The organism is Agrobacterium pusense (genome assembly GCF_900102105.1).
GTDB lineage: Bacteria > Pseudomonadota > Alphaproteobacteria > Rhizobiales > Rhizobiaceae > Agrobacterium > Agrobacterium pusense.
The window spans coordinates 230,687-288,357 of record NZ_FNBB01000004.1 but is presented as its reverse complement, the minus strand read 5'-3'; the positions used below and the strand labels follow the sequence as shown (position 1 = coordinate 288,357).

Here is a 57,671-nt window from a genome sequence, read left to right as displayed (position 1 = left end):
CTGGTTCTCCAGCGCGGAACTGGATATCGATCCCTATGTGGCGGGCCGCAACGGCGCGCCCGGCTACATCATGTCGGCGCTCGGCCTGAAGAATGTGATCGAGAGCGACGAAGAATGGCCAACGGTCGGTTGGGAAACCATCGCCAAGGCCAATCCCTCGGTGATTGTGGCCGGAAAGATGGACCGCCGCCGTTTCCCGGCTGACGACATCGCCGTCAAGCAGAAATTCCTCGCCACCGATCCCGTGGCCAGCATCATGCCAGCTGTCAAGGAAGGTCACGTCTTCGAGATGGATGCCCAGGCGATGAACCCGACCATCCGGACGATCGAAGGCATTGAAACGCTGGCTGAGGCAATTTCGGCTGCCGGTCTCGCCAAGTGAGCGGGTTTTCAATCCATCTCGGCAGAGGAGGGCTGGTTTTTGCCGCGCTCGCCCTGCTGCTCGGCGCGCTGATGGCCGGGGCGGCCATCGGCGAAACCGCCATTCCATTCGATGTGGTGGCGAAAACCATCGCCAACCGGGTGTTTGACGCCGGTTATCCGCTGGAGCCGCTGGATGAGGGAATTGTGTGGAGCTATCGTCTCAGCCGCGCCGTCGTGGCCGCCTGCTGCGGGGCTTCACTGGCGCTTGCCGGCGCGGTTCTGCAATCGCTGCTGCGCAACCCGCTTGCCGACCCCTATATCCTCGGTATTTCCGCGGGCGCCTCCACCGGAGCGGTGGGCGTGGCCCTTCTCGGCTTTGGGGCGGGCTTTCTGACAATGCCGGCGGGGGCACTGATCGGTGCCTTCGTCGCATTCTCGCTTGTCAGTCTTCTGGCGGTGCGTGCAGGGCACGGCAACAGTGCCATCATCCTGGCCGGGGTGGCCGGTTCGCAACTGTTCAATGCCATGACGTCCTTCATCGTCACCAAATCCGCCAATGCCGAACAGGCGCGCGGTATCATGTTCTGGCTGCTGGGGAACCTCTCGGGCGTGCGCTGGCCGGATGTGTGGCTGGCCCTGCCGGTCAGTGTTGCCGGTCTTGCGGTTTGCCTCTGGCACGCCCGGGCGCTTGATGCTTTCGCCTTCGGCGGGCAGGCGGCCGCCTCGCTCGGCATTCCGGTGCGGCGGACCTATGCAGTACTGATCTCGGTTTCGGCGATCATGACGGCGGTGATGGTCTCGCTGGTCGGGTCCATCGGCTTTGTCGGCCTCGTTATTCCCCATGCGGCACGCATCTTCGTCGGCGTCCGCCATGGACTGCTGCTGCCGGTGACAGCATTGACCGGTGCAGTATTCATGATCATCGCCGATATTTTCTCCCGCATTGTCATTCCCGGGCAGGTGCTGCCCATCGGCGTTATCACCGCGCTTGTCGGCGCGCCCGCCTTCGCCTTCATCCTCGGACAGAAGAGGGGACGTTCGTGAAGCTATCCGCTCATGACCTGAAATTTCGCGCAGGCAATATCGACATCGTACGCGGTGTCTCGCTCGATGTCGGCTCCGGAGAGTTTCTCGGCATAATCGGCCCGAATGGGTCCGGTAAAAGCACGCTGCTCTCCATGCTGGCCGGCATCCGCAAGCCGCGCTACGGTCACGTTATGCTCGGCGGCGATCCGCTCGCCTCCCTCGGACGGCGTGAACTCGCTCGCCGGCTGGCTTTTGTGGAGCAGCAGGCCGAAACCACCGAGCGCATCACGGCACGACAGGCGGTGGAATTGGGGCGCACGCCCTATCTCGGTCCACTTTCGGCGTGGTCTGTGCATGACGACACGATCGTCGAGGCCGCGCTCGATAATGTCGACATGGCCGACAAGGCGGAGCGCAGCTGGCACCACCTTTCCGGTGGTGAGCGCCAGCGACTGCATATCGCCCGCGCATTGGCGCAGGAGCCCGATATTCTGCTGCTGGACGAGCCTACCAATCACCTCGACATCGGCCACCAGATCGGCTTGCTCGATCTGGTGCGCCGGCAGGGATTGACCGTTGTGGCGGCCCTTCATGATCTCAATCACGCCGCCATGTTCTGCGACCGCGTCGCCATTATGCATCGCGGTGAGATCATCGCCATCGGCGCGCCGCGCGAAGTCCTGACGCCGGCAACGATAGCGTCCGTCTTCGGAGTGGAATGCGTTGTGATGGTTGATGGAAGCGGCTTTTCGCACATTCGTTTTCTGCCGGCCCACGGACGGGCCGATCATGCAAGAAAGGTCATGGCATGATGAAATTGCTGAGGCTTGCAAGAGTTGCCCTCCTCATGGGGTCGGGTTTATCCGCACATGCCTCGGCAGAAACCTTCGAGGTGAAAATGCTGAACAGGGGCGAGAAGGGCCCAATGGTGTTCGAGCCCGATTTTCTGGAGATCACCGCCGGTGATCGCGTGCGCTTCGTGCCGACCCACAAGAGTCACAATGCCGCGACCGTTGAGGGGATGGTTCCTGAAGGTGTGGAAGGTTTCAAAAGCCGGATCAATGATGAACTCGAGACCGGTTTCGACAAGCCGGGTTTCTACGGTATCAAATGTTCACCGCATTATGGCATGGGCATGGTCATGCTGATCAAGGTCGGCGATGCGACCCTGCCGCAGAGCTACCGGACGGTCGATATGCCGGCTCGGGCAAAACCGCGCTTCGAGGAACTTTTCGAGCGCGCGGAAAAATGAGGTGCCGGTCAGTCCGTGCAACAGGGCAGGGAATGATCCGCCCCCCAGTCACCGTTGCGCATTTGTCATCAGAAGACCGTCTTCTACGGTCAGGGACTTGACGTTCTAGATCTTTCGATCTGGCCTGAGGACACAGACGGAGCCTCAGGTTTTGCCTGTGATGTCCGGCTTCACCGCGCAGACTGCATAACGATGCTGCAGCCCCCGGAGTATACCTTTCAGCAGGCTGAAATTTTTCGCCTGGGCGCGGTGAATGGCCTGGAGTTCCTGATCGATTGCAACAGGTTGGAAACCCGTCTGTCGCAGAAGCGCTGCAACTTCGCCGGCTCTCGCACCGTTTGAAAAATAGACACGCGACAGGATGCTGGTGAAGGTGTTTTCCGGATCAGCTGGCTTGTGCGGCTGATCCTGTTTGACCAATCCCAAGCCTTCGAGACCTGCCGCAAGTTTCTTTACCAGTTTTTCGCGCCAGCTGGTATTCACGAAATCGCCATCCACGATCAGCAGGCGTCCACCCGGTTTCAGCACTCGGAACCACTCCGCGAAACTTGCCCGCGGATCGACCAGCGTCCAGACCAGATGGCGGGTGATGATGACATCGGCGCTCTCATCCGGCTCCATCGTGTTTTCGGCATCGCCGACGAAGAAACGGATGCTACGCCCACGGCTTTTTGCTTTTTCACGGGCAAGCGCCAGCATTGTTTCGGACCAGTCCATGCCGGTAACCTGAAATCCCAGATCGTCCATGAGATGAGAGATGACGCCGGTGCCGCTGGCAAGATCGAGCGCGCTGCGCCCCTCACCCGGACCAAGATGTTTCAAGATCAGCGCGTGCCACGCCTCTCGCTCCTCTTCGGAGAAAATTTCATGGCCGGGGGACAGGTCGAAAGTCGCGGCGCGGCCGGACCAGTAGGCTTTGATTTCGTCTCTCAGGCTGTCGTTTTTGCCATATTCTATGGTGTCGATCATTGGTCTTCAGCTCATGTACCGGTCAGTTAAGAATGGCTCTAAAACATAAATGTTGACTAGTACAGTCAGAAAATAATACAGCCGCGCCAGTCAACACTGGAGAGCAATATCCGATGCGCATCTCAGCCAAATCTGCGGCATTTGCCCTTGGCCTTCTCGTATCTGCGGCATGGCCGGCATTGGCCGAAAAGGTCACCGTCAAGGATGTGACCGGCCGGGATGTCGAAGTCAACGTTCCCGTTTCGCACGTCATTCTCGGCGAAGGCCGGCAAATTTACTTCCTGGCGGCGCTCGACAAGGAAAACCCTTTCCAGCACGTGGTCGGCTGGCGTGACGATCTGTCGAAGGCCGATCCGGAAACCTACGACGCCTATCTCGCCAAATACCCCGATATCGCCAAGCTGCCGACTTTCGGCGGCATGAAGGATGGCACCTTCGATGTCGAGCAGGCCGTTGCCCTGAAGCCCGACGTTATTCTGATGAACATCGACGCGAAGACGGCGACCGAAGAGGCAGGTTACATCGAAAAGCTCGCAAAGGTCGGCATTCCGCTGGTCTATGTCGACTTCCGCGAAAAGCCGATGGAAAACACCGAGCCGAGCATGCGTCTGATGGGCAAGCTGATCGGCAAGGAAAAAATCGCGGAAGACTTCATCACGTTCCGGGCGGAATCCATCGCGAAGGTAACGGACACGCTTGAAAAGGCAAATCCAAAGAAACCTGTAGTGTTCATGGAGCGTGCCGGCGGTTACTCCGACGATTGCTGCATGTCTTTCGGCAACGAGAATTTTGGCAAGATGGTGGAGCTGGCGGGCGGCATCAACTTGGCCAAGGATATTATTCCGGGCACCTTCGGCACCGTCAATCCTGAGCAGATCATCGCTTCCAACCCGGAGCAGATCATCATCACCGGCGGCAACTGGAACGGTTATGTTCCCGGCGGCAACTGGGTCGGCGTCGGTTACGGCGGGATGTGAAGGAGGCCCGTCGCAAGCTGGAAAACCTGACCAAACGCCCGGCTTTCACAGGCGTCCAGGCCGTGAAGGATGGCAATGTCCACGCCATCTGGCACCAGTTCTATAACAATCCCTATCAGTTCGTGGCCATTCAGGAAATCGCCAAGTGGCTGCACCCTGATCTCTTCAAGGATCTCGATCCCGAAGCCACGTTCAAGGAACTTCACGCCCGCTTCCTGCCGCTTGACTACAAGCCCGGCTACTTCGTTTCGCTCAAGGATGCGAAATAAGACAGGGACGGTGAAGGAGGAGCGCCGGTCCACTCGATGGATGAAGCCGCAGCCACGCGGCTTCATCGTTTTGTTTTGAACTTGATGAGGACCTTCTCATGCGGCTCAACGCCCTCAGGCATCTTGCGATGCTGGCCTTCTCCCTTCTCGCCGTCGCGGCTCATGCGGGGGAGATCATCGATGTCACCGGACGCAAGATCGAGCTGGACCTGCCGGCCAAGCGTGTCATCGTTGGCGAGGCGCGCCAGGTTCACGTCATCGCGGCGCTGAAGGGCGACCAGACTTTCGATACTATTGTTGGCTGGCGTGACGACCTGCTCAAGAAGGACCCGGACAGCTACGCCGCCTACGTCGAGCGTTTCCCCGAGATCGAGAAACTGCCGCGCTTCGGTTACGTGCCACAGGGGGATTTCAGCCTCGAGTCGGCCATCACGCTTTCGCCTGATGTCATCACACTCAATCTCGAAGCGGAGAAATCAGCCAAGGAAAGCGGTTTCGAAGAAAAAGCCGAAGCTGCCGGTATCAAGGTCGTCTATCTCGATTTTCGCATCGATCCCGAAAAGAACAGTGAGGCCTCAGTCGAAATCCTCGGCAAACTCTTCGGCGCCGAAGAGCGTGCGGAGGAGTTCATCGCCTATCGCCGTGCCGAAATCGCCCGTGTGACCGACCGGCTCGCCAGCGTCAAGGACTTGAAGCGCCCTAACGTCTTCATTGAGCGTTCGCCCGGCATTTCTGGTGAAAACAACTGCTGCCGCACTTTTGGCCCGGCCAATTTCGGTGCCATGGTCGATCTCGCCGGTGGTCGCAATATTGCGGATGGCATCATCAAGACGACCTTTGGCGACCTCAATCCCGAACAACTCGTCGTTGCCGATCCCGAGCACGTGATTGTCACAGGTTCGAACTGGGCGGCTGAATCCGACATCAATCAGTTCGTTCCCGTAGGACGCGGTGCGGATATGGCTCTTTCCCGTGAGCGGCTGGCCAACCTGATGAAGCGCACGCCGTTTCCGGAACTGACGGCCGTCAAGCAAGGCAACGTGCACGCCGTCTGGCACCAGTTCTATGGTGCGCCTTACGAGTTTTTCCCGATCCAGCAATTCGCCAAGTGGTTTCACCCGAACCTCTTCGCCGATCTCGATCCGGAAAAGAATTTCGAGGAGTTTCACCGGAAATTCCTTCCCGTCACCTACAAGCCCGGCTATTTCGCCTCGCTCGAAAAAGGTTTGAACCAATGAGTTCGCTGAATGAAAGCGCCGTTGGCGTCAGCGGGCGCGATCAATATCGCGCCCTTGCCGCGCGCAGGATCGTCATCCTCTTCGGGCTTTTCATCGCCCTGTGTTTCAGCATGGCCGCAGACATGGCGCTCGGTCCGGCTCGCTACACCTTCTCCGAAGTGCTTGCGACCATCGCCGATCCGGCTGCGGTGGGAAACCAGCTGCGTGTGGTCATCTGGGACATCCGCATGCCGATCGCGCTGATGGCGGTCACCGTGGGCGCGTCGCTTTCGGTGGCGGGCGCTCAGATGCAGACCATCCTGTCGAACCCGCTCGCCAGTCCGTTCACGCTCGGCATCTCGGCCGCCGCAAGCTTCGGTGCGGCGCTGGCGCTCGTCGGCGGGGTGGCGATCTTTCCGGGCGCCGTGCACTACATGGTGCCGATCAATGCCTTCATCATGGCAATGGTTGCGGCCCTTTTCATCCATTTCGCGTCGACCCTTCGCGGTGTGACGGTTGAAACGATCGTGCTGCTTGGCATCGCACTGGTCTTTACCTTCAATGCGGCGCTGTCGCTGCTTGAATACCTCGCTTCCGAACAGGCGCTTGCCGCCGTCGTCTTCTGGACCATGGGCAGCCTGACGAAGGCGACCTGGGACAAGGTCTATGTCACCGCCGCCATTCTTCTCGTTACCGTGCCGATGTTCATGCGCAATGCCTGGGCGCTGACGGCGCTCAGGCTTGGCGATGACAAGGCGGCCAGCATGGGCATCAATGTGCGCCGTCTGCGGCTGCAGACGATGCTGACGGTCAGCCTGCTGGCCGCCATTCCGGTTTCTTTCGTCGGCACAATCGGTTTTGTCGGGCTGGTGGGGCCGCACATCGCCCGCATGCTGGTGGGTGAAGATCAGCGCTTCTTCCTGCCGGGTTCGGTGATCTGCGGAGCATTGCTGTTGTCTGCAACCTCGGTCATCAGCAAGATACTCATCCCGGGCGCTGTTCTGCCGATCGGCGTCATCACGGCGCTGGTGGGCGTACCTTTCTTTTTCGCGCTTATTTTCGGTAACAGGAGACGCGCATGGTAGCCCTCGCATTGAAGGATGTTGGCGCCGCCTATGGGCGCACCACGGTTCTCTCCAAGGTGGGCATCGATACGCTCGAAAGCGGTAGCGTGACGGCGGTGATCGGCCCGAATGCCGCCGGCAAGTCGACGCTTTTCAAGCGCATCGCCAGCCTGATCTCCGGTCCCGGGCTGGTGGAACTTTCCGATACCGCCCGTGGAGACCGCGCCATCTGCTACATGCCGCAGGACACCGGCGCAAACGCGGTGCTGACGGTCTATGAATCTGTTCTGCTTTCCGCCAAGCAGGGCGGCGGCTGGCGCGTTCAGGATCATGAGCTGTTCGAGATCGACGCCATTCTAAAGGCGCTGAAAATCCATGACCTTGCCTTCCGCGGGCTTGGCGAATTGTCAGGCGGCCAGCGCCAGCTGGTCTCGCTGGCACAGGCGCTTGCCCGCAAGCCGGAGGTGCTGCTGATGGATGAGCCGACTTCCGCACTCGATCTCCACCGGCAGATCGAGGTTCTGGGCTTCGTCACCGAACTCGCGCAGAAGACAGGCATGATCGTGCTGATTGCGCTGCATGATCTCAACCACGCGCTGCGCTATTGCGAGAAGACGATGGTGATTGCACAGGGCGAAATGGTGGTGAGCGGCAGCACGGAAGCGGTGATAACATCCGACATGCTGCGCGAAATCTATCGCATCGATGCACGTATCGAACCCTGCTCGAAGGGCAGGCCGATGGTCATCGTCGACGGGGCAATCTGACGATGGAAGAACCCGGCTGCAAAAATTGCCGGGTTCCCTGGTAACTCGGGCCATGGGCCCGCGTCGGCGCACTAATTCTCGATGATGAGGATGGTACGGACAACCTCGATGTATCCGCCTGGGGCGCAACATCGGTGGACGATTTGTTGTGGTATGATGATAATGGAAATGCCGTTATCCTCTCGGCCAGACACGTCCGTCTCCGTCACGCTGAACGGGGTCGATGTCAATGTACTCGACGCATCGGACTTCATTTTCGCCAGCGCATCGGCGCTTGCCGCGTAAAGGAAAAACCGGCTGTGGGCTCTCAAAACCAGCAGCAGACACCGCCGCAGTCCCTCACTGCGGCGGTCGTTTCGCCCCTCAAGACTACGTTTTTCGGCCTCACGCTCGTCAGCGGTGTCGTCAACATATTGGCGCTGACGTCGCCGCTTTTCATGTTGCAGATCTATGACCGGGTACTGGCAAGCGGCAGTCTGCCGACCCTGGTCGGGCTCGCGCTTCTTGCTCTCGGGCTTTATGGTTTCCAGTGCCTGCTCGATATCATCCGTGCCCGTGTCCTGATCCGTATCGGCGAAGACTTCGACCTGCGCTACTGCCGCAGAGTGCATGACGCCGTGGTGCGCCTGCCGCTCGTCAACCGCATGCCGGGTGACGGCCTTCAGCCGCTGCGTGATCTCGACAATGTACGCGGCTTTTTATCCGGCACGGGTCCGACTGCCTTTTTCGACCTGCCGTGGATGCCGCTTTATCTCGGCATATGTTTCCTGTTCCATTTCTGGATCGGTGTAACGGCGCTCGCGGGCGCTGTGCTGCTGGTCTCGCTCACAATTTTCACCAATATCTTTTCTCAAAAACCAATCCGCGACACCATGGTGGAAAACATGGTCCGCAACCGGCAGCTGGAGGCCTCCCGCCGCAACGCAGAGGTGGTGCAGGCCATGGGACTTGGTGGCCGGCTCGGTAAACGCTGGCAAAATTCCAACGAGGCCTATCTTGCCGCCAATCGCAAGGCGGGCGATGTGGCAGGCGGCCTCGGCAATATCGCAAAATCGCTTCGGGCCGTTCTACAATCGGCAATTCTTGCTGTCGGCGCTTGGCTCGTCATCGAGCAGGAAGCCTCCGGCGGCGTGATGATCGCCAGTTCTATCATGATGGGCCGGGCACTGGCGCCTGTCGATCTCGCCATTTCCAACTGGAGGTCCTTCGCGGCGGCCCGGCAGAGCTGGGCACGGCTGAGAGAGCTTTTTTCGCAAATGCCGGCCGATGCCGCTGCCATGGCCCTGCCGAAGCCAGAGAAGGAATTACGGGTCGAGAATGTCACCATCGTTCCGCCGGGCGGAAAAAAGCCCATCGTTGCTGGGCTCGGTTTCGTCGTGACAGCGGGAAACGCGCTCGGCATCATCGGTCCGTCAGGTTCGGGCAAATCGACGCTATCGCGCATTCTCACCGGCGCGTGGATGCCTGCCGCCGGCAAGGTGCGGCTCGATGGCGCAAGCTTCGATCAGTGGGACCGGGAAGCGCTTGGCCGCCACATCGGTTATCTGCCGCAGGGCGTGGAACTTTTTGAAGGCACCATCGGGGAGAATATCGCCCGTTTCGCGGACAACCCAGATCCCGAAGCCATCATCGCTGCAGCTAGGGCTGCCGGCGCGCACGAGCTGATCCTGCGTTTCGAAAAGGGGTATGACAGCGATATAGGCGAGGCGGGTTCAGCTCTCTCGGCCGGGCAGCGCCAGCGCATCGGTCTGGCCCGCGCTCTTTATGGCAATCCCTTTATCGTGGTGCTGGATGAACCCAACGCCAATCTTGACGCGGAAGGCGAGGCGGCAGTGGTCCGGTCGATTGCCTCCGTCAAGGCGCGCGGTGGTATTGCCGTTGTCGTCGCCCATCGGCCAAGTGCCATCGGTGCGGTGGATTTCATCCTGATGATGGAAGAGGGAAGGATGAAGGCCTTTGGCCCGCGCGACGAGGTGCTTTCCAAGGTGCTGCGTGTTCCGCAGGGGCAGGGCGGCAAAGGTTTCACCGTATCCGCGCAAACGGTCTCACCGCTGCGCGTCGTGGCCAATACCCAGGCCCGGCCCGCCGGGCTGGAAGACGGCCGTGAAGAGAACAGCCGGCAGGGAGAGACGGATGTCAAAGATTGATCAGCGCAGCAGCGTTTCCCGCTCCATCCGCAAGCATCTCTTTGCGGGACTCGCCGCAAGCATTGCGCTTCTGGCCGGTGTCGGGGGCTGGGCCGCGACGACCCGTCTTGCCGGTGCAGTTGTCGCCTCTGGTCATCTGGTGGTGGATTCGTACACGAAAAAGGTCCAGCATCCGAGCGGCGGTGTCGTCGGTGAAATTCTTGTGAATGAGGGCGAGAGGGTGAAGGCTGGCGATGTGGTCATGCGTCTCGATGCGACGCAGACCCGTGCCAATCTCGCCATCGTGACCAAGCGCCTGGACGAACTGACTGCACGCATGGCCCGACTGGAAGCCGAGCGGGACGATTTGCCTGAACTCGCCTTTCCGCGGACTCTGATCGCGCGCATGGATGACCCGAATGTCGCTTCTGCCATGCGCAGTGAAGCGAAGCTGTTCGAATTCCGCAAGTCCTATCGAGAGGGCAGGAAAGCGCAGCTGTCCGAGCGCATCACCCAGTTCGAACATGAGATCGAAGGTCTGAAGGCGCAGGAAGTGGCCTATGATAACGGGCTTGCGGTGTTGCAGGCTGAAATTGCCTCGCAGAAATCGCTGCGCGAACAGGGCGTCGTCTCCGTGCAGCGGCTGAACAGCCTGCAGACTCAGGCCGCGACATTCGGCGGGGAGCGCGGCGAAAAAATCGCCTATCAGGCACAGACTGCGGGGCGCATCACCGAAACCAAGCTGCAGATCCTTCAGATCGATCAGGAATTGCGGACCGAGGTCGGGAGGGAACTGCGCGAAATACAGGCCCAGATGGGCGAATTCGTCGAGCGCAAGGTTGCCGCCGAAGATCAATTGAAACGCATTGATATCGTCGCGCCGCAATCCGGGACGGTGCATGAAATGGCTGTGCATACGGTGGGGGGCGTCGTAACGCCGGCCGATCCGATCATGCTGATCGTACCTGACGGAGATGACCTTGCGCTCGAGGTGCAGATCCTGCCGAAAGATATCGACCAGCTTCAGGTGGGGCAAAAGGCCATGCTGCGCATGACCGCCTTCAATCAGCGTGTCACGCCGGAGCTGGAAGGCCATGTCAGCCGCATTGCGGCGGATATCACGACAGATCAGCGCACCGGGCTCTCCTATTATCTGGCACGGATTTCCGTCCCGGTTACCGAGCGGAAGAAGCTGAACAATGCGCCGCTGGTGCCGGGCATGCCCGCCGAGGCCTTTATCCAGACCAGCGAAAGAACGGCGCTGTCCTACATCGCCAAACCGCTGACGGACCAGATCAGCCGCGCTTTCCGGGAGGATTAGGAATTCGAACCCGACCTGAGGGCGTTATCCACCGTCGCCAAAACGGAAGCCGGCAAACCCTCTCGTTTGCGTCGGGATAGCCCAGACGCCGCCCGAAAATGGCGCTTTCTCAAGCCGGTCTTCGGACATGTTGTGGCGGTGTGATGTCAGGAAAAGGATGCTGAAATCAGGCCCTCCGAAGCAGGGCATCGTGGGGTGAGGGACAGGAGCCGCAATCGCGTTCGTCAGCTTGCCGTCGGGCGAGAAAATGTTCAACACGCCAGCGGAAACGCCCGCGCTGTAATAGTTGCCGTTGCTATCGAGACAGCCGCCATCGGGTCTTCCTGTTTCTTCGGTCATCCGGGCCACCTGTACGCCCTCATCGAAGGTGCCGTTCAGGCGGTCGAATTTTCGCCGGCGTATCCATTTCTGGACGGAATCGCTTTGCCACATGACTGATCCGTCGGCAGAAAAAGCGAGGCCGTTCGGGCATGTCAGCCCGGTCTGCATTCGCTCGGCGCTTTTTTCGGTGATCCGCCAAAGCTCGCCATGGGGCTCCATGTCCGAAAGCGGCACATTGTGCATTGTTCCCACCCAGAAAGCGCCGTCCGGGCCGATCCGTCCGTCATTCAGCCGGCAGGGGATGCCTTCGGGTGCCAGAATGGAATGGAGGAGACGCGTTTTGCCGCTGTCCGGATCGAGGATGACGATGTCCATGCCACAAGTGACGATGAGTTCGCCGTTCTGGCAAAGGCCGAGACTTGAAACCGTCCTGGGGAACGGCCATTCTTGATAGACGCCGGGCTCAAGACCTGCGCACCGCACGGTCTTTCCGAGAATATCGCACCAGAAAAGCACCTGTCGCCGCTCGTCCCAGACAGGGGATTCCGCCAGTGTACTCATCGTGTCGCACAGAAGTTTCGTTTGCGACATGGCAAGCGCTTGTCCGGGATTTGCCGTATTCATGATGTTCGAACCGTTGAAAAAGATGCCGCAGAATTACTCGAAATAGTCCTGGTGGTTCTCGAAGACTTGCGAAAGAATGCCGAGGACACGTCTCAGATGTTTGCGCAAATTATCAGTCGCGCGGGCTTCGTCTCCTGCCCTGATTGCGTCATATACCGCCTCATGTTCGGAAAGCAGGCGTGCCATATGCGCTTCGTCGGTTATGGCGAGTGCGCGCAGTCGATCCAGCCCCGCCTTCTCGCGGATCAGCAGGGATTCCAGTCTTTCAAGCCCCGTCGCGGCGGCAAGCGCGCCGTGGAATTGGTCGTCATGAACGCGGAAAGCCTTTCTGTCTCCATTGCGCATTGCTGCCCGCTGGCCGTTCAGGGCGTGTTCGATCTCCTGTTCCGCTTCCGCTGTCAGGCCGATCTGGCACAGCCTGCACACTGCCGCCACCTCAAGTGCCTCGCGGATGAATTGCGCGCTGCGGATGTTCTTTTCCGATAATCTCGAAACATAGGTGCCGCGGCTTGGCAGCGTCACGATCAAACCATCGTCGCGCAGACGGCTCAGCGCCTCCCGCACCGGGGTTCGGCTGGAATTGAACGACTGTCCGATTTCGTTTTCCGAGACTGCCTGACCGGGAAAAAGCTCCCGCGAAAGGATGGCGGATTTCAGCGCGGAATAAATCTGGTCCACGACCGGACGGTTGAGGTCCAGTCGCTCCATTGTCGGCACGGTGCCGCCTGTCACGGGAATTTTCGGCATATACCCTCCAGCGTTCTCATAACCGGTATACCGGAACACAAGTCTGTTGACAACCGGCATACCGGTATGCAAATGATTGCGCATTGGGAAGGAGGCTCCCGAAATGCAAAATATCAAGACCTGCGTCATCGTTGGTGCCGGAATGGTAGCGAAGACGCATGTGCTTGCCTGCGCGGCAAGCCCTGAAAAAATTCGCCTGAAAGGCATAGTCGATGGTGGCTCCGGCCGCGCCAAGGCGCTGGCCGCCGAAGCCTCCAGACACACCGGATATGAAGTTGTGGTTTATTCCTCAGTCGAGGAGGCGGCGCGCGATACGGATGTCGATTTCGCCATCATCGCAACACCGCCAAATGCCCGTATTGATATCGTCGGGAAACTGGCGAAGGCGGGCAAGCACATCCTGATGGAGAAGCCCGTCGCTCGCAATACGCAGGAAGCAGACGGTCTCGTCGCCCTGTGTCGTGACGCGGGTGTCACGCTTGGCATCATCTTCCAGCACCGCATGCGGGCTGCATCGCAAAAAGCCCGTGAGCTCGTTGATGGCGGCACGCTCGGCGCGCTGGGCCTCTGCGAAATCTCCGTGCCCTGGTGGCGCGCGCAATCCTATTACGACGAACCGGGTCGCGGCACGCTGGCGCGCGATGGCGGCGGTGTTCTGATCTCCCAGGCAATTCATACGATCGATCTGGCATTGAGCCTGACGGGGCCGGTGGCCCGTGTTCAGGCCATGGCTGCGACGACGCGGTTCCATCGCATGGAAACCGAAGATTATGTTTCTGCCGGGCTGCGCTTCAAGAATGGTGCCGTTGGCTCGCTGGTGGCAAGCACCGCAAGTTTCCCCGGCGCTGCGGAATCGATCCTGCTGCATTTCGACAATGCCAGCCTTCGGCTTGCTTCGGGTCTGTTGCATCTCGACTGGCGCGATGGCCGGCAGGAGACTTTTGGCGGCGCTGCCGCTGGCACGGGCGGCGGCGCCGACCCCATGGCTTTTACGCATGAATGGCATCAGGGCGTCTTCGATGATTTCGCAGACGCCATCTCTTCAGGACGCCCGCCGGTCGTCACCGGTGAAGCGGCTCTTTTGTCTCACAGATTGATCGACGCGATCATCAACTCGGCCGACACCGGCAAGGAAGTGGAACTGCAGGATGAGTAAAGCAATCAAGTTCGTCGCTCTCGGGATTGAGCACCGGCACATTTTCGGCATGGCCCAGAACCTGCTGGATGCCGGCGCCGAATTTGCCGGCTGGTGGACAGAAGGCGAGCCCGATGTCGTGGAAGGCTTCGTCAAGCGCTTCCCGGATGTGCCGCGCGCAGCATCGAAAGAGGCGCTGCTGGCTGACGGCACCGTCGATCTCGTCGTGATCGCCGATATTCCCTCCAAGCGCGCCGATCTCGCGATTGCCGCCATGGAAGCCGGCAAGGATGTCATGTCCGACAAGCCCGGCTGCACCACATTCGAACAGCTCGACCGCCTGCGCCAGACGGTGGCAAAGACCAAGCGCATCTGGACCGTGGATTTCTCCGAGCGCTTCGAAGTGCCGAGTGTGACAAAGGCAGCTGAACTCGTTGCCGGGGGCGCCATCGGCCGCGTCATCCAGACTGTCGGCCTTGGCCCGCACCGCCTGAACCGCCAGATTCGCCCGAAGTGGTTCTTCGAGCGCGAAGCCTACGGTGGTATCATCACCGATATTGCCAGCCACCAGATCGACCAGTTCATGTTCTTCACGGGTTCGACCGAGGTTGAGATCGTGTCCGCCACCGTTGCCAATTACGCCAACCCGCACGATCCGGGTCTTCAGGATTTCGGCGAAGTTGTGCTGCGCGGCGACAAGGGCCACGGCTATATCCGCGTCGACTGGTACACACCGGATGCGTTGCCGACCTGGGGTGACGGCCGCCTGACCATCCTTGGTACCGAAGGTTACATCGAGCTGCGTAAATATGTCGATGTCGGCAACACCGAAGGCACGGATCGCCTCGTTCTCGTGAATGGCGACCGTTGCGAATATATCGATGCCTCTGGCGCTGGTCTGCCCTATTTCGCTCGCATCTGCGACGATATCCGCAACCGCACGGAAACGGCGATGACGCAGGAACACGTCTTCAAGGTCTGCGACCTGTCGCTGCAGGCACAGGCCAAGGCTGAGGGAGCCTCGAAATGATTGGTGTTGCCATTATTGGCGCCGGCATCGGCGCCCAGCATCTGAGCGGCTATCGGGCGCTACCCAATCGCTTCGTCGTCAAGGCAATCTGCGATCTCGATCTGGAGCGCGCTCGCTCCGTCGCCGGCGATGATACCTCCATTCGTCTGACCACCGATCTCGATGAGGTTCTGGCCGATGAGAGCATCCAGCTGATCGACGTCTGCCTGCCGCCGCACCTGCATTTTCCGGTGACGCTGAAGGCGCATGCGGCGGGCAAGGACGTCGTCTGCGAAAAGCCGCTGGTCCGCTCTCTGGAAGAGGCCAATGCGCTGATCGATTCCGTCAAGAAGACCGGCCGCGGCGTGTTTCCCGTGTTCCAGTACCGCTTCGGACACGCCATGCGGCAGCTGCGCGCGCTCATCGATGCCGGTCTTGCCGGCAAGGCCTTCGTCGCGAGCTCGGAAGTTCACTGGAACCGTGGCGCTAGCTATTACGACATTCCCTGGCGCGGCACCTGGAAGGGTGAGTGCGGCGGTGCAATCCTCGGTCATGCCATTCATGCCCATGATCTTCTCTGCCACGTCCTCGGTCCGGTCGAGGAAGTTTTCGCCATGGCCGATACGCGGGTCAACACCATCGAAACCGAAGATTGCGCAGCACTCAGCTTCCGTATGAAAAGCGGTGCGCTCGCAACCAGCTCGGTCACGCTCGGCGCGGCCGAAGACACCTCGCGCCTTCGTTTCTGCTTCGAGGGCTTCACGGCGGAAAGCGGCACCTTGCCGTATCGTCCGGCGGAAGACATCTGGCGTTTCATCGCCCGCGCCCCGACGACACAGGATCAGATCGACGCCGTTCTGGCGACCGTAGCGGATGGCGAAAACGGCTTTGCCGGTTTTGTCGAAGCCATTGCCGACGCGATGGAAGGACGCGGCGGCAAGGAAGTGACGGTTCATGACGGCTTGCAGTCAATCGAACTCGTGACAGCCATCTACCGATCGGTCCGGGAAGGAAAGCCGGTTCGTCTGTCCGACGCCGCCGAAGGTGAGTGGATCAAGGGCTGGGCTCCGAGCGCATCCGCAAAAGCATAATCATCTAACGGGAGGAAACCAGATGACCAGAAAATACAGCATGGCACTGGCGCTCGCCATTGGCGCGGCGTCCTTTGCCAGTGCCGCGCAGGCGGCCCAGGAAGTGCGCTTCACCTGCGCTTATGACGGTAACGGCTGCGAAATCCTGAAGGATATTCTTGCACGTTACGAAAAGCAGCATCCTGATGTGAAGATCGTCACCGATGTCGTGCCCTACAAGGCGCTGCTGGAAGGTCTGCCCGTTCAGCTCGCCGGCGGCAGTGGTCCTGACTTCGCAACCGTGACCGATCTTGGCGGTCTCAACCGCTATTATCTCGATCTGACGCCCTATGTGGACGCGAAATATTGGGAAGACAATTTCTCCAACGTGCTGAAATGGTACCGCAGCGGCCCTGACGACAAGGGCATCTACGGCATGCACACGCAGCTCACCATCACCGGCGCCTTCATCAACCGCACCCTGTTCGATCAGGCAAACGTCGCCGTTCCCGGCAAGGATGCAACGCTGGACGACTGGGCGAAGGCCGCCAATGCCGTTGCGAAGGCAACCGGCACGCCTTACCCGATGGCGATCGACCGTTCCGGCCACCGCATCGCCGGCCCGGCCATCTCTTACGGCGCGAAGATTTTCGACGCTGACGGCAAGCCGATCCTCGTCGATGAAGGCTTCACCACGTTCGTGAAGAAGTTCGTGGAGTGGAACAAGGACGGCACCATGGCGCGTGACGTCTGGGCTGGTCAGGGCGGCAATACCTACCGCGACGCCGCGCAGGAATTCATCAACGGCCAGCTGGTCTATTATTATTCCGGCAGCTGGCAGACAGCGCGCTTCGACAGCCAGGTCGGCGATGCCTTTGACTGGGAAGTCGTGCCGCAGCCCTGCGGTGGCGCAGCCTGCACCGGCATGCCTGGCGGCACCGGCATCGTCGGTTTCAAGCAGACCAAAAACCCGAAGATCGTTGCCGACATCCTGAACTTCCTTGCTCAGGACGAGAACTATCTCGACTTTACGGTGCGCACCCGCAACGTTCCGGCGAACAAGTCGGTGGCTGACAAGGGCGTGACCTATACCGGTGCGACGCCTGCGACGCAGAAGGCCATGAATGCCTGGCTCGACCAGATCCCCGGTCTCAGCCCGATTGCCTACGCCTACCAGGGCTACAAGAACAACCGCGCCATGTTCAACATCTCAGTCCAGCGCATCACGCAGGCCATTGTCGGTGAAAGCACCGTTGATGAGGCCATGGCCCGTGCGAAGACGGACCTTGAGGAAGCGTTGAAACAGGCGAAGTGATCCATCGCCTTCCGGCGCGGCGCATGCCGCGCCGCGCCGGATCGAAGGAGGACCCTCATGTATAAATTTCTTGCGCCCGTCATGGGCATTGTCGAACTGCCTTTTTCCTTCCTGCAGAAGGTTCTTGGCCACCGGCGGATTGCGTGGGTGTTTCTGACACCCAACCTGATCCTGTTTGCGGTCTTCGCCTTCCTGCCGATCCTGCTGAACATGGCCTATTCCGTGACCGGCAGCGAACACATATTGCTTTCCGAGCGCCCTTCGGTGGGCGGCGAAAACTTTTCGGTCCTTCTCTCCTGTCAGAATTATCTCGATCCCAATTCCTGTGCGCGCGACCTGTTCTGGCGCTCCGTCTGGAACACGCTGTTCTTCGTCGTGCTGCAGGTGGGTTTCATGGTCGGCTTTTCGCTGATCACGGCCATCGTGCTGAACCGCGATATCAGGGCGCGCGGCTTTTTCCGTGCGGTGTTCTTCTTCCCTGTTTTGCTGTCGCCTGTCGTCGTGGCCTTGATCTGGAAGTGGATACTCCAGCGTTTCGGCGTTCTCAATGCGGCGATGGAAGGCCTGGGCCTCGGTTCGGTGGACTGGTTGCTCGAAGCCAATCTTGCCTTCGGCTGGTCGGTCTTCCTGTCGGTCTGGGCGCATATGGGTTTTTACACGCTCATTCTCCTCGCCGGCCTTCAGGCGATCCCGCGCGATGTCTACGAGGCGGCGCAGCTGGACAAGGCAAGCCCATGGCGCATCTTCCGGCGCATCACCCTGCCGCTGCTTGCGCCCACCATGCTCGTCGTTCTCGTCCTGTCGGTCATCAAGGGCGTGCAAACTTTCGATGAAGTCTTTGCCTTTACCGGCGGTGGCCCGGGTTCGGCGACGACCTTCATCATTCAATTCATCTATCAGACCGGCTTTGCCGGGACGCCCCGGAATTTCGGACTTGCGGCCGCCGCTTCGCTGCTGCTCGCCGTGGTGCTCGTGGTGCTGACCGCCCTGCAATTCCGGGCAAACAGGAGCAAGGTCGATGGCTAGGATTGGCGTATTTCTGACCCGTACCCGCGGCCGTAACGGCAAGCTGCATTGGACCGATTGGCTGTCCTACGCCTATCTCGGCGTGGCCGTGCTGATGATGTTCGGTCCTGTCGTCTGGCTAGTGCTCTCCTCGTTCAAGACGGAGGCCGATCTCCAGCGCTTTCCGCCACGGCTGCTGCCCTATAGCCAGGAAACCTTGGTGGTGGACGGGCAGCCAAATCCGCTGCCGGCCTATGTCGACAAGGATGGCCGCAAGCTCGGCATGATCAGGCGTATCGGCCTCGTGGCGCAGGTGGTTGATCCCGCCAAGCCGGCGGAAGTGCTGAAGATGCAGTTTAACGAGCTGAAGCCGGCTGAAAAGGTGGCGCTCGGGACGGAAAACTACACCGAGCTTTTCCAGCGCTTCAATTTCCCGCTCTATTTCTGGAACTCGACCTTCATCACGGTCACCTCGACCATCATCATGCTGATCGTCAATTCCATGGCGGCCTTCGCGCTCTCGAAATATCAGTTCAAGGGCAGGGGCGCCGTGCTGGCGCTGGTGGTCGGTACGCTTATGATCCCGCAGACAGTTGTGCTTGTGCCGTTGTTCCTCATCACCAGCCAGCTCGGTTTGATCAACAGTCTGTGGGGCGTCATCATTCCCGGTGCGGCAACACCGACAGGCGTCTTCCTGCTGCGGCAATACATGCTGACGATACCGGACGAGATCCTCGATGCGGCGCGCATGGACAAGGCCAGCGAGTGGAAAATCTACTGGCGCATCATCCTGCCGCTCTCGGCACCCGCGCTCGCGGTTCTCGCGATCCTTGCGATCATGTGGCGCTGGAACGACTTCCTCTGGCCGCTGATCGTGCTGACCCGCAACGACAACTTCACCCTGCAGCTGGCACTTAACTCCTTCCAGGGCGAGATGACGACGGAATGGAGCAATCTTCTGGCCATGACGGTGCTGACACTCGCCCCGATCGCGCTGGTCTTCATGTTCCTGCAAAAATATATCGCCACCGGCATTGCGTCCACGGGCGGCAAATAATCCTCAGGGAGGAAATACGACAATGGCAAGTATAGAGCTTCGTCAGGTCAAAAAAACATATGGCGCCCTCGATGTGATCAAAGGCGTTGATCTCGATATCAAGCACGGCGAATTCTGCGTATTCGTCGGCCCTTCCGGCTGTGGCAAGTCCACCCTGCTGCGCATGATCTCCGGCCTGGAAGAGTTGAGCGGCGGCGATATCGTCATCGGCGGCGATGTGGTCAATACGGTGCCGGCTGCGGATCGCGGCCTTGCAATGGTGTTCCAGTCCTACGCCCTCTACCCGCATATGACGGTCCGCGAAAACCTCTCTTTCGGTCTTGAGAACATCGGCACGCCGAAGAAGGAGATCGCCGAGAAGATCGCGCAGGTCGCCAAGATGCTGCAGATCGATCAGCTTCTCGAGCGTCGTCCCAAGGATTTGTCGGGTGGGCAGCGCCAGCGCGTCGCCATCGGCCGCGCCGTGGTGCGGGAACCTCGCGTGTTCCTCTTCGACGAACCGCTTTCCAACCTCGATGCGGAACTGCGCGTCGATATGCGTGGTGAGATTTCCAGTCTGCACCGGCGTCTCGGCAACACCATGATTTACGTCACGCATGATCAGGTGGAAGCCATGACCATGGCCGACAAGATCGCCGTTTTGCGGGCTGGTAAACTCGAACAATTTGGCGTGCCGCTCGACCTTTACAACCGCCCGGCCAATCTCTTCGTGGCAGGCTTTATCGGCTCCCCGAAAATGAACTTTTTCGCAGGCGAAGTGTCTTCAGACGCGACACCTGCGCTTAAAACCGCGACGGGCGAGACTATCCCGCTGCCACAGACCGGCTTTGCCTATAAGCCCGGCCAGAAGGTGACGCTCGGCATCCGCCCGAACCATGTGGAGCCGGGCGAGGGCGGCGCGTTGACCATGTCGGTGCGCACGGCGGAACAGCTGGGCGGCGAGTCCTATCTCTACGGTAATCTCGGTGACGGCACTCCTGTAACGCTGCATCTTTCCGGCCAGACCTCGACATCGGCGGGCGAAGTCATCCGCCTGTCGGCGCCACTTCAACACGTCCACCTTTTCGACACGACGAGCGGGCTGACGCTCCGGCAGGACTGACAGCCTTAGGCACCACCCGCAACGTAGGACCAATGACATGACCGATAAAAAACTCCGCTCCGACCGCTGGTTCGCTCCCGACGACCTGCGCAGCTTCGGCCACCGCTCGCGCATGATGCAGCTGGGGTATGCGGAGGAGGATTTTATCGGCAAACCCGTCATCGGCATCCTCAACACCTGGTCGGAGCTCAACACCTGTCATTCGCACTTTCCAGAGCGCGTGCAGGATGTGAAACGCGGCGTGTTGCAGGCTGGCGGCTTCCCCGTCGAAATGCCGTCGCTTTCCGTGGATGAGAGCTTCACCAAGCCGACATCCATGCTTTACCGCAACATGCTGGCGATGGAGACGGAAGAAATGATTCGCTCGCATCCGCTGGATGGTGTGGTGCTGATGGGCGGTTGCGACAAGACGACGCCGGGCCTCGTCATGGGTGCGATCTCGGCCGGTGTGCCGATGATCTATCTGCCCGCCGGCCCCATGCTGAGCGGAAATTATGCCGGCAAGGTGCTGGGCTCGGGTTCGGACGCCTGGAAATATTGGGATGAGCGCCGCGCAGGCAATGTTACGGACGAGGAATGGCGTGGCGTGCAGGGCGGCATTGCCCGTTCTGCCGGTGTGTGCATGACGATGGGCACGGCCTCGACCATGACGGCCATTGCCGACGCGCTCGGCATCACCCTGCCGGGTGCCTCCTCCATTCCGGCAGTCGATTCCGAACATCAGCGCATGTCCGCAGCCTGTGGCCGCCGCATTGTCGAGATGGTTTCGGAAGATCTGACACCGAACCGCATCCTTACGGCGGCAGCTTTCCGCAACGCTGCCATCGTCGCCATGGCGACAGGTTGTTCCACCAATGCCGTCGTCCACCTCATCGCCATGGCGCGCCGCGCCGGCGTGCCGATGACGCTGGACGAGCTGGACGAACTTGGCCGCGTTACACCGCTCATCGCCAATGTCCGCCCCTCCGGCAAGGACTATCTGATGCAGGACTTCTTTTACGCCGGTGGCCTGAGGGCGCTGATGAAGCAGCTGGAAAGTCGTCTCGACTGTTCCGTGCTGACCGTGACTGGCCGCAGCATGGGCGAAAACCTTGAGGGTGCAAAGGTCTACAACGACGACGTCATCCGCTCGCTGGACAATCCCGTCTATGCGGAAGGCTCTCTTGCCGTGCTGCGCGGCAATCTCTGCCCTGACGGTGCCGTCATAAAGCCCGCCGCCTGTGATCCCAAACTCCATATACATCAGGGGCCGGCGCTGGTGTTTGACAGCTACCCCGAAATGAAAGCCGCCATCGACGATGAGAATCTCGACGTGACGCCCGACCATGTGCTGGTGCTGCGCAATGCCGGTCCGCTCGGCGGACCCGGCTTCCCGGAATGGGGCATGCTGCCCATTCCAAAGGCGCTGATCAAAAAAGGCCACCGCGATATGCTGCGCATCTCAGACGCCCGCATGTCCGGCACGTCCTACGGTGCCTGCGTACTGCATGTCGCACCGGAAAGCTTCGTTGGCGGTCCCTTGGCGCTCCTGAAAACGGGCGATATCGTCCGCCTCGACCTGCCGCAGCGTCGTCTCGACATGCTGGTCAGCGAAGAGGAAATCGCTCAGCGCCGGGCGGCATGGCAAGCGCCTGCGCCGCGTTATGAACGTGGGTACGGCTATCTCTTCTCCAAGCACGTGACGCAGGCCGACCAGGGTTGCGACTTCGACTTCCTGCAGACAGATTTCGGCCGTTCCGCCGGCGAGCCCGATATTTTCTGAGAGGCCCATCATGTTGAAGCGATTGCTCATCACCGGTGCCGGCGGCAAGCTGGGCAGCATGTTGCGCGGGCGGCTTGGCCATGTTGCCGACACCATCCGTCTTTCTGATGTGGTTGATCTCGGTTCGCCAGCGCCTCATGAAGAGTTCGTCCGCTGCGCGCTGGAGGACGAGCAGGCAGTTTACGATCTGGTCAAGGATTGCGACGGCATCGTCCATCTCGGCGGAGTTTCCGTAGAAAGGGCGTTTGATCCCATCGAGGCTGCCAATCTGCGTGGTGTCTACAATCTCTACGAGGCGGCGAGGGCGCACGGCAAACCTCGCATCCTGTTCGCGTCCAGCAACCACACGATCGGTTATTACCCGCAGGGGCAGCAACTTAGCCCTGAGACGCCTTTTCTGCCTGATGGCCTCTATGGGGTTTCGAAGATTTTCGGCGAGGCCATGGCAAGCCTCTACCATTCCAAATTCGGACAGGAGACGGCTATCGTGCGTATCGGCTCCTGCGACGAGAAACCCACGAACTGGCGCATGTTGTCGACCTGGCTCAGCTACGGTGACTTCGTCTCTCTGATAGAGGCGACCTTCCGCGTGCCAAAACTCGGATGCCCGGTTATCTGGGGCGTTTCAGCCAATGACGACAGCTGGTGGGATAATTCCCATGTCGATTTTCTCGGCTGGCAGCCGCGCGACAATGCCGCGCGTTACCGGGCGGAAATCGAGCGCGATGTCCCGCGCCCCGGCCCCGAGGCAGCGATCGCAAAATATCAGGGCGGCATTTTTATCGATGAGCCCATTCACAGGACTTGAAACACATCCATCCGGCCATTGCGAGGAAACAGACATGAATAATGAAACGCGCGAAAAACTGATGACGATTTCTGTCGCCACGCTAGCGACAGCGCTTTACAAGCGCGGCCTGCGAAACCAGGTCATTCAGGGCGTTCGCCCGCTGGGCTACAAGGGCAAGAACATGGTGGGCCCGGCCTTTACCCTGCGCTACATGCCGGCCCGCGAGGATCGCAACCAGCTCGTAGAATTCCGCAATCCCGCCCATCCGCAGCGTGTTGCCATCGAAACCTGCCCGCCGGGCCACGTGCTTGTCATGGACAGCCGCAAGGACGCCTCTGCCGCCTCGGCCGGCGATATTCTGGTGACGCGTCTGATGGTTCGCGGTGGTGCGGGCATCGTTTCCGATGGCGGTTTCCGGGATGCGGCCACCATTGCCGAACTGGACATTCCGGCCTACCACACCCGCCCTTCGAGCCCCACCAATCTGACCAAACACGAGGCCATCGAGATCAACGGCCCCATCGGCTGCGGCGATGCACCGGTGTTTCCCGGCGACATCATCGTGGGTGACGCCGATTGCGTCATCGTCATCCCCGCCGGCATTGCCGATGAAGTGGCGACGGAAGCGGTTGAAATGACAGCCTATGAGGATTTCGTGGTAGAGCAGGTCAAGGCCGGCCAGACGATCATCGGCCTTTACCCCTGCACCAAGGAAGAGCACCAGACGGCCTTTGCCGAATGGCGCAAGAAGAATAACCGCTGAGCCTCATAACCAGCCCAGTGCTTTCGCCGCGCGGATCGCCTCCGCGCGGCGTTTGCAATCCAGCTTGCGGAACAGGTTGCCAAGGTGAAACTTCACCGTCACTTCCGAGATGTTGAGCGTCTGAGCAATCTTCTTGTTCGACATGCCGCTGGCCAATAGTTGCAGCATCTGTGCTTCCCGTTGAGAAAGGCCGCCATGCAGCGCCCGAGCCTGCGGTGAGTTCACCGAGGCGGCGAAAATAGACAGCGCGGTGCGGACATCGGATGAGGTTTCGATGAAACTGCGGATGCGGCGATTGTTGAGAAGCGGCGAAAGGAAGACGCGCTCTTCCGACAGCACACCGTTGCAGCCAAGGCGGGTCGCCGATTCAAGCGCGGTGAGTATATGCGCGCGGGCGGCGGCGTTGTCACGGCGCTGGTGCGCGGCATAGCTCTGCCAGATTCTCAATGCGACCTTCTCGCGATTGGTGACCTTTGGATTGGCGATCATCGCATCGATTTGCCGGGAGAGATAGGCGCGGGGTGTGAACAGATGCACCGCATCGCGCAGCCAGGCCATGACATAGGCGATTTCATCACGACGTGTCAGGCGGGAGAGGTCTTCGTGGGCGCTCTCCACCCAGTTACGGCCCATGGGCATGCGAACTGCTGAAAGCGTCGCTGCGGCATCTGCCCAACGGTTGGCGTTCTGATAGCCGATGGCCGTTCTGATCTCCATCATCGCATGAAACTGCAACCCCTCCGACAGATGAATCCAGAGTCCGTCCAGAAAACCCGGGCGAACGGTCATCGGAAAATGGTCGATCAGCACCTGCGAGGCGTAATGCAGTGCAAACTGCATCAGACTCGGCCAGATTTCGGCGGCGGCAAAATGATCGAAGTCATGTTCGACGAAATGCAGCAGGTCGCGCGGTTTTCCGGCCTCATAGGCAAGGCAGGCTTCCGCCAGTCGCAGCATCCGGAACTCCTGCACGGCATCATGCGGCACCTGTTCCAGCCGTGCGCGCGCTTCCTGCGCCGCCCGGCGCGCCAGAAGCACATCGCCGCTCATCAGCCGCAGCACGATCTGGTGCAGATGGATGAAGAATTCGAGCAGAGGCTGTCCGCCCATCTTGCGCAGATAGATAAGCGCGCGGGCGGCGGCCGCCTCTGCCTCGCGGAAATTGCGACGGCGGATTTCGAATTCAAGCAGCGCATTGTAATAGGCCGCCCATTTCCCGTGATCGTCCATGGGGTAATCCGCCATGAACTCGCCAAGCCGCGTTATCACCGCGTCATTGGGCGTCAGGTCCTCGGCGATCATCAGGTTCAGCCGGAAGGTACGGGCGGCGAAGGAAAACCGCGAGCCGCGGGCTAGCACCTTCAGCGGGTCAAGGTAATCCGAGCCGAGGCTTTTGCCGAGCAGATGGCGCACGCGCTGCAATTCGCCCTGTTTCAGCAAGGCGCGGGTAACCGCGAAAAGGACGGTTTCATTGGAGGTGATCATATCCTGCGAAAATCGCATGATGATCTCGCGAAACCTGTCGACGCTGCTTCGGTAGATGAGTTCCCGCCCATGGGCGCGTTCGAGGATTTGCGCGGCATGGGTCTCGTAACCGCGATCGAGCAGCATCGCCATGGCTGCGAGCGAATGCCCTGCCTTTTCGAAGGCCGAGGCGACCTCCACCACGGCGCTGCCGGCCTGCAAGGTGGCGAGGCGTTCTCTTGCCGCGGCCGTTAGGAGCCGTATCAGTGTGTGGTGATTGTCGGGTTTTCCCGTCAAAAAGGGCGGCAGAAGCATGGCCCAGTCAGCATCTGGGGCGGCGGAAGGGTTTTCGAGCCAAAAGGAAAGTTCGACGGTCTGGGCGGGCGTGAGATGGGGCAGATAGCTTTCGCGCAGATAGTCGGCGCATAACGTGTCATCCGGCAGGCGCGCCAGCGAAAGAAAGGCCGGCCATCCCGCGTAATCCTCGAGTGCCAGCCGTCGTTGCCCGGGTGGAAGGTCGTCCACCTCATCTGGCCGCAAGGCAAGTTCTTCCGGTCCTATGGTGAGCGAACCGTGATGCAGGATGTGACGCGCCATGCCGCTGATCCTCTGGTCTGGCCGGCAGGCGATGACGACGAAACGCACCGACTCCAGAATGGGGGCTGGCATGCGTACCGCCCTTGCAAAAACTGGAATGTCCCACAGCAGGTTGCCATTGACCGCGTCATCGCTTTGCGGCTGGTGCGTGCGGCATATCTGAGCTCCGAGCTCCTTTGCCAGCGTCTCCAGCAATACGCTTTTTCCCGCACCCGCCGGTGCGCGCAGAAACACCACGCCCGCGGTTTCGCTGGCAATGCGATTGCAGAGGTGGGTCCGGGGCAGAAGCGTCATGGTAAAGGGATAGGATATCAATCTCAAAAAACCTATACTCATTCTTTAAAAAACTATACCTTTCAGCGATTGTTCGAATGGCCATGTGGTGAAAACTTGTGCTCAGGCAACCGATGCACAAGGAACGTTCCACCGATGCAGCAACATCCGCTGGTCGCGATTTTGAACAGGCTCGGCACCTTCGTGCTGGTCATGATCGCCCTGTCCATCATGATTTTCGTGCTGGCCCGCGTGGTGCCGGGAGATCCCGCCCGCATGGCGCTGGGGCCGGCTGCAACGCAGGACCAGGTGGATGCGTTGCGCGGGCAGATGGGCCTCGACAAGCCGCTCGCCGTTCAATATCTCGATTATATCGGCAATGCATTGCATGGTGATCTGGGCTTCTCGCTGGTTTCGCAGCGCCCCGTTACAACCGATCTGGCGCAGACTGTTCCTGCGACCGTCGAGCTGGTGCTGGTCTCGGTCATCTTCATGTTCCTCGTCGCCATCCCGCTCGGCGTCATCACGGCGCATTATCGCGACCGGCCGCTGGATCATATCGGTCGCATCCTGTCGCTTACCGGGGTCACGATCCCAAGCTTTCTCTTCGCCATCACGCTGCAATTGCTGGCAGCACGCTTTTTCTCCGGCTGGCCGATCATCGGCAGGCTCGATCATTCGCTTGGCTGGCAGGGCGGCCCCACCGGTTTCATCCTTGTCGACGGCATGCTGGCCGGACGTTTCGACGTCGTGCTCGATGCGTTGAAGCATCTCGCGCTTCCGGCTTTTGCGCTTTCCATGGCCGGCATCGGCCAGATCACCCGCATCACGCGCTCCTCTATGATCGAGAACCAGCGCAAGGACCATGTGCTGACCCTGCAAAGCTTCGGCGTGCCGGAGCGGGTCATCATCTTCCGTTACCTGCTGAAGCTCTCTTCCATCGCGCCGCTGACGATCATGGGGCTCGAATTCGCGTCGCTGATCGGCAATGCCTTCGTGATCGAGATGGTCTTCGCCTGGGGTGGTTTTGCTTCCTACGGGCTCAACGCCATCCTGCAGAAAGACCTCAACGCCGTGACCGCCGTGGTGCTGGTGGCCGGTCTGTTCTTCATCGTTGCGAACCTGATCGTGGATGTTCTGATCTCGATCATCGACCCGCGCCTGCGCCGCAAGGAGGCTCGCTGATGGCCGATATGAAAATGCTCGAACCCACTGATCGGGGCTTAAGCGCCGGTTACATGATGTGGTATCGCTTCAGCCGCAATCCGGCGGCGGTCATCGGCTCGCTGATCCTTCTGTCGGTGCTTATACTGGCGGTCTTCGCACCATGGCTAACGCCCTATCCAAAACATATCGGCGCGGTTGTCGATTTCCGCGCCCGCCACATGCCGCCGGATCTCGAACACTGGTTCGGCACCGACAAGGCCGGACGCGATATCTTTTCCCGAACCATCTTCGGGCTGCGTGTCTCGCTGCTTCTCGTCATCGGCGTGCTCGGTATTTCGGTTCCGGTAGGCACGGTGCTTGGCCTGATCGCCGGTTATTTCGGCGGCTGGACCGAAAAACTCATCAGCGGCCTGACGAATGTGATGCTGGCCATGCCGCCGCTGGTCATGGCGCTCGCGGTCTCCAACCTGCTGGAACCGACGCTGACGAACGCCATGATCGCGATCACGCTGCTGTGGTGGACCTGGCACGCGCGGCTGATCTATTCGGTGTCGAAGTCTATCGCCTCGGAAGACTATATCGAGGCGGCACGTCTTGCCGGCGCAGGCCCGTTGCACATCCTCTTCCGCGAAATCCTGCCCAATTGCGTTTCGGTCATATCGGTCAAGACGACGCTCGATGCCGCCTTCGTCATCCTGTTTGGCGCGACGCTGAGCTTCCTGGGCTTCGGCGTCAAGCCGCCGACTCCTGACCTTGGATCGATGGTCGCCGACGGGCGCCAGTTCATGCCGGATTTCTGGTGGGAAGTGCTCTGCCCCGGCGCGGCCGTGCTTTACGTGACGCTGGGTTTCAATCTGCTGGGCGACGGCCTGCGCGACATGTTCGACGTGGAAAGCTAAGGCCATGACTGAACCGCTTCTCAAGGTCGAAAACCTCAACGTCACCTTCACCAATTACGGCCGCACCCGGCAGGTGCTGCGCGATGTCGCCTTCACGGTTGCCGCCGGCGAACGCGTGGCGTTGATCGGCGAAACCGGGTCGGGCAAATCCGTCACGGCGAAGGCAATCATCGGTACCCTGCCGAAAAACGCCGCGATCACATCAGGTGCCATCATCATCGATGGCCGGGATGTGCTGTCCATGCCACGCAGGGAGCGTGAGGCCCTGAAGGGGACCGCGTTTTCGCTGATCATGCAGGACCCGCTCTCCTCCTTCAACCCGGTCTTCAAGATCGGCACGCATCTCGATGATGTCATGCGTTTTGCCGATAAGCGCGATGGAATCAACTCGTCCAAGTCCGAGCGTCGCAACCGCATCGGAGCCGTTTTGCGCCGGGTGCAGCTTGCCGACACCGAGCGGGTGATGAACGCCTATCCGTCCGAACTTTCGGGCGGTATGCGCCAGCGCGTGTTGATCGGGCTTGCCCTGCTGCATCAGCCGAAGCTCCTGATCGCGGACGAGCCGGGCACGGCACTTGATGTGACGACGCAGGATGAAATCCTCAATCTCATCAACCAGCTGGTCGCCGAAGAAAACATGGCGCTCTTGATGATCACCCACAATCTCGGCGTCGTGCGCAAGGTGGCGGATCGGGTCGTGGTTATGCATCACGGCGATATCGTCGAGACCGGACCCTGCGCGCAAATCCTCCATAGCCCCGCCGAGGATTACACGCGCTCGCTTCTGGATGCCGTGCCTCCGCTTTATGGCCCGCGCGTGACCGATCTGGCGCAGAGCACGCGTTCGCCCATCGTCACCATCGAAGGGCTGAACAAGATTTATGGTCGGCGCAACGGTTATCACGCCGTGCGGGATGTGAATCTGACGCTCAAGGAAGGCGAGGTATTCGGCCTGGCGGGTGAATCCGGCTCCGGCAAAACTTCCGTCGCCCGTATGATCATGGGCCTTTCGCGCCCGACCTCCGGCAATCTTGTCATTGACGCTCCCGCGCCTGCGCGCGGCAAGCGATTGACGCAGATCGTCTATCAAAACCCGGGCACCTCGCTTAATCCGAAGCGCACGGTGAAACAGACGCTTGCCTTGCCGCTGAAATCCATCGGCATGGATGGGCAGGCGCGTGAGAACCGCATGCAGGAACTGATGGGGCTGGTGCGGCTGCCGCAATCCTATCTTGGCAAATATCCGCATGAGCTGTCCGGCGGCCAGAAGCAGCGTGTGGCGATTGCCCGGGCGTTGGCGGCTGAGCCGAAAATTCTCATCCTCGATGAGCCAACGGCCGCACTCGATGTGTCCGTGCAGAAGACGGTTATCGACCTTCTGCTGCAGCTGCGTGAGGAGCTTGGCCTGACCTATCTGATGATCTCGCACGACCTGTCGCTGATGCGGAATTTCTGTTCGCGCATCGCCATCATGCTGCGGGGCGAGATTGTCGAAGAGGGCGTGACGTCGGCGGTCTTCGCCGAACCGGCCCATCCCTACACCCGCGCCCTGATCGCGGCTATCCCCGTCGTCACCGACGAGGAAGAACGTCTCAAACCCACGGTGACCGAGGAGGAGCGCATGCGCTTCCTCGTTAAATCGACCGATTGATGAAAGAGGAGCCTGACGTGTATCGCGTTGGAATTGACGTCGGCGGCACGAATACCGATGCCGTTGTGTTGCAGGATAAGACCGTTCTGGCGGGGGTGAAGGCCTCCACGACAGAGGATGTGACGTCAGGCGTCATCGAAGCCCTGGAAAAGGTCATCGAGGCATCGGGCATAGACAGGGCGCGCATCGGTGCCGTGATGATCGGCACCACACATTTCACCAATGCGGTGATCGAGCGCCGGCATATGGACGAGATTGCAGCCATCCGGCTCGGCCTGCCTTCCGGCGCCGGCCTGCCGCCCATGGTCGACTGGCCGGATGATCTCAAGGAAATCGTTGGCAACCACGGTTATCAGGTGCGCGGCGGTTATGAATTCGACGGTCGCGAAATTTCGCCGCTCGATGAGGACGAGATCGTTCGCATCGCCGCCGATATTCGCGCCAAGGGCCTGAAGGCCGCTGCCGTCACCTGCGTTTTCAGCGGCATCAATGATGCTATGGAACTTCGGGCGAAAGAAATCCTGCAGGAACGCTGCCCCGGTCTGCCGGTGGTGATGTCCAAGGATATCGGCCGCCATGGCCTGCTTGCACGCGAAAGTGCGGCAATCATGAATGCCAGCCTGCTGTCGCTTGCCGACCGCACGGTTGCGGCTTTCGGCGACGCGCTGAAGGCTGCGGGCATCACCTGCCCGTTCTATATCACACAGAACGACGGTACGCTGATGGCGGCTGATGTAGTGCGCGGTTTCCCCGTGCTCACCTTCGCCTCCGGTCCGACGAACTCCATGCGTGGTGCGGCCTTCCTCACCGGTCTCAAGGATGCCGTGGTCGTGGATGTCGGCGGCACCACGTCGGACGTCGGCTCGCTTTCACACGGTTTCCCGCGTCAGGCCTCGACCACGGTGGATATTGGCGGCGTGCGCACCAATTTCCGCATGCCTGACGTTTTCTCCATCGGTCTCGGCGGCGGTTCGCTTGTGGTCAATGGCGACCATGGCCTGACTGTCGGGCCGAAATCCGTTGGTTACCGCGTCCGCCGCGAGGCGCTCTGCTTCGGTGGCTCGACCCTGACGGCGACCGATATCGCGGTTGCCTCCGGCAAGGCGGATGTTGGCGAGAGAAAGCTGGTTTCCAGCCTCGACAAAAAGCTCGTGGATGCGGCCGTCAACAAGATCAACGACATGCTTGAAGCCTGCGTGGAGCGCAGCCGCATTTCGTCGTCACCGGTGCCGGTTATCGCCGTTGGCGGCGGTTCCATCCTGATGCCGGATCGCATCGGTGATCTTGAGGTTATCCGGCCTGAGAATTTCGCGGTGGCCAATGCCGTTGGCGCGGCCATTGCGCAGATCAGCGGTGAGACCGACCGGGTCTTCTCACTCGTCGATGGACGCACGCGCGAGAGCGCACTGGCGGAGGCAGAAGCGGAGGCCCGCGAAAAGGCGGTTGCCGCCGGCGCGATTGCCGCGACGCTCGAAGTAATCGAGCGCGAGGATATGCCGCTGGCTTACCTGCCCGGCAACGCCACCCGCATTCATGTGAAAGTTGTTGGAGAAATGGGAGCCAATCATGGCTGAGACACGCAAGCTGAAATATGACGAGGCGGCATTGCGGACGCTGACGCGTGAAGATCTCGACGCACTGGAAATCGGCGCAGGCATTCTCGGCACGGGCGGCGGCGGCAATCCGTATCTCGGGAAGCTTCTGGCGCTGGAGGCCATGAAGGCCGGCTACGAGATGAAGATTCTCGCAACCGACGCCATCGAGCCGGACGCGCTCTGCATGTCCATCGGCGGTATCGGCGCGCCCGTCGTCGGCGTCGAGCGCATTCGCGAAGGCCGTGAAGGCCTGCGTTGCCTGCGGGCGATGGAAGAGCTGATCCGCACGCCAGTTGACGCCATCGTCTGCGAGGAAATCGGCGGTTCCAATTCCATGAACCCGCTGGTGACGGCGGCGCTGGGCGGCCTGCCGATCCTCGATTGCGACGGCATGGGCCGGGCATTCCCGGAAATGCAGATGACCACCTTCTCCATCTATGGCCATAGTTCCACGCCCTCGGTGATGTGCGATCTGCACGGTAATGCCGTCATCTTCAGCCATGCCGTTTCCGAGGTCTGGCACGAGCGCATGGCGCGCGCCTGCGTCGTCTCGCAGGGCGGCGGCGCGATGCTGGCGACCGCGCCGATGCAGGCGCACTACGTGCACCAGTATGGCATTCCGAAAACCTACACCAAGGCCATTGCCATCGGTGAGGCGGTGATCCGTGCCCGCAAGCAGCAGGAAGACCCTATTGCTGCAGTCTGCGCGCTCGAAGGCGGGCGGCGCATCTTCAACGGCAAGATCACCGATCTGAAGCGCCATCTTCGCGGCGGTTTCGCCGTCGGCGATCTTACGCTCTCCGGCTTCGACGATTGCGCCGGCCAGACGGCGGGCGTCGCCATCCAGAACGAATTCCTGCTGTTTTCCCGTGACGGCAAGGTGGAAGTGACGGTTCCCGATCTGATCGTCCTGCTCGATGTCGACACCGGTTATCCGATCACCACCGAAGTGCTGCGCTACGGCCAGCGCGTGGCCGTCATCGCCATTCCCTGTCACGACCTGCTGCGCAGCGCCCGCGCGCTTGAGGTCGTCGGGCCGGCGGCCTTCGGCTATCCGGACATTCCTTTCTCACCGCTGCCCGTTCCGGTCAGCAAGGCTGCCTAACCATAAGCGGGCCCGATGACCCGCAATAAAGAGGAGAACGATAATGAAAATGCCTGTAGTTTCTTCCCGTCTCGCCGCACTGGCGCTCGGCACGGCGCTCGCGTTGCCGGTCCTTTCTTCTGCGGCCCTTGCGGAAGACAAGGTGTCGGTCGCGGTCAACACCATGCAGATATTCAGCTCGCTCGACCCGGCGAAAGTGACTGACTACACCGGCTACATGGCCATCGTGAACATGTATGACGGACTTACCACGGTGAACGCCAAGGGCGAAATCGTGCCGCATCTGGCGAAATCCTGGGAGATTTCCGCGGACGGCCTGACCTACACCTTCCACCTGCGCGACGATGCGAAGTTCCAGGACGGTACGGCAGTGAAGGCGGCCGATCTTGCCTGGTCGATCCAGCGCCTGCTCGGCATCAACAAGGGCCCGTCGAACCTCATCGTCGGCGTGCTGAAGCCCGAAAACGTTACCGCGCCTGACGATGCCACGCTGGTCATGAAGATCGAACGCCAGTTCTCGCCCTTCATGGCGGCGACGCCGCTGATGATGGCAATGAACAAGACGCTGATCGAAGCCAATGCCAAGCCCGAAGACAAATGGGGTGAGGCTTATGTCGGCGAACATTCCGCCGGTTCCGGCCCCTACAAGTTGGTCAGCTACAACCGCTCGGCCGACATGGTCATCGCCCGTAACGCCGATTATTTCCTCGGCTGGACCAAGGGCAAGCCGATCGATGAGGTACGCTTCGTGCAGACCAGCGACGACGCCACCGTCAAGGCGTTGGCGGAAAAGGGCGAGCTTGGACTTTCCTCGCACGGGCTCGGCAACGACACCTATGAATCCATCGGCCGGATGAAGGGTTACAAGCTGATCCAGACCCGCACCGCCGGCGGTTTCGTCATCAAGCTCAACACCAAGGTCTATCCGACCGACGACGTCCACGTTCGTCGCGCCATCGCCTATGCGACCGACTACAAGACGATCCAGGAAGTGATCTATCCGGGCTTCGATATGAAAGGCCCGCTCTCTGACGCGTTCAAGGACGCGCATAATGGCGATATCCAGCCGGGCGTTTACGATCTGGAAAAAGCCAAGGAAGAGCTGGCGAAGTCGAAATATGCCGGCCAGAAGATCACGCTCGTCAACAGCTATGTCGCGTCGCTCGCCTTCGAGGCGGAAGTGGCGCTGCTGTTGCAGTCCAGCCTCGAGCAGATCGGCATCACGCTCGATATCAAGCCTGAGCCGTGGAACCGTATCGTCGAGCTTTCTTCCAAGCCCGAAACAACGCCGGCATCGACGCAGGTGAACATCTCGCCGACCTATCCGTCGCCGGATTCGATGTTCTACAACCAGTATCATTCCAAGGCATCCGGCACCTGGATGTCGATGGAATGGCTGCAGAACGCAGAAATCGACGGGCTGATCGACAAGGTTCGCGCCACCACTGATGTGAACGAGCAGAACGCTACCTACAAGGAGCTGCAGACAAAGATCGTCGATCTTCAGCCTGACGTCTGGGCGGTTGCGCCGAACCGCCGTTATGCGGCGAATAAGTGCCTTCAGGGTTACGAGTTCATTCCCATGCAGAGCTGGGATCTGAACTTTTCAAACTTCCATTGGGACTGCAAAGCGGAGTGATCTTCACTTCATGAAAACCGGCCCCGCCACAAAGGCGGGGCCTGCCAGACTTGGAACTTCAAAGGGAAGGAGCATCGCCTGCGGCCGGAAAGGCTGCGGCATGCCCGAGGATGACGCATGATCCAGGAATTTTCCGAAGACGATATCGAACCTCTGGCCACCGGCGCCTGGATCCTGGGAACGGGTGGCGGCGGCAATCCCTATATCTCGACGCTCAATCTGCGGCGTCTCTATGCCGAGGGGCGACGGGTCAAGGTCATGGATCCCATGGCGCTTGCCGATGACGACATGGTCGCCGTCGTGTCCAAGATGGGTGCCCCGCTTGTCGGTCAGGAACGGCTGGGAGACCCCGTGCATCTTGCCCGCGCTGTCGAGGTCATGGAGGATTATCTCGGCAAGCCGTTCCGGGCGATCATGAGTGTGGAGATCGGCGGCTCCAACGCGCTCTCGTCTTTCCTCGCTGCCGCCATCCTCGACCGGCCGGTCGTCAATGCCGACGCCATGGGACGCGCCTATCCCGAAGCGCAGATGACATCCTTCGCCATCGGCAACCTGCCGATGTTTCCGCTGTCGCTGGTCGATGTGCGCGACAATGAGGTGATCGTAACGCGGGCAGCCTCATGGAAATGGATGGAGCGTATCTCGCGTAAGGTCTGCACCGAAGTGGGCTCCACCGCCGCCACCTGCAAGGCGCCGCGCACCGGCAAGGAAGTGAAGGAGTGGGGCATTCATTATACCGTCACCAAGGCGACCGAACTCGGGCGCGCGGTGATGGAGGCCCGTGCGCGCCATGACGATCCCGTTCAGGCGGTTCTCGACCACGAGGGCGGCAAGCAGCTGTTTCGCGGCAAGGTGGTGGATGTGGCCCGCGAGACCACGGGTGGTTTCCTGCGCGGCAGCACGACCATTGAAGGCATCGATGCCGACCGTGGCTCGCGCATGGAGCTCGCATTTCAGAATGAGTGGGCCGTTGCCTTCCGCGATGGCCAGCCAGTCGCCATGACGCCGGACCTGCTTTGCCTTCTCGATACGGTTTCCGGCGGCGCCATCGGTACGGAATCGGTGCGTTACGGCCAGCGCGTGACGGTTGTCGCCCTGCCGGCACCCGAGCTTTTGACGACGCCTGCCGGCATCGCTGCCGTCGGCCCGCGCGCCTTCGGTTATGACATTGACTTCAGATCGGTATTCCCATGAAACGCATCGGTATTGACGTTGGCGGCACCAATACGGATGCCGTTTTGATCGATGGAGACACCATTGTCGCCTCCATCAAGGTTCCGACCACGCAGGATGTCCTGTCGGGCGTAAAAGCAGCGCTCGCCCATGTGTCTGGCCATGTCGGCGCGACGGATCGACCGGTCGACGCGGTGATGATCGGCACCACCCATTTCACCAACGCGGTGGTGGAGCGCGCCCGGCTGGAACGGGTTGCCGCCATCCGCATCGCTCTGCCGACCGGTTCTTCGCTGCCGCCCATGTGCGACTGGCCAAAAGATTTGTACGACGCTGTCGATCCGTTGATCTTCATGGTCCATGGTGGCCATGAATATGACGGCAGCCCGCTGGTGCCGATGATTCCCGATGAAATTCGGGAGGCGGCGATGAAAATCCGCGATGCGGGCATCACCTCCATCGCCATTTCGGCAACCTTCTCGCCGCTGACAACGGAATGCGAAGTGCGGGCGGCGGAAATCGTCCGTTCGGTCATTCCCGATGCACGCATCACGCTTTCCCATACGCTTGGCCGCATCGGGCTTCTGGAGCGGGAAAACGTCGCCCTGCTGAACGCGGCACTGCAAACCCTTGGCAAGACCACCGTTCAGGCATTTTCGGATGCGTTGCGCGAAGCAGGTGTGAAGGCGCCATTCTATCTGACCCAGAATGACGGCACGGTGGCGCTCGCGGATGTCGCCGCTGCCAACCCGGTGCACAGCTTCGCTTCCGGCCCGACGAACTCAATGCGGGGTGCTGCCTTCCTCACCGGGCTAACCGATGCCATGGTGGTGGATGTCGGCGGCACGACTTCCGATATTGGCTGCCTTGTCGGCGGTTTTCCGCGGGAAGCGAACAATATCGTCCATATTGGCGGGGTGCGCACGCTCTTCCGCATGCCCGATCTTCTGCCGATTGCGCTCGGCGGCGGCACGATCGTTGATCCTGAGACGGGCAAGATCGGTCCACGCTCGGTCGGTTATCGCATCCTGACGCAGGCCCGTGTTTTCGGCGGCGATACGCTCACGACCTCGGATATTGCCGTTGCCGCGGGGCTGATCGAGATGGGTGACCGCGACCGTGTCAAAGGCCTCGATCCGGCTTTCGTGCAGGCCACACTCCAACGCATCCGTGACATGGTGGCCGACAGTTTCGACCAGATGAAGACCTCGGCGGAAGATGTGCCGCTCGTTGCCGTCGGCGGCGGGGCGTTTTTGATTCCCGAGACGGTTCCGGGTGCGTCGGAAGTGCTGCGTGTGGAAAATGCCGGCGTTGCCAATGCGCTGGGCGCGGCGATGGCGCAGGTTTCCGGCGAGGTTGACCAGGTCTTTTCCGGCCTGAGCCGCGAGGAGGCCCTTGCGAAAGCAGAGACCGAGGCGCAGAACGCGGCGATTGCTTCTGGAGCGGAGCGAGCGAGCCTAAAGACGCTTGAGGTGGAAGATATCCCGATTGCCTATCTGCCTGGCGGCGCGCGGCGGGTTCGCGTGCGGGTCATCGGCGATATCGCCTTTCATTGATGGTAAGAGGCCCTGCGGTGGGCGGGGCGACGAGGGGAGAGAACATGACGAAGATCGCACTGGCCATTCACGGTGGTTGCGGCGTTATGCCGGAAGACAGCATGACTTCAGAGGAGTGGACCGCTGCGCGCGATGATCTGGCAGCGGCGCTGCGTGCCGGTTATGGCGTATTGAAGGCTGGCGGAACCGCGCTTGAGGCGGTCGAGGCGGCGGTCGTTGTCATGGAGGACAGCCCGCATTTTAACGCAGGGCATGGCGCCGCACTGAACGAGAACGGCATCCACGAACTCGATGCCTCGATCATGGATGGTGCCACATTGGCAGCGGGCGCGATCAGCGCGTCCCGCGCCATTCGCAATCCGGTGAAAGCCGCCCGCGCACTGATGGCGGATGACCGTGCCGTCTATCTGACGGGGGAGGCGGCCGACCGCTTTGCAGAGGAAAAGGGGCTCGCGACCGAGCCGCAATCCTATTTCACGACTCAAAAGCGCCGTGAAGCACTGGCGGCGATGAAGCGCCACGCCGCCGCTGGCACGGAAGCGACGGAAAACGAGAAACACGGAACCGTGGGTGCGGTGGCGCTCGATGCGGCGGGCCATCTTGCCGCGGCTACCTCGACAGGTGGCTACACCAACAAGCCCGATGGCCGGGTGGGTGACAGCCCGGTGATCGGGGCAGGCACCTATGCACGGGATGGGGCCTGCGCGGTTTCCGGCACCGGCAAGGGCGAATTTTTTATCCGCTACGTCGTTGGTCACGAGATCGCATCCCGCGTCGCCTATCTCGGGCAGGATCTGGAGACGGCTGCTGGCAATCTCGTCCATAAGGATCTGGCGCCCTACGATATTGGCGCGGGTCTTGTGGCTATCGATGCCGAAGGCGGGATTGCAGCGCCCTACAATACCCCCGGCATGTTCCGCGGCTGGGTTACCCCCACGGGTGATGCTTGCGTGGCCACCCATGACACCGTGTATTCGGTGGAACTTTAGGCAATTGCCGCGTGCGGGATAAAAAACCGGTGACATGAAGCGTTATCGGCGGCAAAACGTCAGAACCGAAACCGGCTTGTCTCTTCATCCATGGTGCTGGCCTCATGAACATCAAGCAGCTCGAAGTTCTTCGCACGCTTCTTTCCACCGGCTCGACCATCGCCACGGCCAAGGCAATGGGGCTTAGCCAATCCGGTATCAGCCGGCTGCTGGCGCAGCTTGAGGCCGACCTGTCTCTGACGCTGTTTGCCCGCGACAAAGGGCGGCTCATTCCGACACCGGAGGCGGTGCTGCTTGCGCGGGATGCGGAAAACGTGCTGCTTGCGGTCGACCGCATGTCCGGTCATGCGGAAGATTTGCGGAATGGTGCGGCTGGTCCGGAAATCGTGCGCATCGGGCTGCCGAGCAGCATGTGGGAAAATTTCGCGCCCGCCATGCTGATCGACTATGTCCGGGATTTTCCCGGCGTTCGCATCGAGACTTTTTTCGAGACGACGACCGCCATCAACAAGCTTGTCGGCGAGCGGGTGATTGATCTCGGTTTCCTGCGGATGGAAGGTGAGATCGGGCCGGGCATCGACGTCGAGCGTGTCGCGACCGGCAAGAGTGTGTGCGTGGTCCGGGAGGATCATCCGCTGGCAGCGCTTGACGAAATTACCGTGAAGGACCTGCGCAACATTCCGCTCGTCCTGATCGGCCGCCAGCGGCCAAATCGCATGGCGCTCGATCAGGTGTTCAAAAAGGCTGGCGTCAAACCGATGGTGAAGATCGAGACTCACACCAACAGTTCCGCCTGCGCCTATGTGGCGCACGGGTTGGGGGTAACGATCATCAGCAGTTTTTATGCCAACCTCTATCGGCACCTGCCCGTTGTCGCGCGGCCGTTCGTCCCGCAGGCGACGCAGGAGTTCGGTCTTGCCCGCGCCTCCGGGGCACCGCTCTCCATCGCTGCGCAGGCGCTGAGCGATGCCTTGAAACGGAAAATCCAGCTCTCGCAAAAGATCGTCTGAAGCGGGATTTTGGGCGGAAGATGTCCTTGTCCTCATCGGGATGACCGCGCCGTCATTATGCATAGAGGTATGACGTTTATGCATAATATTGCGTGATATTTCTCAATCCGTCATAGTCGCCAGCAATGAAACCGATAGAGGCGGGCTGTCATTACCTGCCATCAATCGTGGGGAACCGATGATAAGATTCATACTGAGCCGTCTTTTGATGGCGCTGCCGACGATCGCATTCGTGTCGATCACGGTGTTTGCGCTCATCCGCTTCATTCCCGGCGATCCGGCCGCCCTGATGCTGGGCGACATGGCGCAACCGGAACAGATCGAAGCCATGAGGACCGAGCTCGGCCTCGACAAGTCCATGCCGCAACAGTTCGTCATCTGGGCCGGCAATGTGGTGCAGGGCGATTTCGGTCGCTCCATCGTCAATGACGAGCCGGTGCTGCCGCTGGTCGTCTCGCGCTTTCTCGTCAGCGCCGAGATCGTCGTGGTTGCGGTGCTTCTCGCCAGCCTGATTGCGGTTCCGGCAGGCGTGATCGCCGCCTGGAAACAGAACAGCCTGACTGATCTCGCGCTGGTCGGAACGGCGACGCTGCTTCTGTCCATTCCCACGTTCTGGCTTGGCCTTCTGCTTCTTCTGTTTTTCGGCCTGAAACTCGGCTGGCTGCCGGTGCTCGGATATGTGTCGATCAGCGACAATCTCGTCGGCGGCATGCTTTATCTCGTCCTGCCCGTCATGACGCTGGTAATCCACGAAATGGGTGTTCTGATCCGCATGGCGCGCGCCTCGACGCTGGAGGTTCTGCGGCTGGATTACATCACCCACGCCCGCGCCAAGGGCCTTTCGGAAAGCGCCGTTCTCTGGCGGCACGCCTTCAAGAATGCCTTCGGTCCTACCTGGACAATGATCGGCCTCATCCTTGCCAATCTTCTCGGCGGCATCGCCGTCATCGAAACGGTGTTCACCATTCCGGGCCTCGGACGGTTGATGGTCGACAGTATTTTTGCCCGCGACTATCCGGTCATACAGGGCTGTCTGCTGTTCGTCTCGCTCTCCTATGTTCTGGTCAACCTGTTCGTCGACCTTCTCTATCCCCTGTTCGATCCGCGCGTGGTTGCCGAATGAAAAAGTTCACACTCAACGGGCTTATCGGCGGCTTTCTCATCGCCCTCCTGCTCATTACCGCCGCAACCGGCCTGTTCTGGACACCTTATGATCCAATGAAGCTCGGTTTCGCCTCGCGTCTGGCCAGTCCAAGCGCCAGCCATCTTCTCGGCACCGATGAATTCGGGCGCGATGTTTTGAGCCGCCTGATGGTCGGCGCACGTGCCAGCGTCTGGATCGGCTTCCTGACGGTCAGCTTCGCGACGATCTGCGGCACGCTGATCGGCCTTGTCAGCGGTTATGCGCGGGGCTGGGTGGATGGCGTCATCATGGCCATCAACAATGCGCTTCTCGCCTTTCCCGGCATTCTGCTGGCGCTGGGCCTGCTCGCGGTGTTCGGCGCAAACCAGTATGGCATCATCTTCGCTCTAGGTATCGCTTATACGCCATCCATGGCCCGCGTGGTGCGCGGTGCCGTGCTTTCTCTGCGTGAGCGTGAATTCATCGAGGCGTCGCTGGTGATGGGCAATGGTGAAATCTACACCATGTTCCGCCACATCCTGCCCAATTGCATCGCGCCGATCACGGTTCTTGCCACTTCCATGTTTGGCTGGGCCATTCTGTCGGAAAGTGCGCTCTCCTTCCTTGGCCTTGGTGTGCCGCCGCCGGCCCCCACCTGGGGCAATATGCTGGCCGCCGGCCGACCCTTCATCCAGCAGGCCGTGTGGCTGGGTCTTTTCCCCGGTCTCTGCATCGCGCTGACGCTGCTCGGCATCAATCTTTTGGGCGATGCCCTCCGCGACAGGCTTGACCCGCGCATGAGAGGTCTCAAATGACTGATAATACACTTCTCACCGTCCGGGGCCTTTCGCTCGAAGTCGCCAGAACCGGCCATCGGGTGGTCAAGGATGTTTCCTTCGATATAGCCGCGGGCGAAATCTTCGGCATCGTCGGTGAAAGCGGTTCGGGTAAAACGCTCGCCACCCGCGCGCTCATCTCGCTTCTGCCACCGGCCATCGCTGTCACCGGCGGATCGATCGTCTACAAGGGGCAGGATGTGATGTCCCTGCCGGTGAAGGCGCTTCGAAATCTGCGCGGCGCGGAGATCGGTGTGGTGTTTCAGGAGCCGATGACCTCCCTCAATCCATCAATGACGATAGGCCGGCAGCTGGAAGAGGGGCTGATCCTTCACACGAAATTGTCGGGAGAAGAGCGCCGCGCGAGAATTCTCGACATGCTGAGCCGGGTCGGCATCCGCGACCCCGAAGGCGCGTTGACGGCCTATCCGCATGAGTTTTCCGGCGGTATGCGCCAGCGCATCATGCTGGCCTCGGTCATGCTGTTGAAACCCGCTTTGCTGATTGCCGACGAGCCGACGACGGCACTTGACGCTGTCATCCAGCGCGATGTCATGGAACTGATGGTGGAGCTGACACGTGCGGAAGGCACCGCCGTTTTGCTCATCAGCCATGATCTGCCGATGGTGGCGCGTTATACCAGACGCATCGTGGTCATGGAAAAAGGCGCGATTGTCGAGCAGGGCCGTACCGAGGACCTGCTGGACGCGCCGCAGCACCCATATACCAAGAAGCTGCTTTCCTCCCTGCCGTTCCGCGGCGAGCCGCGCCGTATAGACACCTCCAAGGCGCCGATGGTTTCGGCCCGCGATATCGTTGTGGATTATGCCGGTCGCAAATCGCTGCTGAAAAAAGCCAAACCGAAGCGGGCGCTGCATGGCGTCAGCATCGATATTCATGAGGGAGAGGTCGTGGCGCTCGTCGGTGGTTCCGGTTCCGGCAAAACGACGCTTGGCCGCACCATTGCCGGGCTCGTCAAGGAAAGCGAAGGGCATATCCGCTTTCAGGGCCGCGAGCGCAACGAGGACTGGAAGGATTATCGCCTGAATTGCCAGATGGTGTTTCAGGATCCCTATTCCTCGCTTGATCCGCGCATGACCATTCAGGCGCTGGTGGAGGAGGCATTGCGCCTCATGCCTGACCTCGATCAGGCCGCCAAGCGCAAGCGGGCGCTGGAAACACTGGAGGAAGTGGGGCTCGGCGCTGACTACGCCGCCCGTTATCCGCACGAGCTTTCCGGCGGCCAGCGCCAGCGCGTGGCGATTGCCCGCGCCATTGCCCGCCGTCCGCGGTTCCTGATCGCCGACGAACCGGTCTCGGCACTCGACGTGACGGTGCGGGCGCAGGTGCTCGATCTCTTTTCCGATTTGCAGAAACGTTACGGCTTTTCCTGCCTGTTCATCAGCCATGATCTCGGTGTGGTGGAGCAGGTGGCGGACCGTGTCGTCGTCATGCAGGACGGGCGCATCATCGAAGAGGGTGACCGCGACACGATTTTCGACAGTCCGAAGGAAGCCTATACGCGCCGGCTGCTCTCGGCCATTCCCGCCCTCGACCAGAATGAAAAGGGCGGCGTGACACTGAAATGGCGTCTGGAAGATGAAGTTTAACAGGAAGATGACAATGACAGTGGCTGCCCAATTAAATGCGATCTGTGATGCACAGCCTTTCGTGACGCGCTTCATGGTGCGCAATCTCCTGACCGGTGAAGAGATCGGCCGGGGAGAAAACGAGGAGACGCCATCGGGCAGCACCCGCAAGACGTCGATCATGATGGCAGTGCTCAAGGCCGCCAGCGAAGGGCGGATCGATCTCGACCAGCCCGTCATCTACGAAAAGCGGCTGGCGGAAGAGGTGGCGAGCGGCATGTTCCGCTACATGACCCCGGGTATCGTGATTTCGCTACGCGATGCCGTCGCCGGCATGATGGTGCTGAGCGATAATGTCTGCACCAAGATGGTGCTGGAGAGGCTGACGCTGGAAGAGGTGGACGGCTATTGCAAATCGCTCGGCATGTCCAACACCCATCATCGTTTTCTCATTCCGCCATTGGCACTGGCGGCGGACCATCCGCTTAAAACCGTCACCACAACGTCGGCGGCGGACCAGGTGTTGCTGTTGCAGACCATTCTCGATGCCCAGTCCTCACGGCAAGCGCAGGCGAAGCTCGGATGCAGTGCGCAATTGTGCGAATGGGCGATGCAGACGCTGAAGAACCAGATTTTGCGTTATGGAATTCGCTCCCGCCTGCCGTTCGAGGCCGTGGTGTCGAGCAAGAGCGGTCGCGGCAAACGTGGTCGCATGGATGCGGGCATCGTCTACAGAAACGGCGCGCCGTCCTTCATCATCACCGCCTATACCGATGAGGTGCCGCAAACCATGCCTGACGGCACGCCGGGATACACCATCGCGCTCGAAACGATCGGCCGGCTGGCGCAGGCGTGCTGGGATGGCTTTCATCAATAACAATCAACGACAACAAAAAGGGTAGAACAGTGAAAAAACTTCTTCTCGCAGGCGTTGCCCTGCTCGTAACGGCCAACATAACCGCAGCACGCGACATCACCATTGCGCAGAGCTCGGATCTGCGCAGCAACAACCCGGGGGTGAACCGCGATGGCAATACGGATGGGGTCATCCTGCATATCGTCGAGGGTCTCGTCGGCTATAACAATGCCGGTGAGGTGAAGCCGCTTCTCGCAGAAAGCGTCGAGGTCGCCCCTGATGGCCTGACCTATACGTTCAAGCTGCGCAAGGACGTGAAATTCCACAACGGCAAGCCGCTCACCGCGGAGGATGTCGTCTGGAACTGGACGCGTTACCTGAAGCCGGAAACCAAATGGGCCTGCCTCAACGATTTCGTCGAGGGCGGCGCAGCACACGTCACTGGCGTCAAGGCCACGGACGCTTCCACTGTCGAGATCACCCTGGAAAAACCATCCGGCGTTTTCCTGGGCCTCATGTCACGCCCGGAATGCGGTTATACGGGCATGATCTCACAGGAATCGGTTGCCTCCGATGGCAGCTTCGTCAAGCCGATCGGCACCGGGCCGTTTCAGTGGGACGAGTGGAAGAAGGGCGAGTATATCCGTCTCGCCAAGTTTGCCGACTACGTTTCGCCGGCAAATGACGGTAAGCCTGACGGCATGGTCGGCTCCAAGCGGCCGCTGGCCGATGGCGTCAAGTTCATGGTCATCCCCGATGCATCGACCGTGAAGGCGGGTCTTGAATCCGGCGTGCTTGATACGGCCGAGATTTCCCCCGATCTCATTCCGGAGTTCAAGACCAACGAAAAGATGCAACTCATCGTTTCCCGCAACAACGGCAAGAACCTGTTCTACATCCAGACCCGTGACAAGGTGCTGAGCAATCCCGGCGTGCGTCGCGCCATGGCGATGGCACTCGATCTTGATGAACTGGTTGCCGCCGCATCCAACGGCACGGGCGAGGCCAACGGTTCGATGGTTTCGCAGGATTCTGTCTATTATGGTGAGACCCAGAAGAAGCGTCCGGCCTATGACATCGATGCCGCCAAGAAGGAGCTTGAGGCGGCCGGTTACAAGGGCGAACCAATCTCGATCATCGCCAACAAGCGTGGCAACGTGCCGAGCTTCCCGGCCGCAGTCATGGCGCAGGCGATGATGCAGCAGGCGGGCCTCAACGTGCAGATCGAGGTGCTGGACTATGCCACCCAGGTGGATCGCCGCCGCTCCGGCAATTATCAGGTGATCTCGCAGTCGGTCGCTCCGCGCCTCGACCCGGCGCTGATGTATGCCTTTTATGTCGGCAACAAGGACAAGAACGCTTCCCTGATGTGGGATGATCCGAAGGCGATCGAGCTGATGAAGGCCGCCTATGTTGAGGCCGACCAGACGAAACGCCAGAAGATTTTCGATGAGTTCCATGAGCTGATGCTGAAGGAAATGCCGGGTATCTTCCTCTATGACATGGTCGATGTCTGGGGCGCGACGAAGAAGCTGAAGGGCCAGCCCGTCTGGCAGTCGAACGCTCGCCTCTGGGAGGTCTCGGTCGACAACTGACCCATCCTTGCCCGCGCCGGCGGCTGACCCCGGCGCGGGCTTTCCATTATTAAGCGCGGTAATTTGGCGGTGCCTCTGCCGAAGCGCCTGCGCGTGCCCGAAAAGGGCGGAAATGCGAGGAAAAGCCATGAACCGTGATGCTGTGATGTCGATTGCCGCCGAAATCGAGGCGATGAAGCCTGATTTCACCACTTTGAGCGACAGCATCTGGGATTTTGCCGAACTCAAATTTGAAGAACGGCAATCTGCCGGCGTTCTGGCCGCCGCGCTTGAGGAAAATGGCTTTGCGGTTCGGCGCGGTGTGGCGGGCATGGAAACCGCCTTCATCGGCGAATTTGGCAGGGGCAAGCCCGTTATCGCCTTCCTCGGTGAATTCGATGCGCTGGCTGGCATGAGCCAGGTGGCTGATGTGGCGAAGGTGCAGCCGCGAGAGGAGGGCGCCACCGGCCACGGCTGTGGCCATAACCTGCTCGGCGTCGGCTCATTGATGGCCGCTATTGCGCTCGCCCGGCATCTGAAGGCGAATAATATGCCCGGCACCGTCCGTTATTACGGCTGCCCCGGCGAGGAGGGCGGTTCCGGTAAGACCTTCATGGTGCGTGCCGGCCTGTTTGACGATGTCGATGCTGCGCTGACCTGGCACCCGGCACCGTTCAACGGGGTACGCTCGACCAATAATCTGGCCGTGCTGGAATATTTTTACCGTTTCCAGGGTGTTGCGGCCCACGCTTCCAATGCAGCCCATCTCGGCCGCTCGGCGCTCGATGCCGTCGAACTCATGAATGTCGGCGTCAATTTCCTGCGCGAACACATGCCGCAGGATTGCCGCGTACATTATGCAATCACTGACACTGGCGGCAAGGCGGCAAATGTGGTGCAGGCCAAGGCGGAAGTCCTTTATCTGATCCGCGCCCCGGAAATGCGTCAGGCGCTTGATCTCGCCGCGCGGGTGGACAAGGTGGCGCGCGGTGCGGCACTGATGACCGAGACCGAGGTGGAGATCGTCTTTGATACCGCCTCCACCAATCTCCTGCCCAACATCGCGCTGGAAACGGCGATGCATGAAAACATGGTGGCGCTTGGCCCCGTCGCTTTCGACGAAGCGGATATCGCTTTTGCCAAACGCATCCAGGACACTTTCACCGACGAGGCGATCAAAAGCAGCATCCGGCTCTACCAGATAAAGGGTGATGTCTTTTCCAACCGTAAGATCGACGGCTCGACGCCCCTGCATCTCGGGCTGCGGGATTTCGAGGGGCATTCGCATTTTCGGGCCGGCTCCACCGATGTCGGTGACGTCAGCTGGGTGACACCGACGGCACAATGCTGGACACCCGCCTGGGCGATCGGGACCAATCCGCATACCTGGCAGGTGGTGGCACAAGGCAAAACTCCTGCCGCCCACAAGGCCATGGTGCATGCCGCCAAAACGCTTGCAGCGACAGGTCTTTCACTGATGACATCGCCGGAACTGCTCGCCAGCGCCAAGAAGGAATGGCAGGAAAAGACGGAAGGCAGCAAATATGTCTGCCCGATTCCCGCCGATGTCATGCCGGGTTCCCACCGGTAAGGCGCTACGCACCTCCTTTTGCCGCCGTCCCCGTGCCGCCATATTTCCACAGGCGGCACGGAAGATCCCCTGACTGTTTCGAGCAGAAGAAAAGCTGATGTGCCGCCGGCCTTCTCCAAGGAGAGCCGGTGAATGCCGGTTTGGAATAAATCTTCCATCCCGGCCGAGTTCTCCCGATTTCGAGCCGTAAACCATAATTTCAACGGCTTATGGACCGGCCTCCCGGTTGGGAACGAGGCCGAGCGAGCCTCTGCATCTTCCACGGCTATGCGATCCGGAAGGCGCTTTCTCCGCAATTTCCCATCATCACAGCCTTGTGCACCACTCCGCTGCGGGGCTGCGAAGAAAACATTGACGTTCGAACCAAAAATGGAATAAATATATCGAACAGACAGAAAATCGGTTTCATTATTCCGTTTTCTGATGTGAGGAGGTTGCGGCGGGCTTTCGGGTTCGCCTCCGGCTGGGAGAGGCGGCGCCGGACGCCACGGAGGAGAAAACAATGAAGAAATTTATCATCGGCGCAGCTATGTCTGTGCTTCTCGGCACGGCGGCCAATGCGGAGACCGTAGGTGTCTCGATGGCGCTGTTTGACGACAACTTCCTGACCGTGCTGCGCAATGGCATGCAGGATTATTCCAAGGAGCTGAAGGGCGTCACCCTGCAGGTCGAGGATGCGCAGAACGACGTCGCCAAGCAGCAGAGCCAGATCCAGAACTTCATCGCTTCCAAGGTCGACGCAATCATCGTCAACCCTGTGGACACGGATGCGACAGCGGCCATGTCCAAGCTCGCAGCCGACGCCAAGATTCCGCTCGTTTACGTCAACCGCCAGCCGGTGAACGTCGACAGCCTGCCGGACGGACAGGCGTTTGTCGCCTCCGACGAAACGGTGGCTGGTACGCTTGAGGCGAAAGAGGTTTGCCGCCTCCTCGGTGGCAAGGGCAATGCCGTCATCATGATGGGCGAGCTCTCGAACCAGGCGGCGCGCATGCGCACGCAGTCTGCGAAGGATGTCTTGAAAACCGACGATTGCAAAGGCATCTCCGTGGTTGAAGAGCAGACTGCCAACTGGCAGCGCACGCAGGGTTCCGACCTCGTGACCAACTGGCTGTCGAGCGGCATCGAGTTCAACGCCGTCATCGCCAATAACGACGAAATGGCGATCGGCGCCATTCAGTCTCTGAAGGCTGCTGGCAAGGACATGAAGGATTATGTCGTCGCCGGTGTGGACGCCACGCAGGATGCTCTCGCCGCCATGCAGGCGGGCGATCTCGACGCCACGGTCTTCCAGGATGCGGCAGGCCAGGGCAAGGGCGCACTTGATGCCGCGCTGAAGCTCGTCAAGGGCGAGAAGGTCGAGAAGAAGGTTTACATCCCCTTCCAGCTCGTCACGCCTGAAAACGTCAAGGACTACGTGGCCAAGAACTAGTGGCCGCCTTCCGGCATCTGCGCCGTTCAGATTGATATTGGAGGCAGATGCCGGTTCCCGACGGCGCCGAACAAGCTTCGGCGCATGAGGGGATCGTGATTGAATTCCAGTGAATTCAAAGTGTTGCAGCGCCCTGCATGTTGTGGTCGACATGGCGCTGTAAGCCTCCCCGGAGGCAAGGTGCGCCATTGGGCGAAGCCTGTTTCCGGTCAATTTTGTCTATTGTGGAGGATGAGATGGTCGTCAGTCCATCGACAATGGCCGCCGTGCGCGCCAGCGGCGCCGTGCCGAATGCGGAATACCTTCTCGCCGTCGAAGGCATACGCAAGGAATTTCCCGGCGTGGTGGCGCTCGATGATGTGCAGTTCAAGCTAAGGCGCGGCACCGTGCACGCGCTGATGGGCGAGAACGGCGCTGGAAAATCGACGCTGATGAAGATTCTGGCTGGCATCTACCAGCCAGACAGCGGCGAAATCCGCCTGAAAGGCGCCGACATTCGTCTCGATTCCCCGCTTGATGCGTTGGAAAACGGTATTGCCATGATCCATCAGGAATTGAACCTGATGGCTTACATGACGGTCGCGGAAAATATCTGGATCAGACGGGAACCCAAGAACCGGCTGGGCCTTATCGATCATGGCGAGATGTACCGCCGTACCGAAGCCCTGCTGGATCGCCTCGGTATCGATCTCGATCCGGAAACGCGGGTCGGTGAGCTTTCCGTCGCCAGCCGTCAGATGGTCGAGATTGCCAAGGCGGTTTCCTACGATTCCGACGTTCTCATCATGGACGAGCCGACATCCGCGCTGACGGAGCGCGAGGTGGAGCATCTCTTCCGCATCATTCGCGATCTCAGGGAACGCGGTATCGGCATCGTCTACATCACCCACAAGATGAACGAGCTATTCGAAATCGCCGACGAGTTCTCTGTTTTCCGGGACGGGGAATATATCGGCACGCATGCCTCTACCGATGTAACGCGCGACGACATCATCCGTATGATGGTGGGCCGCGAGATCACGCAGATGTTCCCGAAGGAAGAGGTTCCTATCGGCGACGTTGTCCTGTCGGTCAAGAACCTGACGCTTGATGGCGTGTTCCACGATATTTCCTTCGACGTTCGCGCCGGTGAAATTCTCGGCGTCGCGGGCCTGGTCGGTTCCGGTCGTTCCAATGTTGCAGAGACAGTCTTCGGTGTGACGCCCGCGTCTTCCGGGACAATCAGCATCGATGGCAAACCCGTTTCAGTCACCAGCCCGACGGAAGCCATTCGTCATCGCATGGCGTTTCTGACCGAGGATCGCAAGGACACGGGATGTCTGCTGATCCTGAATATTCTGGAAAATATGCAGATCGCCGTTCTGCAGGACAAATATGTCGCCAATGGTTTCGTGCAGGAAAACGCGTTGTCGGACGCCTGCGAGGAAATGTGCCGCAAGCTGAGGGTGAAAACCCCGCATCTTTACGAGCGCATCGAAAATCTTTCGGGCGGCAACCAGCAGAAAGTGTTGATCGGTCGCTGGATGCTGACCAAGCCGCGCATTCTGATCCTCGATGAGCCGACGCGCGGCATCGATGTGGGCGCCAAGGCGGAAATTCACAAGCTCGTTTGTGAGATGGCGCGCCAGGGCGTCGCCGTCATCATGATTTCCTCCGAAATGCCGGAGGTTCTGGGAATGAGCGACCGCATCATGGTCATGCATGAAGGTCGGGTGACCGGCTTCCTTGATAGAAGTGAAGCCACGCAGGTTAAGGTGATGGATCTCGCATCGCGGTGAGGCGCGCCGGGATTTCTCGAGGAGGAACAGATATGAATAGCAACGCCGCCGCCACTCCGGAGCTGCATGCCAAATCCGGACGCAAACCGCACCGGCGCATACCGCCGGAAGCCAATATTTTCTTCATTCTGATCGGCATAGCGCTGATTTACGAGATTCTCGGCTGGATATTCATCGGCCAGAGCTTCCTGATGAACCAGCAGCGACTGACCATCATGATCCTGCAGGTCTCCGTGATCGGCATCATAGCCGTAGGTGTGACGCAGGTCATCATTACCGGCGGCATCGATCTGTCCTCCGGGTCGGTCGTCGGCCTCACGGCGATGTTGTCCGCCAGCATGGCGCAGTCCTCAACCTGGCCGCGGGCCCTTTATCCTGGGCTCACCGACCTGCCGTTCATCATCCCGCTTGCTGTCGGCATTCTCGCCGGCATGTTGGCCGGTTTCATCAATGGGCAGCTCATCGCCCGCACGAAAATCCCGCCCTTCATTGCCACTCTCGGCATGATGGTGACCGCGCGCGGCATTTCCAAGTGGTATACGAAGGGTCAGCCGATCTCCGGCCTGACCGACGGCTTCAATTTCATTGGCACAGGCATCTGGCCAGTCGTGGTGTTCCTGCTCGTGGCAATCATTTTCCACGTCGCGCTGCGTTACACCCGCTATGGCAAGTTCACATATGCAATCGGTGCCAATGAGCAGGCTGCACGTGTATCCGGTATCAATATCGAGGCACATCTGATCAAGGTCTATGCCATTGCCGGAATGCTCGCCGGTCTTGCCGGTGTTGTCACCGCTGCCCGCGCTCAGACCGCGCAGGCCGGCATGGGCGTGATGTATGAACTTGACGCCATCGCTGCGGCCGTCATCGGCGGCACCTCGCTATCCGGCGGCGCCGGCCGCATCACCGGAACGGTAATCGGTACGATCATTCTCGGCGTCATGACATCGGGCTTCACCTTCCTCCGAGTGGACGCCTACTATCAGGAGATCGTCAAAGGTCTCATCATCGTGGCGGCCGTCGTCGCCGACGTCTACCGGCAGAAGAAACGCGCCAAGCGTTAAATCCTCCTCCCAGACCTTGGGGCAGGCCTTCAGGCTTGCCCCTTTTTTGTGTCCTCATGCGGCGAGGGGATCAGCAGCGGCTCATGCTTTGCTGTTTCGATAGTCGTGGACGGCTTTGCCGAAGGCCTCGAACAGGGCGCGGGAGGGCGCGTCCGTCTCGGCCCAGTATTCTGGATGCCATTGCACCCCGACAGCAAATCCTTTTGCGTCAATGACAGACACCGCCTCTATTGTGCCATCGGCGGCCGTCGCCTCCACCTGCAGGCGCGGCGCGGTTTCGGCAATGGCCTGCCTGTGCAGCGAGTTGATCTGGATTTCGCCCGACATGCCGAGATGCTGTGCAATGCAGGAGCCTTCGCGCACATGCACAGGCTGGCGGATGGCAAAGGCGACGTCGCGGTCGTCATGTTCCGGCTTGCGGTGGTCCCATATGCCCGGCCGCTCCTGAATTTCGGACGCCAGCGTTCCGCCCAGCGCCACATTCAGTTCCTGTATACCTCGGCAGATGGCCAGCATCGGAATGCCGCGCTCGATCGCACGGCGAATGAGCGGCAGGCTGGTGGCGTCGCGGGCCTGGTCGAACGGACCGTCGCTCTCCCGCGCCTCCTTTCCGTAGAGGGAAGGGTGCACATTGGTGGCGGAGCCGGAGACGAGCAGGCCATCCACCCGGTCGAGAATGGCGTCCACGTCGTTTCCGTCCTCAAAGGCCGGCACGATGAAGGACATGACACCAGCCACTTTCAGGGCGGCGGAAACATACTGGTTCTGCGCGGCGTGCCAGTCGGCTCCGGTAAAATGCCTTATGTCGGCGGGGACGGCGATGATGGGTTTTGGCATGGCGGCTCCGGAACGAATCTTCGAAATATGTGCGACCGCCGGCGAACCAAGTCAAGCATGCCTTTGCCTCCTGCTGATCCGGCATGCGCCTAAAGTATAAGGCGATGCCGAGATATTTCAGTTGAATATAAAATGCGAAGAAAATTCCCGGAAACACGGCGTTTTTCCGCGATTAATTCTTGGTGCGGGTGCTTGTCAGTCGGGCGATAACCGTGCTTACTTCGCTACAATGCCTGAACAGCAACGAGGGGAATTCAAAGCTGCAGGCAGCGTTCATATCTGGGAGGATATAGATGGATCGCCGTTCCTTCATGAAAAAAGGTGCGCTCGCGGGAGCAGCCACTGCAGCCCTTGCCGCGCCCGCTATTGCGCAGCAGAATACCAAGATCAACTGGCGCCTGACGTCGTCATTTCCGAAATCGCTTGATACGATCTATGGCGGTGCCGAGGATATTGCGAAGCACGTCGCTGCCGCCACCGACGGCAATTTTACCATCCAGCCCTTTGCCGCCGGGGAAATCGTTCCCGGATTGCAGGCGGCCGATGCCGTATCGTCAGGCACTGTGGAAATGTGCCATACCTGCTCCTATTATTATGTCGGCAAGGATCCGACCTTTGCGATCGGGACGGCCATACCCTTTGGCCTGAATGCTCGCCTGACCAATTCGTGGTTCTATGAAGGCAACGGCAACAAACTGCTCAATGAATTCTACGCCAAACATAACCTCTACGGCATGATTTCGGGCAATACCGGCGCGCAGATGGGAGGCTGGTTCCGTAAGGAGATCAACACGGTTGACGATTTCAAAGGCGTTAAGATGCGCATTGCCGGCCTTGCCGGCAAAGTGGTTGAAAAGCTTGGTGTCGTGCCGCAGCAGATCGCCGGCGGTGATATCTATCCGGCGCTGGAAAAGGGCACCATCGACGCCGCCGAGTGGGTCGGCCCTTATGACGACCACAAGCTCGGTTTTCAGAAAGTCGCAAAATACTATTATTATCCGGCCTTCTGGGAAGGCGGCCCGGTCATTCACTCCTTTGTCAATCTGGACAAGTGGAACAGCCTGCCCAAGAACTATCAGACGGCGCTGCAGGACGCCTGCGCCTTCGCCAATACCAGCATGATGGCGAAATACGACGCCAAAAACCCGATTGCCATCAAGCAGCTCGTTTCTGAAGGCGCGGTACTCAGACCCTTCAGCCAGGAAATTCTGGAAGCGTGCTATAAGGCGGCCCTTGAGGTATACGCCAATATTTCGGCTTCCAATCCGGACTTCAAGAAGATTTACGAGGACCAGGTCGCCTTCAAGCGCGAAGGCTATCTGTGGATGCAGCTGGCGGAATACACCTTCGATACTTTCATGATGATCCAGCAGCGTAACGGCAAGCTCTGATATTCAGTAACGGCGGCGGACCGGGCAAAGGCCTCGGAGATTTCGGTCTCCGGGGTTTTTGTTGTGCGCGTACCCTTATGCATTCGACAACAAAGGATGGATTATGATCGGGTCCTTCAGAGCACAATCGCAGGATGGGCGACCAGCCGGAGTGCCGGCTGAGATCGGCGCCCCCAGCCCCGGCCATTGGTCTCAATTGTGGACGTGACGCGATGTGGAAAACGCTGAGCGTTGCATTCGTCATCAAGAAGAACCGGACAGGCAGTATAGTGACTGCCCGGGTCCGTTTCTAAAGAGAATGAACGGAAGGCGGGGGCGTACCCCGTCTTCGCAATCACAGGCGTTTCCGCGCCCTTACAGGATGCCTGTCAAGGCCCGATCTTCGGCGGCTCGCCCAGATTTGGCATGCCCGGCATTCCTCCTGGCTGGCCTCCTGGCAAGCCGAAATTGGGCATGGTGTTGCCACCCTGATTACCGAAGGCGGGCACCTCGATCTTGATGGAGTTCAGATCGACGTCGGGAGCCTTGTCTATCCAGTAGGTGACGGATTCCGGCCAGAATATCACGATGGCGACGAGGATGAGCTGCATGCCGAGCCAGGGAATGGCGCCCATGTAGATATCCGATGTCTTGACGGTGCGCGGCGCGATGGAACGCAGGTAGAACAATGCAAATCCGAAAGGCGGGTGCATGAAGCTTGTCTGCATGTTGATGCAGATCAGCACGCCGAACCAGATGAGGTCAATGCCGAGCGACTGGGCTATCGGCGCCAGCATTGGAATGACGATGAACGCGATTTCGAAGAAATCGAGGAAGAAGGCGAGGAAGAAGATGAAGATGTTGACGAAGATCAGGAAGCCGATAGGACCGCCCGGAATGCCCGACAACATGTGCTCGATCCAAAGCGAACCATCCATGCCTTGGAAAACGAGCGAAAAGCAGGTCGCGCCGACCAGGATGAACACCACCATCGACGTGATGTGCATGGTGGAATGCATTCCCTGCTTGACGAGGTCCCAGCTGAGCCGCCGATGTGCCGCCGCCAGCGCCATCGCGCCGACAACGCCGAGCGCTCCGGCTTCCGTCGGTGTTGCGAGGCCGAGAAAGATGGTGCCGAGCACGAGGAAGATGAGCACGATGGAGGGGATCATGCCCGCCAGCACACGCAACACCAGCGCCCGGTTAAGCTCACCGCGTGCCTCCGGCGGCAAAGCCGGAAGATCCTTCGGCCGAACGATCGACATCAGCAGGATGAAGAGCATGAAGATCGCCACCTGCAGGATCGACGGACCGATCGCGCCGAGATACATGTCGCCCACGGATTTACCGAGCTGGTCGGCAAGGACGATCAGCACCAGCGAGGGCGGAATGACCTGTGTGATCGTGCCCGAGGCGGCGATGACGCCGGTGGCAAGTCGCGGATTATAGCCGTATTTCAGCATGATGGGCAGCGAGATGACGCCCATGGTGATGACCGAGGCCGCAACCGTGCCGGTGATCGCGCCCAGGATCGCGCCGACAATGATGACGGCATAGGCAAGTCCGCCCGGGATAGCACCGAAAAGCTTCCCCGTTCCTTCGAGCAGGTCTTCCGCAAGGCCGCAACGCTCCAGAATAGCGCCCATGAAGGTGAAGAAGGGAATAGCCAGCAGAAGGTCGTTCGAAACGATGCCGAAGATGCGCAGGGGCAGGGCCTGAAGAAAAGCCGGTGAAAAATGCTCGGTGAAGATGCCGATGACGCCAAAAACGAGGCCGACGGTGGCAAGCGAGAAAGCCACCGGAAATCCGTAAAGCATGAAGATAATCATGCCGATGAACATCAGTGGCGGAAGAATACCGTATTCAAACATGAGAATATCCTGAAGGTTCAGATCGGCGCGATCATTGCAGGGGTTTTTCGTACTTCGTATCGAGCGCATAAAGCCCGTTGAGGGCGCCTATGCGCTTGATGAGTTCGGAAAACCCCTGAAGAACCAGAAGGGCGAAACCGGCGAAGATGATTAGTTTCACGGGCCAGCGGATTAGGCCGCCGGCATTGGAAGACATTTCGCCCTGATTCCAGGACAGCGTGAACATGGGCCAGGACAGCCAGGCTAGATAAAGGCAGCCGGGCAGCAGGAACAGCACAATGCCGATAATATCCACCCAGATGCGGCTGCGTGGCGAAATCGCACCATAGATGATGTCGACCCGAACATGCTCGTTCATGCGCAGCGTATAGGAAGCGCCGATCAGCACGATGAAGGCGAACATGTACCACTGGATTTCGAGCCAGCCGTTGGAGCTGTAGTTCAAGGCGTAACGGACCATCGCGTTACCGGCGCTGACGAGGCAGCAGATGAGCACGAGATAACCGGCGACCTTGCCCAGTGCCTCGCTCGCAGAATCTATCAACGCACTTATTTTTAGAAGCGATTTCATGACTTTCCCCTCTTCCCTTGCCGGGCCCTTTGCGGGTTTATGGCGGAGAGCAAAGCCCGATACCCCTGCAACGGCCGCGCCTCCACGCGCGTCCGCACCATCGGTTCCGGAGTTCCTCCCCACAGAATCCGTGTATGGGCAGGCGGTTCGAAAAGCAACCGAAACCGCACGCAAAGAGCAAGAACGGTGGCCCTTTTCAACTATTAACGAAAGAATGTTGCCGGAAGGCAAGTATTGTCCTTGAGAGCCGGTCCGACGGATGGCGGCGTGACACTTTCGTGCGGAACGCATTGCGCTTTTCGACCACTTCATGTTACCTCTGGCACCGGAGAATCCGGCATGGCCCGTGATCGTCCGCGGGGCAGATTTCCCCGCAGGACGGGAATGACGGATGGAGCAAAGGGGAAGTGGAATGAGCGAACACCATACAGGTCCGGTCGAACTTGGCGCTGAAATGAACTACGCCGAACACGAAAAGACCTATAACGGTTTTCTGGCCTTGACCAAATACGGCACCATGATGCTGTGCGTGCTGATGCTGGCCATGGTTGCCGGTTTTTTCACATCCGCGGGCTTCCTTGGCGGTCTCGTTGTCTTTCTCGTTCTGTCGGCGGCCGGGTTCGTTCTGCTGCGCTGATCGAACCGTTTGCGGGCTGTTGCCCTTACGGGCAAGGGTTCTGCCGGACAACCGGGAAGGCCGGGTATGAAACGCCTTTTATCCTGTCTGTTTCTGTTGATTGCGGTTGCATGTCCCGTCTCCGCGCGTGATCTCTCTCCTGCCGAGCAGGAGAGGCTGCGTGCCCAGATTGAGCGTTTCAGCGCCGCCCTGAATGCGCAGGATTTCGAAACGGTCGGCAAGACTGTGCCGCCGAAAATCTTCGAGTTCATCGCCAGTGATGCGGGTGTCACTGTGGAGCAGTTGCGGAGCGCCTTGACGGCGCAGATGCAGATGGCGCTCGCGGCGGTCAAGATAACCGAATTCACCATGGACGCGCGGGCGGTCAGCCTGACTGAGACGCCGGATGGCACGCCGTATGCGCTCATTCCGACAAAAACCGTGATGGAAACCGGCGGTCAGACCATGGAGGCGAAGTCCCACACGCTGGCGCTGATCGACGGTTCGGACTGGTATTTGCTCCGGGTGAGCGATCAGCAGCAGGTGACCATCCTGCGAAAGGTCTACCCGTCCTTCGCGACGGTGGAATTCCCTGACGATTCCACGCAGACGGTGAAATAACCCGTATTGCTGGCGAGGCCGGGCCGTGGCGTCGCCAGTGCTACCCCATTTCAGGAAAACCGTCCCGGGCGGAAGGGATCGACCGAGATGGACGTTTCGTCGCCGTTTGCCATCTGCGTCACCAGCCGGGCTGTGGCTGCCGACTGGGTCAACCCCAAATGACCGTGGCCGAAGGCGTAGATAACGGAGGGTGTCGTCCGCGCTGTACCAATGACGGGAAGACAGTCCGGCATGGAGGGGCGGAACCCCATCCATTGCCGTCCGCCTTCCAGTTTGAGGCCGGGAAGGAAACGTTCCGCTTTTTTCAACATGGCTTCCGCGCGGCGGAAGTTCGGCTTCAGGTCCAGCCCGCCGAGTTCGACGGCGCCGCCGACGCGGATGCCCGTCGACAAGGGGGTCACAACGAAGCCGTGGTCGTTGAAATAAAGCTGGCGTGTCAGGTTGAAGGCACCGACAGGCAGGGTCGTGTTGTATCCTCGTTCCGTTTCCAGCGGCACGATGTTGCCAAGCGTCGCCGCGAGTTTTTTGGACCATGCTCCACAGGCGATCACCACTTTGTCGGCGTCGATCTTGTCGCCGTTCTCCAGCGTGACGATCGTACTTTCGCCCACTGCGTCGATGCGCTGAGCTTCGCCTTTGCGAAGGCTGGCTCCGCGTGAGATCACAAGATCAAATATGGCGCGGGTGAAATCATAGGGATCGGAGACCTGCAGGCCATCCGCCGAAAACACCGCATGGCGGAACTGCGGCGCCAGGCCCGGCTGCAGCTCTTC

The 57,671-nt window shown here is 60.1% G+C and carries 49 protein-coding genes and 2 pseudogenes (2 of these 51 running past the window's edge); 43 read left to right on the top strand and 8 right to left on the bottom strand.

All coding sequences use genetic code 11. The features are described 5' to 3' along the window. The 4 genes in view from BLU28_RS13170 to BLU28_RS13155 are tightly spaced (each overlapping or abutting the next) and all read left to right on the top strand, a layout consistent with a single transcriptional unit that may run on beyond the window. Nucleotides 1-382, top strand: partial view of an ABC transporter substrate-binding protein gene (locus tag BLU28_RS13170; protein WP_022563572.1) — the 3' portion only. 650 nt of this gene lie to the left of the window's left edge; 382 of the gene's 1,032 nt are visible here — the last part of the coding sequence; its start codon lies off the left edge, out of view; the stop codon is at nt 380-382. Then, complete coding sequence (locus BLU28_RS13165) at nt 379-1,407, top strand: FecCD family ABC transporter permease (RefSeq protein WP_004438311.1); 1,029 nt, start codon at nt 379-381, stop codon at nt 1,405-1,407. The genes BLU28_RS13170 and BLU28_RS13165 overlap by 4 nt, the downstream gene beginning before the upstream one ends. Next, on the top strand, nt 1,404-2,201 hold the full coding sequence (locus BLU28_RS13160; protein ID WP_022563574.1) for an ABC transporter ATP-binding protein: 798 nt from the start codon (nt 1,404-1,406) through the stop codon (nt 2,199-2,201). The genes BLU28_RS13165 and BLU28_RS13160 overlap by 4 nt, the downstream gene beginning before the upstream one ends. After that, a complete protein-coding gene (locus BLU28_RS13155; protein ID WP_092651316.1) occupies nt 2,198-2,641 on the top strand; it encodes a pseudoazurin in 444 nt (147 codons plus the stop codon). Before BLU28_RS13160 ends, BLU28_RS13155 begins: the two co-directional genes overlap by 4 nt. Nucleotides 2,642-2,785: 144 nt before the next feature. Here the strand turns inward: BLU28_RS13155 and BLU28_RS13150 are convergent, their stop codons facing one another. Then, nucleotides 2,786-3,610 (bottom strand): class I SAM-dependent methyltransferase, encoded by an 825-nt coding sequence (locus tag BLU28_RS13150; protein ID WP_077986430.1) that lies wholly within the window; start codon nt 3,608-3,610, stop codon nt 2,786-2,788. Nucleotides 3,611-3,723: 113 nt separating this feature from the next. Here BLU28_RS13150 and BLU28_RS13145 point away from each other — a divergent pair. The 7 genes and pseudogenes from BLU28_RS13145 to BLU28_RS13115 all read left to right on the top strand — a co-directional run bounded on the left by BLU28_RS13145 (nt 3,724) and on the right by BLU28_RS13115 (nt 11,351). After that, a pseudogene (locus BLU28_RS13145) lies at nt 3,724-4,856 on the top strand (ABC transporter substrate-binding protein). A 98-nt stretch (nt 4,857-4,954) separates the two neighbouring features. After that, nucleotides 4,955-6,094, top strand: a complete 1,140-nt coding sequence (locus BLU28_RS13140; RefSeq protein WP_022563578.1) for an ABC transporter substrate-binding protein — start codon at nt 4,955-4,957, stop codon at nt 6,092-6,094. Next, on the top strand, nt 6,091-7,158 hold the full coding sequence (locus tag BLU28_RS13135; protein WP_022563579.1) for a FecCD family ABC transporter permease: 1,068 nt from the start codon (nt 6,091-6,093) through the stop codon (nt 7,156-7,158). The genes BLU28_RS13140 and BLU28_RS13135 overlap by 4 nt, the downstream gene beginning before the upstream one ends. Beyond that, on the top strand, nt 7,152-7,904 hold the full coding sequence (locus tag BLU28_RS13130; RefSeq protein WP_077986429.1) for an ABC transporter ATP-binding protein: 753 nt from the start codon (nt 7,152-7,154) through the stop codon (nt 7,902-7,904). The genes BLU28_RS13135 and BLU28_RS13130 overlap by 7 nt, the downstream gene beginning before the upstream one ends. Nucleotides 7,905-7,990: 86 nt before the next feature. Continuing rightward, nucleotides 7,991-8,189: pseudogene (locus BLU28_RS13125) on the top strand (hypothetical protein); the annotation flags it as partial. A gap of 14 nt (nt 8,190-8,203) precedes the next feature. Next, nucleotides 8,204-10,051 carry a type I secretion system permease/ATPase gene (locus BLU28_RS13120; RefSeq protein WP_022563580.1) on the top strand — a complete coding sequence of 616 codons (1,848 nt, stop codon included), beginning with the start codon at nt 8,204-8,206 and terminating at the stop codon, nt 10,049-10,051. After that, the gene (locus BLU28_RS13115; RefSeq protein ID WP_022563581.1) at nt 10,038-11,351 is read left to right on the top strand and encodes an HlyD family type I secretion periplasmic adaptor subunit; all 1,314 of its coding nucleotides are present in this window, start codon (nt 10,038-10,040) and stop codon (nt 11,349-11,351) included. Before BLU28_RS13120 ends, BLU28_RS13115 begins: the two co-directional genes overlap by 14 nt. Before the next feature lie 24 nt (nt 11,352-11,375). On the opposite strand, the gene BLU28_RS13110 is transcribed toward BLU28_RS13115, so the two are convergent. After that, a complete protein-coding gene (locus BLU28_RS13110) occupies nt 11,376-12,296 on the bottom strand; it encodes an SMP-30/gluconolactonase/LRE family protein (RefSeq protein WP_022563582.1) in 921 nt (306 codons plus the stop codon). 33 nt (nt 12,297-12,329) lie between these two features. Next, on the bottom strand, nt 12,330-13,043 hold the full coding sequence (locus BLU28_RS13105; protein ID WP_022563583.1) for a GntR family transcriptional regulator: 714 nt from the start codon (nt 13,041-13,043) through the stop codon (nt 12,330-12,332). A gap of 103 nt (nt 13,044-13,146) precedes the next feature. Between BLU28_RS13105 and BLU28_RS13100 the strand changes: the two genes are divergently transcribed. The 10 genes from BLU28_RS13100 to BLU28_RS13055 are packed head-to-tail and all read left to right on the top strand — an operon-like array spanning nt 13,147 to nt 24,051. Continuing rightward, a complete protein-coding gene (locus BLU28_RS13100) occupies nt 13,147-14,199 on the top strand; it encodes a Gfo/Idh/MocA family protein (protein WP_022563584.1) in 1,053 nt (350 codons plus the stop codon). Beyond that, a complete protein-coding gene (locus tag BLU28_RS13095) occupies nt 14,192-15,208 on the top strand; it encodes a Gfo/Idh/MocA family protein (RefSeq protein ID WP_022563585.1) in 1,017 nt (338 codons plus the stop codon). The genes BLU28_RS13100 and BLU28_RS13095 overlap by 8 nt, the downstream gene beginning before the upstream one ends. Further along, nucleotides 15,205-16,278 carry a Gfo/Idh/MocA family protein gene (locus BLU28_RS13090; RefSeq protein ID WP_022563586.1) on the top strand — a complete coding sequence of 358 codons (1,074 nt, stop codon included), beginning with the start codon at nt 15,205-15,207 and terminating at the stop codon, nt 16,276-16,278. Before BLU28_RS13095 ends, BLU28_RS13090 begins: the two co-directional genes overlap by 4 nt. A gap of 22 nt (nt 16,279-16,300) precedes the next feature. Next, the gene (locus BLU28_RS13085) at nt 16,301-17,572 is read left to right on the top strand and encodes an ABC transporter substrate-binding protein (protein WP_022563587.1); all 1,272 of its coding nucleotides are present in this window, start codon (nt 16,301-16,303) and stop codon (nt 17,570-17,572) included. 57 nt (nt 17,573-17,629) lie between these two features. Then, nucleotides 17,630-18,598 carry a carbohydrate ABC transporter permease gene (locus BLU28_RS13080; RefSeq protein WP_004438359.1) on the top strand — a complete coding sequence of 323 codons (969 nt, stop codon included), beginning with the start codon at nt 17,630-17,632 and terminating at the stop codon, nt 18,596-18,598. Beyond that, complete coding sequence (locus BLU28_RS13075) at nt 18,591-19,634, top strand: carbohydrate ABC transporter permease (protein WP_022563588.1); 1,044 nt, start codon at nt 18,591-18,593, stop codon at nt 19,632-19,634. Before BLU28_RS13080 ends, BLU28_RS13075 begins: the two co-directional genes overlap by 8 nt. Nucleotides 19,635-19,656: 22 nt before the next feature. Beyond that, nucleotides 19,657-20,736, top strand: coding sequence for an ABC transporter ATP-binding protein (locus BLU28_RS13070; protein WP_022563589.1), 1,080 nt, complete (start codon nt 19,657-19,659; stop codon nt 20,734-20,736). Nucleotides 20,737-20,773: 37 nt separating this feature from the next. Further along, entirely contained in the window at nt 20,774-22,498 is a 1,725-nt protein-coding gene (araD, locus tag BLU28_RS13065) for an L-arabinonate dehydratase (RefSeq protein WP_022563590.1), read from the top strand. A gap of 10 nt (nt 22,499-22,508) precedes the next feature. After that, entirely contained in the window at nt 22,509-23,306 is a 798-nt protein-coding gene (locus BLU28_RS13060) for an NAD-dependent epimerase/dehydratase family protein (RefSeq protein ID WP_022563591.1), read from the top strand. A gap of 34 nt (nt 23,307-23,340) precedes the next feature. After that, complete coding sequence (locus tag BLU28_RS13055) at nt 23,341-24,051, top strand: ribonuclease activity regulator RraA (RefSeq protein ID WP_003506768.1); 711 nt, start codon at nt 23,341-23,343, stop codon at nt 24,049-24,051. A 3-nt stretch (nt 24,052-24,054) separates the two neighbouring features. Here BLU28_RS13055 and BLU28_RS13050 read toward each other — a convergent pair whose 3' ends face one another. Continuing rightward, a complete protein-coding gene (locus BLU28_RS13050; RefSeq protein ID WP_175477696.1) occupies nt 24,055-26,406 on the bottom strand; it encodes a helix-turn-helix transcriptional regulator in 2,352 nt (783 codons plus the stop codon). A 135-nt stretch (nt 26,407-26,541) separates the two neighbouring features. Here BLU28_RS13050 and BLU28_RS13045 point away from each other — a divergent pair, with 135 nt between their 5' ends. The 19 genes from BLU28_RS13045 to BLU28_RS12950 all read left to right on the top strand — a co-directional run bounded on the left by BLU28_RS13045 (nt 26,542) and on the right by BLU28_RS12950 (nt 51,012). Continuing rightward, the gene (locus BLU28_RS13045) at nt 26,542-27,570 is read left to right on the top strand and encodes an ABC transporter permease (protein ID WP_022563593.1); all 1,029 of its coding nucleotides are present in this window, start codon (nt 26,542-26,544) and stop codon (nt 27,568-27,570) included. After that, nucleotides 27,570-28,451: an ABC transporter permease gene (locus BLU28_RS13040; protein ID WP_022563594.1), complete on the top strand. Its 882-nt coding sequence runs from the start codon at nt 27,570-27,572 to the stop codon at nt 28,449-28,451. Before BLU28_RS13045 ends, BLU28_RS13040 begins: the two co-directional genes overlap by 1 nt. 4 nt (nt 28,452-28,455) lie before the next feature. Continuing rightward, on the top strand, nt 28,456-30,102 hold the full coding sequence (gene nikE, locus BLU28_RS13035) for a nickel ABC transporter ATP-binding protein NikE (RefSeq protein WP_077986428.1): 1,647 nt from the start codon (nt 28,456-28,458) through the stop codon (nt 30,100-30,102). 17 nt (nt 30,103-30,119) lie between these two features. Next, the gene (locus tag BLU28_RS13030) at nt 30,120-31,676 is read left to right on the top strand and encodes a hydantoinase/oxoprolinase N-terminal domain-containing protein (protein ID WP_048902984.1); all 1,557 of its coding nucleotides are present in this window, start codon (nt 30,120-30,122) and stop codon (nt 31,674-31,676) included. Continuing rightward, entirely contained in the window at nt 31,669-32,802 is a 1,134-nt protein-coding gene (locus tag BLU28_RS13025) for a DUF917 domain-containing protein (RefSeq protein WP_004438394.1), read from the top strand. The genes BLU28_RS13030 and BLU28_RS13025 overlap by 8 nt, the downstream gene beginning before the upstream one ends. 43 nt (nt 32,803-32,845) lie before the next feature. Then, nucleotides 32,846-34,441, top strand: a complete 1,596-nt coding sequence (locus BLU28_RS13020; protein ID WP_022563598.1) for an ABC transporter substrate-binding protein — start codon at nt 32,846-32,848, stop codon at nt 34,439-34,441. Nucleotides 34,442-34,558: 117 nt separating this feature from the next. Then, entirely contained in the window at nt 34,559-35,635 is a 1,077-nt protein-coding gene (locus BLU28_RS13015; protein WP_022563599.1) for a DUF917 domain-containing protein, read from the top strand. Further along, a complete protein-coding gene (locus BLU28_RS13010) occupies nt 35,632-37,170 on the top strand; it encodes a hydantoinase/oxoprolinase N-terminal domain-containing protein (RefSeq protein WP_022563600.1) in 1,539 nt (512 codons plus the stop codon). The genes BLU28_RS13015 and BLU28_RS13010 overlap by 4 nt, the downstream gene beginning before the upstream one ends. Nucleotides 37,171-37,214: 44 nt before the next feature. After that, entirely contained in the window at nt 37,215-38,159 is a 945-nt protein-coding gene (locus BLU28_RS13005) for an isoaspartyl peptidase/L-asparaginase family protein (protein ID WP_004438403.1), read from the top strand. 104 nt (nt 38,160-38,263) lie between these two features. Further along, nucleotides 38,264-39,169: a LysR family transcriptional regulator gene (locus BLU28_RS13000; RefSeq protein WP_022563601.1), complete on the top strand. Its 906-nt coding sequence runs from the start codon at nt 38,264-38,266 to the stop codon at nt 39,167-39,169. Nucleotides 39,170-39,347: 178 nt separating this feature from the next. Further along, nucleotides 39,348-40,292 (top strand): ABC transporter permease, encoded by a 945-nt coding sequence (locus BLU28_RS12995; protein WP_077986426.1) that lies wholly within the window; start codon nt 39,348-39,350, stop codon nt 40,290-40,292. Beyond that, on the top strand, nt 40,289-41,107 hold the full coding sequence (locus BLU28_RS12990; RefSeq protein WP_004438408.1) for an ABC transporter permease: 819 nt from the start codon (nt 40,289-40,291) through the stop codon (nt 41,105-41,107). Before BLU28_RS12995 ends, BLU28_RS12990 begins: the two co-directional genes overlap by 4 nt. After that, nucleotides 41,104-42,738 carry an ABC transporter ATP-binding protein gene (locus tag BLU28_RS12985; RefSeq protein WP_022563602.1) on the top strand — a complete coding sequence of 545 codons (1,635 nt, stop codon included), beginning with the start codon at nt 41,104-41,106 and terminating at the stop codon, nt 42,736-42,738. Before BLU28_RS12990 ends, BLU28_RS12985 begins: the two co-directional genes overlap by 4 nt. Before the next feature lie 13 nt (nt 42,739-42,751). Continuing rightward, entirely contained in the window at nt 42,752-43,594 is an 843-nt protein-coding gene (locus BLU28_RS12980) for a serine hydrolase (protein ID WP_162699258.1), read from the top strand. A gap of 29 nt (nt 43,595-43,623) precedes the next feature. Then, nucleotides 43,624-45,168 (top strand): ABC transporter substrate-binding protein, encoded by a 1,545-nt coding sequence (locus BLU28_RS12975; protein WP_172873769.1) that lies wholly within the window; start codon nt 43,624-43,626, stop codon nt 45,166-45,168. A 127-nt stretch (nt 45,169-45,295) separates the two neighbouring features. After that, complete coding sequence (locus BLU28_RS12970; protein WP_077986424.1) at nt 45,296-46,738, top strand: M20 family metallopeptidase; 1,443 nt, start codon at nt 45,296-45,298, stop codon at nt 46,736-46,738. Between the two features lie 502 nt (nt 46,739-47,240). Continuing rightward, complete coding sequence (locus tag BLU28_RS12960; RefSeq protein WP_077986423.1) at nt 47,241-48,170, top strand: sugar ABC transporter substrate-binding protein; 930 nt, start codon at nt 47,241-47,243, stop codon at nt 48,168-48,170. A 236-nt stretch (nt 48,171-48,406) separates the two neighbouring features. After that, the gene (locus BLU28_RS12955; protein WP_077986422.1) at nt 48,407-49,948 is read left to right on the top strand and encodes a sugar ABC transporter ATP-binding protein; all 1,542 of its coding nucleotides are present in this window, start codon (nt 48,407-48,409) and stop codon (nt 49,946-49,948) included. Between the two features lie 32 nt (nt 49,949-49,980). Next, nucleotides 49,981-51,012, top strand: coding sequence for an ABC transporter permease (locus tag BLU28_RS12950; RefSeq protein WP_077986421.1), 1,032 nt, complete (start codon nt 49,981-49,983; stop codon nt 51,010-51,012). A gap of 81 nt (nt 51,013-51,093) precedes the next feature. Here BLU28_RS12950 and BLU28_RS12945 read toward each other — a convergent pair whose 3' ends face one another. Next, nucleotides 51,094-51,849: a gamma-glutamyl-gamma-aminobutyrate hydrolase family protein gene (locus tag BLU28_RS12945; protein WP_077986420.1), complete on the bottom strand. Its 756-nt coding sequence runs from the start codon at nt 51,847-51,849 to the stop codon at nt 51,094-51,096. A 293-nt stretch (nt 51,850-52,142) separates the two neighbouring features. Between BLU28_RS12945 and BLU28_RS12940 the strand changes: the two genes are divergently transcribed. Beyond that, the gene (locus tag BLU28_RS12940) at nt 52,143-53,240 is read left to right on the top strand and encodes a TRAP transporter substrate-binding protein (RefSeq protein WP_003510333.1); all 1,098 of its coding nucleotides are present in this window, start codon (nt 52,143-52,145) and stop codon (nt 53,238-53,240) included. 368 nt (nt 53,241-53,608) lie between these two features. Here BLU28_RS12940 and BLU28_RS12935 read toward each other — a convergent pair whose 3' ends face one another. Together BLU28_RS12935 and BLU28_RS12930 are read right to left on the bottom strand one after the other, a co-directional pair. Next, nucleotides 53,609-55,090: a TRAP transporter large permease gene (locus tag BLU28_RS12935; protein WP_004438436.1), complete on the bottom strand. Its 1,482-nt coding sequence runs from the start codon at nt 55,088-55,090 to the stop codon at nt 53,609-53,611. 31 nt (nt 55,091-55,121) lie between these two features. Then, on the bottom strand, nt 55,122-55,661 hold the full coding sequence (locus BLU28_RS12930; protein ID WP_004438438.1) for a TRAP transporter small permease subunit: 540 nt from the start codon (nt 55,659-55,661) through the stop codon (nt 55,122-55,124). Between the two features lie 412 nt (nt 55,662-56,073). Here BLU28_RS12930 and BLU28_RS12920 point away from each other — a divergent pair, with 412 nt between their 5' ends. Together BLU28_RS12920 and BLU28_RS12915 are read left to right on the top strand one after the other, a co-directional pair. Next, entirely contained in the window at nt 56,074-56,298 is a 225-nt protein-coding gene (locus tag BLU28_RS12920) for an aa3-type cytochrome c oxidase subunit IV (protein ID WP_004438441.1), read from the top strand. 66 nt (nt 56,299-56,364) lie between these two features. Further along, nucleotides 56,365-56,898, top strand: coding sequence for a hypothetical protein (locus BLU28_RS12915; protein WP_077986418.1), 534 nt, complete (start codon nt 56,365-56,367; stop codon nt 56,896-56,898). Nucleotides 56,899-56,948: 50 nt separating this feature from the next. Here BLU28_RS12915 and BLU28_RS12910 read toward each other — a convergent pair whose 3' ends face one another. Continuing rightward, a protein-coding gene (locus tag BLU28_RS12910) for an NAD(P)/FAD-dependent oxidoreductase (protein WP_077986417.1) crosses the window boundary here: on the bottom strand, nt 56,949-57,671 show its 3' portion. The gene runs 531 nt beyond the window's last position; the window shows 723 of its 1,254 coding nt (coding positions 532-1,254); its start codon lies off the right edge, out of view; it ends in the stop codon at nt 56,949-56,951.

What these genes read in the sequence shown, in the direction of transcription:
- BLU28_RS13155 (WP_092651316.1), top strand. Translation starts at nt 2,198, where the DNA reads ATGATGAAATTGCTGAGGCTTGCAAGAGTTGCCCTCCTCATGGGGTCG.
- BLU28_RS13150 (WP_077986430.1), bottom strand. Translation starts at nt 3,610, where the DNA reads ATGATCGACACCATAGAATATGGCAAAAACGACAGCCTGAGAGACGAA.
- BLU28_RS13140 (WP_022563578.1), top strand. Translation starts at nt 4,955, where the DNA reads ATGCGGCTCAACGCCCTCAGGCATCTTGCGATGCTGGCCTTCTCCCTT.
- BLU28_RS13135 (WP_022563579.1), top strand. Translation starts at nt 6,091, where the DNA reads ATGAGTTCGCTGAATGAAAGCGCCGTTGGCGTCAGCGGGCGCGATCAA.
- BLU28_RS13130 (WP_077986429.1), top strand. Translation starts at nt 7,152, where the DNA reads ATGGTAGCCCTCGCATTGAAGGATGTTGGCGCCGCCTATGGGCGCACC.
- BLU28_RS13115 (WP_022563581.1), top strand. Translation starts at nt 10,038, where the DNA reads ATGTCAAAGATTGATCAGCGCAGCAGCGTTTCCCGCTCCATCCGCAAG.
- BLU28_RS13110 (WP_022563582.1), bottom strand. Translation starts at nt 12,296, where the DNA reads ATGAATACGGCAAATCCCGGACAAGCGCTTGCCATGTCGCAAACGAAA.
- BLU28_RS13105 (WP_022563583.1), bottom strand. Translation starts at nt 13,043, where the DNA reads ATGCCGAAAATTCCCGTGACAGGCGGCACCGTGCCGACAATGGAGCGA.
- BLU28_RS13100 (WP_022563584.1), top strand. Translation starts at nt 13,147, where the DNA reads ATGCAAAATATCAAGACCTGCGTCATCGTTGGTGCCGGAATGGTAGCG.
- BLU28_RS13095 (WP_022563585.1), top strand. Translation starts at nt 14,192, where the DNA reads ATGAGTAAAGCAATCAAGTTCGTCGCTCTCGGGATTGAGCACCGGCAC.
- BLU28_RS13090 (WP_022563586.1), top strand. Translation starts at nt 15,205, where the DNA reads ATGATTGGTGTTGCCATTATTGGCGCCGGCATCGGCGCCCAGCATCTG.
- BLU28_RS13085 (WP_022563587.1), top strand. Translation starts at nt 16,301, where the DNA reads ATGACCAGAAAATACAGCATGGCACTGGCGCTCGCCATTGGCGCGGCG.
- BLU28_RS13080 (WP_004438359.1), top strand. Translation starts at nt 17,630, where the DNA reads ATGTATAAATTTCTTGCGCCCGTCATGGGCATTGTCGAACTGCCTTTT.
- BLU28_RS13075 (WP_022563588.1), top strand. Translation starts at nt 18,591, where the DNA reads ATGGCTAGGATTGGCGTATTTCTGACCCGTACCCGCGGCCGTAACGGC.
- BLU28_RS13070 (WP_022563589.1), top strand. Translation starts at nt 19,657, where the DNA reads ATGGCAAGTATAGAGCTTCGTCAGGTCAAAAAAACATATGGCGCCCTC.
- araD (WP_022563590.1), top strand. Translation starts at nt 20,774, where the DNA reads ATGACCGATAAAAAACTCCGCTCCGACCGCTGGTTCGCTCCCGACGAC.
- BLU28_RS13060 (WP_022563591.1), top strand. Translation starts at nt 22,509, where the DNA reads ATGTTGAAGCGATTGCTCATCACCGGTGCCGGCGGCAAGCTGGGCAGC.
- BLU28_RS13055 (WP_003506768.1), top strand. Translation starts at nt 23,341, where the DNA reads ATGAATAATGAAACGCGCGAAAAACTGATGACGATTTCTGTCGCCACG.
- BLU28_RS13050 (WP_175477696.1), bottom strand. Translation starts at nt 26,406, where the DNA reads ATGACGCTTCTGCCCCGGACCCACCTCTGCAATCGCATTGCCAGCGAA.
- BLU28_RS13045 (WP_022563593.1), top strand. Translation starts at nt 26,542, where the DNA reads ATGCAGCAACATCCGCTGGTCGCGATTTTGAACAGGCTCGGCACCTTC.
- BLU28_RS13040 (WP_022563594.1), top strand. Translation starts at nt 27,570, where the DNA reads ATGGCCGATATGAAAATGCTCGAACCCACTGATCGGGGCTTAAGCGCC.
- nikE (WP_077986428.1), top strand. Translation starts at nt 28,456, where the DNA reads ATGACTGAACCGCTTCTCAAGGTCGAAAACCTCAACGTCACCTTCACC.
- BLU28_RS13025 (WP_004438394.1), top strand. Translation starts at nt 31,669, where the DNA reads ATGGCTGAGACACGCAAGCTGAAATATGACGAGGCGGCATTGCGGACG.
- BLU28_RS13020 (WP_022563598.1), top strand. Translation starts at nt 32,846, where the DNA reads ATGAAAATGCCTGTAGTTTCTTCCCGTCTCGCCGCACTGGCGCTCGGC.
- BLU28_RS13015 (WP_022563599.1), top strand. Translation starts at nt 34,559, where the DNA reads ATGATCCAGGAATTTTCCGAAGACGATATCGAACCTCTGGCCACCGGC.
- BLU28_RS13010 (WP_022563600.1), top strand. Translation starts at nt 35,632, where the DNA reads ATGAAACGCATCGGTATTGACGTTGGCGGCACCAATACGGATGCCGTT.
- BLU28_RS13005 (WP_004438403.1), top strand. Translation starts at nt 37,215, where the DNA reads ATGACGAAGATCGCACTGGCCATTCACGGTGGTTGCGGCGTTATGCCG.
- BLU28_RS13000 (WP_022563601.1), top strand. Translation starts at nt 38,264, where the DNA reads ATGAACATCAAGCAGCTCGAAGTTCTTCGCACGCTTCTTTCCACCGGC.
- BLU28_RS12995 (WP_077986426.1), top strand. Translation starts at nt 39,348, where the DNA reads ATGATAAGATTCATACTGAGCCGTCTTTTGATGGCGCTGCCGACGATC.
- BLU28_RS12990 (WP_004438408.1), top strand. Translation starts at nt 40,289, where the DNA reads ATGAAAAAGTTCACACTCAACGGGCTTATCGGCGGCTTTCTCATCGCC.
- BLU28_RS12985 (WP_022563602.1), top strand. Translation starts at nt 41,104, where the DNA reads ATGACTGATAATACACTTCTCACCGTCCGGGGCCTTTCGCTCGAAGTC.
- BLU28_RS12980 (WP_162699258.1), top strand. Translation starts at nt 42,752, where the DNA reads ATGACAGTGGCTGCCCAATTAAATGCGATCTGTGATGCACAGCCTTTC.
- BLU28_RS12970 (WP_077986424.1), top strand. Translation starts at nt 45,296, where the DNA reads ATGAACCGTGATGCTGTGATGTCGATTGCCGCCGAAATCGAGGCGATG.
- BLU28_RS12960 (WP_077986423.1), top strand. Translation starts at nt 47,241, where the DNA reads ATGAAGAAATTTATCATCGGCGCAGCTATGTCTGTGCTTCTCGGCACG.
- BLU28_RS12955 (WP_077986422.1), top strand. Translation starts at nt 48,407, where the DNA reads ATGGTCGTCAGTCCATCGACAATGGCCGCCGTGCGCGCCAGCGGCGCC.
- BLU28_RS12950 (WP_077986421.1), top strand. Translation starts at nt 49,981, where the DNA reads ATGAATAGCAACGCCGCCGCCACTCCGGAGCTGCATGCCAAATCCGGA.
- BLU28_RS12945 (WP_077986420.1), bottom strand. Translation starts at nt 51,849, where the DNA reads ATGCCAAAACCCATCATCGCCGTCCCCGCCGACATAAGGCATTTTACC.
- BLU28_RS12940 (WP_003510333.1), top strand. Translation starts at nt 52,143, where the DNA reads ATGGATCGCCGTTCCTTCATGAAAAAAGGTGCGCTCGCGGGAGCAGCC.
- BLU28_RS12935 (WP_004438436.1), bottom strand. Translation starts at nt 55,090, where the DNA reads ATGTTTGAATACGGTATTCTTCCGCCACTGATGTTCATCGGCATGATT.
- BLU28_RS12930 (WP_004438438.1), bottom strand. Translation starts at nt 55,661, where the DNA reads ATGAAATCGCTTCTAAAAATAAGTGCGTTGATAGATTCTGCGAGCGAG.
- BLU28_RS12920 (WP_004438441.1), top strand. Translation starts at nt 56,074, where the DNA reads ATGAGCGAACACCATACAGGTCCGGTCGAACTTGGCGCTGAAATGAAC.
- BLU28_RS12915 (WP_077986418.1), top strand. Translation starts at nt 56,365, where the DNA reads ATGAAACGCCTTTTATCCTGTCTGTTTCTGTTGATTGCGGTTGCATGT.